This is a genomic window from Mesorhizobium sp. M00.F.Ca.ET.216.01.1.1 (genome assembly GCF_004010325.2).
Taxonomy (GTDB): domain Bacteria; phylum Pseudomonadota; class Alphaproteobacteria; order Rhizobiales; family Rhizobiaceae; genus Mesorhizobium.
The window spans coordinates 1-55,624 of sequence record NZ_SADR02000028.1 but is presented as its reverse complement, the minus strand read 5'-3'; the positions used below and the strand labels follow the sequence as shown (position 1 = coordinate 55,624).

The following is a 55,624-nucleotide window of genomic DNA, read 5'->3' as shown; positions in this document are numbered from 1 at the left end:
ATCTTCTCCAGCATGTCGGCGTACATGATGGCGCCCTGGACGTTTTTGGAGCCGGGATATTCGCCGCGCTCCAGCTGCAGCACCTTCATGCCGCGGCTTGCCATGGTATAGGCGGCGGCATTGCCGGACATGCCGGCCCCGATGACGATAGCGTCGAACTTCTCCTCGATCATGACCGTCTCCGTCAGCTGGCGAGCTTGTCGCGATTGTGTGGCGACAGCCGCCGCATGAAGGCTTCTGTCAGCGCCGGCAGAAGCCGGATCGCATCGCTGACGATGCCGACATGGGCGAAGTCGAAAATCGGGGCATTCGGATCGGTGTTGATGGCGACGATCAGGTCAGCCCCCTCGACACCGACCCGATGCTGGATGGCACCGGAGATGCCCGCGGCGATGTAGAGCTTCGGCCGGATGGTCTTGCCGGTCTGGCCGATCTGCCTGTCAGCCGGCATCCAGCCTTTCTGCACCAGCGGGCGCGAGCAGCCATATTCGGCGCCGATCGACTGGGCGAGATTCTTCACCAATTGCAGGTTTTCCACCGCACCGAGACCAAGACCGCCCGCCACCACAACATCGGCATAGGCAAGATTGGCCTTTGCCGATTGGCCATCGGGCAGGAAACCGAGGATTTTGGTGACGATGTCCTCCTCGACCATCGACAGCTTGTGGGGAATGATCCGGCCGACCGGCCTTTCGACCCGTTTCGGCATCGACATCACACGCGGACGTACGGTGGCCATTTGCGGCCGGTAGTTGAGCGTGTAGATCGTGCACAGCAGGGACCCGCCGAAAGTCGGCCGTGTCGCAGCAAGCGAACCATCGGCATCGACGTCGAGTTCGGTGCAATCGGCGGTAAGCCCTGTCAGCAAGGTCGTCGCGACGGAGCCGGCGAGGTCGCGACCAAGCGTGGTCGCACCAAGAAGCAGGATCTCTGGCTTGTAGCTGTTGACCAGATCCGTCATCGCCTTGGTGAAGGGCTCGTTGCGATAATCCGATAGAAGCGGGTCCTCGATGATGTAGGCGAGATCGGCGCCGTAGGCGAAGGCCTCGGCGACGGCGTGCCACGTCGCCTCTCCGGGCGGCCCGACCACAACGCCTGCAAGCTCGACGCCGAGCTTGTCGGCAAGCTTGCGGCCTTCTCCCAGAAGCTCGAACGAGACGGGATGGACCTGGCCACGCTCCAATTCCATGAACACCCAGACGTGTTTGTAACCCTTGAAGTGCTCGGGCAACTCCTTCTTCATGGCGGCGCGGGCGGCGGCGGGAGGCGGGGTTGCTTGGTTCACGGTCGACATCGTCTGCTCCTTGTCGTCACGCACCGCCGTTAAAAGCGAGTTCGTGTTCCATCGAAGGTTGCCGGGTGAAGATTTCGGCTATCAGTTCGTCGGCGAGATCGCGGGGCGACTTGTCGGTGGTGTCGATCCGCGCGGCCTTTTCCGCGCGTGCAGTCGGGGCGAAAACGCGCTTTACGACTGTCGGCGAGCCGCGCAGGCCGCACTTCATCAGGTCTTCTATGCCGGCGTCGGTGGCGCTCCATTTGACGATCTCACTGCGTGCCGCGCGCAAGGCATCGTCGAGCATACCGCGGCGGATCTCGTTGGTGCCTTCCAGCATGGTGACAAGGCAGGGGAGCTTGCTCTTCAGCATCTGCGTGCCGCCTTCCGAGCGGCGCTCCACCGCGATTTCGCGCGCCTCGAAATCGACCACGCCGATCTTGGCGACATAAGTGAGCTGGACGAGATCAAGGCGCTTGGCGATGCCGGGACCGACTTGGGCCGTGTCGCCGTCGATCGTCTGCTTGCCCGTGAAGACGATGTCGGGCTTGCCGAAGGTTTCGCCTATCTTGGCAATTGCCTGGGACAAGGCGAAGGACGTCGCCAGCGTGTCGGAGCCGGCAAAGTAGCGGTCGGTCAGGAGCACCGCGCGGTCAGCACCGTAAGTGAGGGCCTTGCGCAAGGCGTCCTCGGCCATCGGCGGCCCCATGGTGAGCACGGTGATCTCGCCGCCATGGACGTCGCGCAGCCTCAGCGCTTCCTCGAGGGCGAACAGATCATAGGGATTGATGATCGTCGGCACACCCTGCCGCATGATTGTGTTGGTCACCGGGTGAACCCGGATATGCGCGGAGTCTGGCACCTGCTTGATACAGATCACGATGTGCATGGCGGTCTCTCAGGCTCCTGTTCGATCGGGCTTGCCCGCTTTCTTCTACGCATCAATCGTGCCAACCGTTGCGGGCTTTCCTATCCATTTGAAATTTGGGCATTTTCTAATTGAACATCGCGGTGCCCTAACGAGGTTTGTCGGCTTCTCGACATTGTCGGGTAGCAACCCTGCCGCTCTCATTCCTGCCCCGACGGTTTGAAGATGGACTCGAACGGCACGAAAGCCCGGCGCGACGCGGCCGGCTTATCTGGATCGTGATCCTTCAGGACCTTGAAAACCCGCTGCGCAAGCGGCGAGGAGCTTGCAAAATCCTCATAGGCGCGTTCGAGCGTCGCTCGCGAGCGCGCCGCGATCACTCTGTCGGGAAGCTCTGAAAAGTCCTCCTCGGCAAGGTACTGGCCCATCCGCTTCAGGATGTGGAGGCGAGAAACATTGAGCACCTTCGGATCGGAGGCGACGCCGAGCGCGGTGAAGAAATCTTCCGCGGCCGACAGACCCTTCAGCCGCGCGAGGATATCGGTGACGTCGATGGGGCGGCTCTCAGCCGAACAATTGCTCATTGCATTTCCCTTTGTTGGTCGATTTCCGTGGTCGCGGCGGTGTCTTGCTTGGCGTGCGAGCTGGCGGGTGCGTTCGCAGCAAGCTGACGCTGCAGCCGGCCGATACGCAGTTCGAGAAACGAGATGCGGTCGACCAGCTCGGCGATGGCGTCACCGACCGGGTCGGGCATCAGATGATGGTCGAGATCGATCCGGCCATGGACGAGCCGGCGCCGTTCGCCGGCCGGGCGGATGATGCGACCGGGTATGCCGACCACCGTCATGCCAGGGGGCACATCCTCGATCACCACCGCATTGGCGCCGACGCGGCAGCCGGCGCCAACCGTGATGGCGCCCAGGATCTTGGCACCGGCGCCGATGATGACGCCGTTGTCGAGCGTGGGATGACGCTTCCCCGGCGCCCATGACGTGCCGCCAAGGGTGACGCCGTGATAGAGCGTGACATCGTTGCCGATCTCGGCTGTTTCACCGATGACGACACCGGCTCCGTGGTCGATGAAGAAACGCTGGCCGATGGTCGCGCCCGGATGAATGTCGACATTCGTTGCGAAGCGCACGGCCCAGGACAGAAACCGCGCCGGAAAGCGGAAGCCACGTCGCCACATGCGATTGGCTATCCGGTGTCCGACGACGGCATGGACGCCGGGATAGGTGAGCACGATCTCGAATGTGCCTCGCGCGGCCGGATCGCGCGCCTTCACGCAGCTGATATCCTCGCGGATCATCGCCATCGGCGAAGGACGAACGGCCTGGACGCGCATTGCCTTGGGCGTGGGGCTATCGATTATGAACGACATCGCCAGCCTCATTCCATTTCCAGACTTCCGGCCATTTCCAGGGTTCGGGCTGCGTTTTGGTCGTGTAGCCCTTCGTAAAGATCGACCAGCTCGGCCGCGGTGATGGTCGACTTCGTTTCCACTGCCCTCCGCCGAACTCGCGCGACGGTCGCTGCGGCCAGTTCCGGATCGAGCCTGCGGCCGCTCTCGCCCAGGAGATGAGCAATTGCCGTGGCTCCGGAGTGCTTGCCGATGACGATGTGGTGGCAGCGCCCGACGAGGGCTGGATCGAGCCCTTGATAGGTACGCGTGTCCGCGAGGAGTCCCGCAACATGGATGCCGGACTCATGGGTGAAGACCTCCGCGCCAACAATCGGCTTGATGGCTGCTGTCGGCCGGCAAGCGGCTCGCGCTATCTGGCCGGCGAGATTGGGGAGGGCGGTAAGGTCGATGCCGGTATCGATGTGATCGAGGACCGATAGCGCAACCGCGACCTCTTCGAGTGCGGCGTTGCCGGCGCGTTCGCCGAGCCCGCCGACGGTGACGGAGGCATGATTGGCTCCGGCGCGGATTGCGGCCAGCGTGTTGGCGGTCGCAAGTCCCAGATCGTTATGCGCATGGAATTCGAGATCGATGGGGGACGCCGCGGCGAGAAAGGACACCAATTCGAAGGTCGAGAAAGGATCGAGGACGCTGACAGTGTCGGCCAGCCTGACGCGGCTGGCACCGGCGCGTGCGGCTGTTTCGATCACATGGGCAAGGTGGCCGCGGTCGGCCCGCGAGGCGTCTTCGCAGCCGACTGCAACGAAAAGCCCAAGTATGGCAGCGCGGCCGACCATCCGCTCGATGATCTCAAGCGCCGCAACACGGTCGAGGCCGAGTTTGGCGGCAAGCTGGATGTCCGATGCCGGCAGCGACAGGTTGACGGCGGTGACACCGCTGCGGATCGCCGCTTCGAGATCCCGCTCGGTCATGCGGCACCACGCCATCAGCCGGGTGGGAAGACGCAGGGCAACCACAGCGCGGATCGCTTCGATCTCTTCAGGCCCCATCGCCGGCGTGCCGATCTCGATCTCGGGGACGCCGGCGGCGGCGAGCGCCTCGGCAATTCTCAGCTTTTCCGACACGGTGAAAGCGACGCCCGGCGCCTGCTCGCCGTCGCGCAATGTCGTGTCGTTGAGAAAAACGGGATGCTTCATGATCGACCGCCGCCTCGCCTGTCCGTCATGCGTAAACAGGATTGAAGGTCTTCGGCGCTTCCCCCACGCCAGCCCAGAACGGCGAGAGTTCACGCAGCTTTTCGACGATCCCCGGCATCACCTCGAGCACGCGATCGACGTCGTCCTCGCAATTGTCGCGTGAGAAGGAAAAACGGATGGCTCCATGCGCGGCGGTGTAAGGGATGTCCATGGCCCTCAGGACATGGCTCGGTTCCAGCGATCCGGAGGTGCAGGCGGAGCCGGAAGAGCAAGCGATGCCCTCGCGGTTGAGGAGAAGCAGCATGCCTTCGCCTTCGATGTATTCGAACGCTATGTTGGCGGTGTTCGGCAGCCTCTCGCGCGGGTCGCCGGTGACGAAGGCGTTTGGGATCGCCTGGAGAAGGCCTTTCTCCAAACGGTCGCGCAGGGTTTTGACGCGCGTGTTCTCGTCGTCCATGAATTTCATGGCGAGTTCGGCCGCCTTGCCGAGCCCGACGATGCCGGGCGTGTTTTCAGTGCCCGCGCGGCGGGCGCGCTCCTGATGCCCGCCCTTGATCTGGGAGCGGAAGCGCACGCCGCGCTTCACATAGAGCGCGCCGATCCCTTTGGGTGCGTGCAATTTGTGGCCCGAAAGCGACAGCATGTCGATCGCGGTCGACCTCAGATCGATCGGAAGCTTGCCGACTGCCTGCACGGCGTCCGTGTGGAAGAGCGCGCCTGCTTCCTTGGCCAACTCGGCGAGTTCGGCGACGGGGAAGATCGTGCCGGTCTCATTGTTGGCCCACATGATCGAGACGATGGCCACGCGCGAGGACAGCGCCGCCCGGTAAGCCTCGAGGTCGAGCCGGCCGTGGCGGTCTACAGGGATCCTGTGGACCGTGATGCCGCGCCGTTTTTCAAGGTCGGCGCAGAGCGACAACACCGCCGGATGCTCGACTGCGGAGGTGACGATCTCGGTGCGGTCCGGCATCACCTCGAGGGCTGAAAGGATCGCCGCATTGTCGCTCTCCGTGCCGCCCGAGGTGAAGACGACCTCATGGTCGAATTCCGCGCCGATCAGCGCCTGCAATTGTCGACGCGCGGTCTTCACCGCGGCGCCGACGGAGGCGCCGAAGGCATGTATCGACGACGGGTTGCCGAAGTGGTCGGTGAAGAACGGAAGCATCGCCTGCACGACGTCAGGATCGACGCGGGTGGTGGCGTTGTTATCGAGATAGACGGGTCTCATAAATCCAACCCCTCAACTGACCGGAAGGACACGCAAGGCGAGGCCGGTCGCCTCGACCAGCTTCTGGCGCATGCCATTGATGGTGACGGAAGCCAGTTGGCAGCCGGTGCAGGCGCCCGACAGCTTGACGTAGACGTGGTCGCCGTCGACATCGATGAGTTCGCAGTCGCCGCCATCGGCGCGCAGGGTGGAGCGCATGCCGTCGATGGCGGTTTCGATCAGCCGGATTCTCTTCAGCGTGGTCATTTGCCGGCCTGCCGGAGCCTCTGGCCGTGGGGATTGAACAGCTGCGGGTGGTAGCGTTCTGTCCATCTGGCCCGACACGACCGCAGGTTCGGGAACTGCCGTCTTCGCCCTTGTCTTGATCTTCAACGCATATTTGTCCGTGCTGCCGGCCTTATAGGCTTCTTCGGCCGCGATCAGGCTTTCGCCGACCATCGTGGCGTTGACCCGGGCGAGCACTTCCTCGATCGTCTCGAAACAGGTGAGGCAGCCGCCGCCGGCCTTCGTGTAATTGGTGACCTGCTCGACCGTGGTGAGCTTGTTGACCCGCACAGCACGCTCGATCATGCCTTCGTCGACGCCGAAGCACTTGCAGACGAGCGCGCCTTCCTCGTGGTCGTCGGCCCATTCCTCGCCGCGGTAGTTGGCGATCGCTGCCTGCAGAGCCTCGTAGCCCATCACCGAGCAGTGCATCTTCTCCGGCGGCAGGCCGCCGAGAAAGTCCGCAATGTCCTGGTTGGTGATCCGGAGCGCATCCTCAAGCGTCTTGCCGGTGATGAGTTCGGTGAGCGCCGAAGACGAGGCGATGGCCGAGCCGCAGCCGAAGGTCTGGAACTTCGCGGCGGTGATCGTGTCGGTGTCCGGATCGATGCTCATCATCAGCTTGAGGGCATCGCCGCAAGAGATTGCGCCAACCTCGCCGACGGCGTTGGCCGCTTCCAGAACGCCGGCATTCTTCGGGTTGAAGAAGTATTCCTTGACCTTGTCGCTATAGTCCCACATGACCCTTTTCCTCGCTGTTTTCGAGCTCAGCCGAAGGACTTGCCGCAGGCGCACTTGTCCTGCGCATTCGGGTTGTCGAATACGAAGCCAGAGGATTCGAGCCCGGTGACGAAATCGACGGTCATACCCGCGACGTAGGGCTGGGAGCCGGCGTCTACGAACACCTTGAAGCCGTCCGCCTCGACGACTGCGTCACCCTCGCGCGAGACGGTTTCCAGGCCCATCAAGTATTTCAGCCCCGCGCAACCGCCGGCCTCGACCATGATCCGCAAGCCGTGCGCCGGTTCGTCGGCACGCGAAAGCGCGGTCTTCACCGCGGCAGCGGCATTGTCGGTGAGAGTGATCATGAGATGATGTCTCCTTGGCTCGTGATGAACTCGAAAGTGCCCATGCACATGTCGTGCCAGATGAGAAAATCTATCTAAAACAAAGCGATGCATGCGTAGCGCTATGTCGCATGTCGAACATAGTCTGATATCGGACAATGCGACTGGCCGCCGGAGCGTTATCTTGCGGGACATTGGGCACGATCTTCGGGACAGACCACCAAAGATATCGCTTCACGGTTTGCCCACCATTCTCAAAAACGTTGCGGTTCGACATCTCTTGTCGGGTTTGTCGGGTCCGCGACAGAAGCCTGTGGGCCGCCTTTGCGCCGGCATGGCTTTCTAACTATCTGACAAATATACATAAAATTTTTTATCGGTCCGCCTCGACCGAATTGGCACGGTTCTTGAAGCTCTTGCGATGCGAGGCGGCAAGAGCTGCCGACCGGCATTCTTTTCGCGACGGAACCCGCGATTGATGGAAAGGAAGGAAAGCAACACATGCCAGCTCTGCGTCAGATCGCATTCTACGGGAAAGGTGGTATCGGAAAGTCCACCACCTCCCAGAACACGCTCGCCGCACTCGTCGATTTGGGTCAGAAGATCCTCATCGTCGGCTGCGATCCGAAGGCGGACTCCACCCGCCTCATTCTCAATTCGAAAGCCCAAGACACCGTATTGTCTCTCGCTGCTCAGGAAGGTTCGGTTGAGGACCTCGAGCTCGAGGATGTCCTGAAGATCGGTTACAAAGGTATCAAGTGCGTGGAATCCGGTGGTCCGGAGCCGGGGGTCGGCTGCGCCGGCCGCGGCGTCATCACTTCGATCAACTTCCTCGAGGAAAACGGCGCCTATGACGACGTCGACTATGTTTCCTACGATGTTCTCGGCGACGTTGTCTGCGGCGGTTTTGCCATGCCGATCCGCGAGAACAAGGCCCAGGAAATCTATATCGTCATGTCCGGCGAGATGATGGCGCTCTATGCGGCCAACAACATCGCCAAGGGTATTCTCAAATATGCGAATTCCGGCGGTGTACGCCTCGGCGGCCTGATCTGCAACGAGCGTCAGACCGACCGCGAACTGGATCTGGCCGAAGCGCTATCGGCGCGCCTGAACTCCAAGCTGATCCATTTCGTCCCCCGCGACAACATCGTCCAGCATGCCGAACTGCGCAAGCAGACGGTCATAGAATACGCGCCAGACTCTAAGCAGGCCCAGGAATACCGGCAACTGGCCGAGAAGATCCATGTGAATTCCGGCAAGGGCACCATCCCGACCCCGATCACCATGGACGAGTTGGAAGACATGTTGCTCGATTTCGGCCTGATGAAAACCGACGAGCAAATGCTTGCCGAGCTCGCCGCGAAGGAAGCGACGCTGGCGGTCGCCTAGCACCCGCCAGCAGTGCCGTAGGGGCGCCGGCCTTGACCCGGCGCGCCTTTCCGCAAACGGGCGCCTTGCAAGACGAGGCGCCACAGGAACCTTGAAAGGGGCAGGTCCCATGAGCCTCGACTACGAAAATGACGGCGCCTTGAACGAAAAGCTGATCGAGGAAGTGCTGTCTCAATATCCCGACAAAACGGCCAAGCGCCGCAAGAAACACCTGAGCGTCGCCACGGCGAGCGGGGAAGAGGTCGCGGAGGAGGGCAAGGTGCTCTCCGAATGCGACGTCAAGTCGAACATCAAGTCCATTCCTGGTGTGATGACGATCCGCGGCTGTGCCTATGCCGGCTCCAAAGGCGTGGTGTGGGGTCCGGTCAAGGACATGGTCCACATCTCGCACGGGCCCGTCGGTTGCGGTCAGTATTCCTGGTCGCAGCGCCGCAACTACTACATCGGCAAGACGGGCATAGACACTTTCGTGACGATGCAGTTTACCTCCGACTTCCAGGAAAAGGACATCGTCTTCGGCGGCGACAAGAAGCTGGAGAAGGTCATTGACGAAATCCAGGAGCTCTTTCCGCTCAACAATGGCGTGACGATCCAGTCCGAATGTCCGATCGGCCTCATCGGCGACGACATCGAAGCCGTGTCGCGCAAGAAGAAGAAAGAGCACAACAAGACCATCGTGCCGGTGCGTTGCGAAGGGTTCCGCGGCGTATCGCAGTCGCTCGGCCACCACATCGCCAACGATGCGATCCGCGACTGGGTCTTCAGTGGCGAGGACAAGCACGAAGCCTTCGAGACTGGCTCTTACGACGTCAACGTCATTGGCGACTACAATATCGGCGGCGATGCCTGGGCGTCCCGCATCCTGCTCGAGGAAATGGGCCTGCGGGTGGTCGGCAACTGGTCGGGCGACGCGACGCTCGCCGAGATCGAGCGCGCGCCGAAAGCCAAGCTTAACCTCATCCATTGCTACCGGTCGATGAACTACATCTGTCGCCACATGGAGGAAAAGTACGGCGTGGCCTGGATGGAGTACAACTTCTTCGGCCCCTCGCAGATCGAAACCTCGATGCGCAAGATCGCTAAGCACTTCGGGCCGGAGATCGAGGAAAAGACCGAAAAGGTGATCGCCAAGTATCGCCCGATGGTCGATGCGGTCATCGCCAAATACCGGCCGCGCCTCGAGGGCAAGACGGTGATGCTCTATGTCGGCGGCCTGCGTCCCCGCCACGTGATCACTGCTTACGAAGACCTGGGCATGGAGATCGTCGGCACGGGCTACGAGTTCGGTCACAACGACGATTATCAGCGCACCGGTCACTACGTGAAGAAGGGCACTTTGATCTATGACGACGTGACCGGCTACGAGTTGGAGAAGTTCATCGAGGGCATCCGTCCCGATCTCGTCGGCTCCGGCATCAAGGAGAAATACCCGGTACAGAAGATGGGCATCCCGTTCCGTCAGATGCACTCCTGGGACTATTCGGGCCCCTATCACGGCTATGATGGCTTCGCCATCTTCGCCCGCGACATGGATCTTGCCATCAACAACCCGGTGTGGGGTCTCTACGACGCCCCCTGGAAGAAGAAGGCCGTGCCGTCGACGGCGATCGCCGCCGAATGAAAACTGGCTTTCCCGCTTTGGCGGGGAGGTCGATGAACGCCTGCGGCTCCTGATCCGCGGGATGCCCTGAAACGTCTCGATGTCCCTGTGTCGCCGTATGGCGCGGCCAGTATGGATGGAGGTGACCTAAAATGCCGCAATCGGCCGAAAAAGTCCTTGACCACGCTCCGCTGTTCCGTGAGCCGGAATACAGGCAGATGCTCGCTGAGAAGAAGATCAATTTCGAATGTCCGCATCCGGACCAGATCGTTACCGATCAGCGCGAGTTCACCAAGAGCTGGGAATACCGGGAAAAGAACCTCGCCCGGCAAGCTCTCGTCGTGAACCCGGCGAAGGCCTGCCAGCCGCTCGGCGCGGTGTTTGCCGCCGCCGGCTTCGAGCGGACCATGTCCTTCGTCCATGGCAGTCAGGGCTGCGTCGCCTACTATCGCTCGCACCTGTCACGCCATTTCAAGGAGCCCTCGTCAGCAGTCTCCTCCTCGATGACCGAGGACGCTGCGGTGTTCGGCGGCCTGAAGAACATGATCGACGGACTTGCCAACACTTATAAGCTTTACGACCCGAAGATGATCGCGGTGTCGACCACCTGTATGGCGGAAGTGATCGGCGACGACCTGCAAGGCTTCATAGAAAATGCCAGGAGCGAAGGCTCCGTTCCACAGGATTTCGACGTGCCCTATGCCCATACGCCAGCCTTCGTCGGCAGTCATGTCGACGGATACGACGTGATGGTCAAAGGGGTGCTGGAGAACTTCTGGAAGGGAAAAGAGCGTTCCGAGGTTGCAAACACCATCAATATCATTCCCGGATTCGATGGGTTTTGCGTCGGCAACAATCGCGAGATTAAGCGTCTGCTCGACCTCATGGGCGTTTCCTACGCCTTCATTCAGGATGCCTCCGATCAATACGACACGCCGTCGGATGGCGAGTTTCGTATGTTTGATGGCGGAACCAAGATCGAAGACGTGAAGGCGGCGCTGAATGCCGAGGCGACACTGTCGCTGCAGCATTACAACACCCGCAAGACGCTGGGATACTGTGGGGAAGCCGGGCAGGCGACCGCCTCCTTTCATTACCCACTCGGCATCCAGGCGACCGATGAACTCCTGATGAAGGTCTCGGAGATCTCCGGCAAGGAGATACCCGAGGCGATCCGCCTGGAACGCGGCCGCCTGATCGACGCCATGGCCGACAGTCAGTCTTGGCTCCACGGCAAGAAATACGCGATCTACGGCGATCCGGACTTCGTCTACGCAATGGCCAGGTTCGTGATGGAAACCGGCGGCGAGCCGACGCACTGCCTTGCCACCAACGGCACCAAGACCTGGGAAGAGGAGATGCAGGCGCTGCTCGCCTCATCGCCCTTCGGCAAGCCATGCCAAGTCTGGGCTGGCAAGGATCTGTGGGCAATGCGCTCGCTGCTCTTCACCGAGCCGGTGGATCTCTTGATCGGCAATTCCTACGGCAAATACCTGGAACGCGACACCGGCACGCCGCTGATCCGGCTGATGTTCCCGATCTTCGACCGGCACCATCATCACCGCTTCCCGCTCATGGGCTACCAGGGCGGCCTGCGCGTGCTGACGACGATCCTCGACAAGATATTCGACCAGCTCGACCGGGAAACGATCGAGCCGGGCATGACGGACTATTCCTACGACCTGACCCGGTAAGGAGGAGGCGGTCCCGCAAAGGGGGTCGGCTCTTCCCGCATGCAAGATTCGGACGGTGGAGAACGCACAGTGTCCTCGCTCAACGCCAAGATCCAGGATGTCTTCGATGAACCGGGCTGCGACAAGAACCGGTCGAAGGAGGCGAAGGTGCGCAAAAAGGGCTGCTCCAAGCCGTTGACCCCGGGGGCGGCCGCGGGCGGCTGCGCCTTCGACGGCGCCAAGATCGTGCTACAGCCGATCACGGACGTCGCCCATCTCATCCATGCTCCGCTTGCCTGCGAAGGCAACAGCTGGGACAATCGCGGCGCCGCCTCGTCCGGACCTTCGCTGTGGCGCACGAGCTTCACCACCGATCTCACCGAGCTCGACGTCGTGATGGGGCAGGGGGAAAGAAAGCTCTTCAAGGCGATCCGGGAAATCAAGGACGCTTACGCGCCGCCTGCGATCTTCGTCTATTCGACCTGCGTGACGGCGTTGATCGGCGACGATATCGAGGCTGTCTGCAAGCGCGCCGCGGAGAAATTCGGCCTGCCGGTGGTGCCGGTCAACGCGCCGGGCTTCGTCGGTTCGAAAAACCTCGGTAACAAGCTTGCCGGCGAGGCGCTGCTCGACCACGTCATCGGCACGGTGGAGCCAGATGACATTGGTCCCTACGACATCAACATACTCGGCGAGTTCAATCTCTCCGGGGAGTTCTGGCTGGTGAAGCCGCTGCTCGACCGGCTCGGCATCCGCGTCCGCGCCTGTATTCCCGGCGACGCGCGCTATCTCGATATTGCCTCGGCGCACCGCGCCAAGGCTACCATGATGGTGTGCTCGACGGCGCTCATCAATCTCGCCCGCAAGATGGAGGAGCGCTGGGACATTCCGTTCTTTGAAGGCTCCTTATACGGCATCACCGACAGCTCCGAGGCGCTCCGGCAGATTGCTGAGCTGTTGGTGAAAAAGGGCGCCAGTCCGGAACTTCTTGGCCGCACCGAAGCGCTGATTGCGGAAGAGGAGGCGATCGCCTGGCAGAAGCTGCAGGCCTATCGACCGCGGCTTGAAGGCAAACGCGTGCTGCTCAACACCGGCGGCGTCAAATCCTGGTCGGTCGTCCACGCGCTGATGGAAGTCGGTATTGAGATTGTCGGCACGTCGGTCAAGAAATCGACGGTCGAGGACAAGGAGCGGATCAAGCAGATTCTCAAGGATGAGAACCACATGTTCGAATCCATGGCGCCGCGCGAGCTCTACGCGATGCTTTGCGAACACAAGGCCGACATCATGCTGTCGGGCGGGCGCACGCAATTCATCGCGCTGAAGGCCAAGATGCCTTGGCTCGACATCAACCAGGAGCGCCACCGCCCCTATGCTGGCTATGACGGCATGGTGGAACTGGTGCGCCAGATCGACCTCGCCATCCACAATCCGATCTGGAGCCAGGTGCGTGAGCCGGCGCCGTGGGAGCGTGCCGCTAACGAAACGATGCGTGCGGAGGCTGGAGCCGCCGCCGAGATAGCTACCGTCCATGGCTTCAAGAAGTTCGCCGGCGCGACGGTGGACGATTTCGGCGAATGTTGAGGGAGAAGCGCTCGTGGTCCGCATCCTTTCCCAAACCAAGTCCGCGGCGGTCAATCCGCTGAAGTCATCGCAACCGCTGGGTGCCGCCTTCGCCTTTCTCGGCGTCGACGGCACCATGCCGCTCTTTCACGGCAGCCAAGGCTGCACCAGCTTCGCGCTGGTTCTTTTCGTGCGTCATTTCAAGGAGACGATCCCGCTTCAAACGACGGCAATGGACGAAGTCGCGACGATCCTCGGCGGTGCTGACCATCTGGAAGAGGCCATCCTCAACCTGAAAAGCCGCACCAATCCGAAGCTGATCGGCGTCTGCACGACCGCACTGGTGGAAACTCGTGGCGAGGACTTCGCCAGCGACATAGCCAACATCAGGGCGAAGCGCTCGGAAGAACTCGCGGGCACGGAGGTCGTGCTCGCCAACACGCCGGATTTCGATGGCGCGATCGAGGAGGGATGGGCCAAGGCCGTCACCGCGATGATAGAAGGGATCACGCGTCCGGGAGAGCAGGCGCGTGAGCGCAAGAAGATCGCGATCCTACCCGGCTGGAACCTCACGGTTGCCGACATGGAGCATCTGCGTGAGATGGTGGAAAGCTTCGGCCTGGACCCGGTGATCCTGCCGGACGTCTCCGGCGCGCTCGATGGCACCGTCCCGGATCGTTGGATCCCCACCACATACGGTGGAACGAGGATCGACGATATCCGCGATCTTGGCACTGCCGTGCAGTGTATCGCCATCGGCGAGCACATGCGTCGCCCGGCGGAGGCGCTGCAGAAGCTGACCGGCGTGCCCTACGTGCTGTTCCGGTCCCTGACGGGATTGAAGGCTATCGACCGCTTCGTTTCGCTGCTCTCGGCAATTTCGGGCGTACCGGCGCCTGCAAAAGTCCGCCGCCGACGCGCGCAGCTGCAGGACGCGCTGCTCGACGGGCATTTCCATTTCGCGGGCAAGAAAATAGCGATCGCCGCCGAACCGGACCAGCTTTACCAGCTTGCCACCTTCTTCAGCGGCATGGGCGCGGAAATCGCTGCGGCCGTCACCACGACCGGCATATCGAAAATCCTTGAGAAAGTGCCGGCGGAGACGGTTCAGGTCGGCGACCTCGGCGACCTGGAAGGCCTTGCCGCAGGCACCGATCTTCTCGTTACCCATTCCCATGGGCGCCAGGCAGCCGAGCGCCTCGGGATTCCGCTGATGCGCGTCGGTTTCCCGATCTTCGATCGGCTCGGCAGTCAGCACAAACCCACCATCCTCTATGAGGGAACACGCGACCTCATCTTCGAAGTCGCCAACATTTTTCAAGCCAGCCAGAACATGCCGACGCCGGAGGCGCTCGACCCCTTTCGTAACCGGGAAATGCCTGATGACCGCCATACGCCGCCTGTCACTCGTCACTGACGACATTCAATCACCAGCTCCGGAGCGCCAGGCCGGCGCGCTGCGGGTGGCCATCGCCACCCAGGATATGAAGGGCCTCAACGCGCATTTCGGATCGGCGAAGCGTTTTGCCGTCTATGATGTGACGCCCGATGATTGGCGCTTCGTCGAGGCTGCAGTCTTCGGCGACGTCTCCGATGAGAGCGGTAAACACAGGTCCGAGGGTGACGATCGCATCAGCCCGAAAGTGGAAGCGCTGAACGGCTGCCATCTCCTGTTCTGCCTGGCCATCGGCGGACCCTCCGCTGCCAAGCTTGTCTCGGCAAAAATCCACCCGATCAAGGTGCCGCAGGCTCAATCGATTGAAGCAGTGCTTTCCCGCACCCAGACGATGCTCAGGACCGCCCCGCCACCTTGGCTGCGCAAGGTGCTTGCCGAGGCAGGCGTCACTGCAAAGAAACCGTCTTTCGAGGACGAGGATTAAGGAGAACGCGATCATGCCCAATGCCACCGCTATCGATGCCGTTGTAATCGACGACGAGGCGGCGCTTTCCACCCCCTTCGTCAAATGCCTCGTGCGGTTGATGCGCGCCCAGGATTCTTATGGTTCCTGGGAAGGCAAATCCGACGCCGAACTGCTGGCCGACTTCATCGTGACCAAGGGACAACGACGCGAAATTCCGATCATCGGCGATCCCGATCCGGACGTGCTGTGGCGGCTCGACATCTTCTACGCCGCCGTCGGGCTTGCGATCGACGAACGCTCCGGCCTCATGGCTTCACCGATGATGAAGATAAGCCATGAGGGCTTCGGCCGGGTGATACTCACGGCCGGTCGCTTGGTCGTACTCGCCAAATCGCTGCGCGATGTCCATCGCTTCGGCTTCGAGACGTTTCAAAAGCTTGCCGATGCCGGCGCGAAACTGGTTGATGATGCAGTCGCGGCGATCGAAGCTCATCTCGACGTGGCGCGGGCTTAGCGATCCAAAGGAGCCAGGAGATGTCAGGCCTCGAAGACCTGCAGAAAAAAGTCCGCAAGCTGCAATCACGAGCGGGCAATGCGAAGATGGAACTGCACGACCTTGCCGAAGATCTTCCCGTGAACTGGACCGAGATCAAAGCTGTGGCCGAGAAGACATTCGACGTCTTTGCCGAACTCGACGCCGCAAGGAAAGAGCTCGCTACGTTGGAGAATCCCGCATGACGCGTGCTTTCCAGACGCGCGACGGCTCAGCCTGGATACCGGAATACTTGACCGCGATCGACGGGGCGACCTGCATCGGCTGCGGCCGCTGCTTCAAGGTCTGCTCGCGCGGCGTGATGCACCTTTACGGCGTCGACGATGAAGGCGATGTCCTTGGCATCTGCCAAGAGGACGACGACTTCGATGGCGAACTCAACCGCATGATCATGGTCGTCGACCATGCCGGCGGCTGCGTCGGCTGCGGCGCTTGCGCCCGCGTCTGCCCGAAGAATTGCCAGACTCACATCGCGGCGGACAGGATCGCGGCATGATTTGACCTATGGAGGTTCAGCGTCCAGTGTTCGCGTATCACTACACCAGTCTCGCCGCCGGCCAATGGCCATCGATCAACGCGGAGACGGGTTTTGACCAGCATGTGCTTGCCTGCGTTCTGTCGCGCGCCCTCGACGAGATCGAGGCAGGCGAGACGACGGCGACGGAGGCCATCGGCCTTTCGTGCGCCGAGTTGCGCAACGTGCTGATCCACAGTTTTCCCCTTGCCCGGTTCAAGGCCCTCGTAGTCGATGAGGCGCCCGAGCCCGAGCTGGACATGGAGGAGGAGCTGCTGCGCGACCTGTTGCTTGGCCATGCCCGGCCGAGCGATGCAACAAGCGCCCGTTTCGCCAAGATCATAGCCCGGCGCGCTATGCGCAGCGATCATCTGTGGCAGGATCTCGGACTTTTTAGCCGCGGCGAGCTCAACCGCCTGCTTGCCACCCATTTTCCAACGCTTGCGGCCGGCAACACGAACAATATGAAATGGAAGAAATATTTTTATCGCAAACTTTGCGAGGCCGAAGGATTTTCGCTGTGCACAGCACCAAGTTGCCGGGAATGCAATGATTTCGACGCCTGCTTCGGCGCGGAGGATGGCGAAAGCCGCCTCGCCCGATTAAAGAACGGCGCGGATCTGGTTTAAGTCTAGAAATACGGTGTTTTGTTCCTTGTCAGCGTCGGCGCTGCGCCGATACCGCGACGTGCTGCCGCTGCGAGTCGGAAGCGTCCCTTGCAGTTTTGGGAGCTCATGGCAAAAATCATGCCTTGGCACGCCTTTGCGCATCTCACCGCGGACGACGCCATGGCGATCGCGGCATTCCTTCAAAGTGTGAAGTCGGTCGATAACGAGGTTCCCGAGCCGTTCAAACCCGGGGAAAAAGTGTCGAGCTTCATGTTCCGGATCATGCCGCCGGGCGAAACCGCAGCCGCCGCGCCGAAATAGGCAGGTCCGACCAGGACGAGATTGAGCACCGCGATTATTCTTCCGGGAAGCGGCGGCAATGTCAGCAAACGGCGCACGTGGTCGGTTGGCGCGTTGAGTTTGACCGGATCAAACGAACTTCCGCTTCGGGTCCGCATCAGGTCGTAGCGCGAACGACCGCAATGGAGAAGCGCCATGAATGTCAGCAAATGGCGCAACTTGCTCGTTCCAATTGACGAGGCGAAGGGCAACATTCCACAGCCAAAACAGAAGTTCGTTCGACGGCGGTCGAATTCAAACCCATGACCCGATGCAGACGATCGTCGACACGCTGTCGAAGGTCCGAAAAAGAGTACGGCGGACGTTCGGGTGCCGGAGGCTGCGGGGCAGCCGATGTGGCGATCTGTGTTCGCGTGGCTCAGGTAGAATGTGAACTCAAAAACGGCCCCGCTGCTCTAGGTTGTGTTTTGGCGGCGATTGAGCTTTACCCTCGCTCCAAATGCAAATCAGGAGTATATTTGCTTATCGCAGGTTGGGACATTCCTGGTCCGGCGACTGAGAGCGTAAGACTCCCACATCTGGACTGGGCGCGCTTTGACTACTCGGCGCGCTCACGAGACTATCCGCTTCTGCCGGAACCTCTTTTGTTCGGTTCCGACTGCAATCTGTTTGCAGCTTGTGGGAGAGCAGCATCCGATGCAGATTCAGAATCGCCGCCATTTCTTAGCCGGCGCTGCGGCAACTGGTCTCGCGGGCCTTCTCGGCAGAGCGACAAGCGCCCGGGCCGAGCCCCCGCCTGAGACCACCTCCATCCGCCTTGCAAAGATCAGTGGCATCTGCATTGCGCCGCAGTACGTAGCAGAGGAACTGCTGCGCGCAGAGGGCTTCACCGACGTCCGTTATGTTGCGGCGGAAGCAGGCGTCGGGCAATCGGAGAAGATCGCGCGCGGCGAGGTGGATTTCAGTCTGAATTTCGCCGCACCACTCGCCCTTGCGATCGATGCCGGTGATCCGATCACGGTGCTGGCGGGCGTGCACCCCGGTTGCTTTGAACTCTTCGGAAAAGAGAATATCCGCAGCATCACAGACCTGAAGGGCAAGAGTGTCGGCATACAAGGACTGGGATCAACCCCGCATGTGTTCGTGACCAGCATGGCAGCTTATGTCGGGCTCGATCCCGACAAGGACATCAGCTGGGTCTCCAGTCCCTCCGCAAAGCCCATGGAGCTTTTCGTCGAAGGAAAGGTCGATGCGTTCCTCGGCTTTCCGCCCGAGCCTCAGGAGCTGCGCGCCCGCAACATCGGCCATGTGGTCGTAAATAGTGCTATCGATCGTCCCTGGTCGCAGTACTTCTGCTGCATGCTGGCGGGCAATGCGGAATTCGTTCAGAACAATCCGGCTGCCACCAAGCGCGTATTGCGCGCCATTCTCAGAGCGGCGGACCTTTGTGTCACCGAGCCACGGCGCGTCGCGCAACAGATCGTCGATAACGGGTTCACCGCCAACTATGACTATGCCCTGCAGACGATGAATGACGTGCCTTATGGCAAGTGGCGCGAATACGAGCCCGAGGACACCGTACGGTTTTACGCCCTGCGCCTACATGAAGCCGGCATGATCAAGTCAAGCCCACAGACGATCATCGCCGAGGGCACGGACTGGCGCTTCCTCAACGAGCTGAAGCGCGAGTTGAAGACGTGAGCAACTGGTAAATATATGGCCTGGAGATCGCCAGGCTGGCATGGCCGACGCTCGGGCTTGTGCACAACACAGCATCCACCGGTCAGCGTTCTCGGTGTCACACTGGCCAGCATTTGGAAGGGAGGTTCCCATGCATACCCTATACCCCGGACGGTTCAGCCGACGGAGGTTCCTGCGTGGGATAACGCTGGCGGGGACAGCGGGGCTACTGGGGTGGCACCCCAGGCGAGCCGCCGCTGCGGAGCCACCGCCTGAGACGACGCGGATCCGGCTCGTCCGGATTCCCAGCATCTGTCAGGCCCCCCAGTATGTAGCCGAAGAACTGCTGCGCAGCGAAGGGTTCACCGAGGTGCACTACCTCCAAAAAAGGGGGACCGCAGACATCGACACGGCCCTCGCCTCCGGTGAAGCTGACCTCAATGGGCATTTCGCCGCCCCGCTCCTTCTCCGCTTGGAGGCGGGGGATCCCATCGTCATCCTGGCAGGACTCCACGTCGGCTGCTTTGAGCTGTTCGGGACCGATCGCGTCCAGTCGATCCGTGACCTCAAGGGGAAGACCGTGGCCGTGCCGACGCTAGATTCCAGCCGATACGACTTTCTCGCCGCTATGACGGCGTATGTGGGCCTGGACCTCCGTAAGGACATAAACTTCGTCACGCATCCGGGACCCGAGTCCATCCGGCTCCTAAGTGAGGGGAAGATCGATGCCTACCTAGGCTTTCCCCCCGAACCGCAGGAGATGCGGGAGCAGCAGATCGGCCATGTGGTGATTAGCAGCACCGTGGACCGGCCCTGGTCGCAATACTTCTGCTGCATGCTGGCTGGGAACCGGGAGTTCGTCCGCAAGTATCCGGTGGCCACCAAACGCGCCCTCCGCGCCATCTTGAAAGCGGCGGATTTCTGCGCCAGCGAGCCCGAGCGGTCCGCGCAGTTCATGGTGGACCAGGGCTATACTAAGCGCTATGACCATGCCCTCCAAGTCATGAAGGCGATCCCCTACGGTTGGCGCGAGTATAGCGCGGAGGACACCCTGCGCTTCTACGCCCTGCGCCTACACGAGGTCGGGATGCTCAAGAGCACCCCCCAGAAGCTCCTGGCCCAGGGCACCGACTGGCGTTTCCTCAACGAACTGAAGCGCGAGTTGAAGATATGAGCAGGTGGCTGGCCGGCGCTCTGCTGTTGGCGCTGCTTGTTCCCTGGCCAGCGCACGCGCACGACGCGCCGCACGACCAGCGCCTGCCGAGGATCGGACCGGCCCCCGATTTTACGCTGACGTCGCAGGATGGAGCGCCCGTGTCGCTCCACGACTTTCGCGGCAAGGTGATCGCCGTCACCTTCATCTACACTTATTGTCCCGACCTCTGCCCGATGCTGACCGCCAACATGGCGCACGTGCAGGACAAGCTAGGTTCTGCGTTCGGGCCCAGTGTTGCCTTCGTTTCGATCACCGTCGATCCGGAGCACGATACGCCCGAAGTGCTGAAGCAATATGCACAGGACTTCGGCGCTGATCTGGACGGTTGGGCGTTTCTCACCGGCGATCCGACGATCATCCGTGAGGTCGGACGCAAGTACGGCATCTTCGCGAGGAAGGTGGCGAAGGGAGACGTCGATCACACATTCCTGACGTCGCTCATAGACCCGACTGGCACCTTGCGCGTACAGTATCTCGGCGTCCGGTTCGACTTGGAGGAGTTCCGGGGTGACCTTCTCAGCCTCTTGGACGAATCCAAATAACATCACAAACCGGCTGGTGGGCTGGGTTGCGCGGCTGCCGGCGCGCGTGCAGACCAAGCTGCTGATCGCATTTCTGTCGATCGTCGGCCTGCTGATCGTGCTCGGGGCCGTCGGGTTGCAGGTGTTGAGCGGGGTCAACGATCAAACAAATGAGTTGATCAAGCTGCAGCGCCGGATCGCAGCCTACCGCCAAGTTCAGCACGACACGACGAACCAACTCTACAGCATCTCTACCGCGCTCTTGCTTCAGGACGACCGGATGCTGGATGCAGCGCTGCGCCAGCTCAGCCAGTTTGGCTACGACCTCGACCGCATGGAGTTCGTGGCCGAAAGTGAGGCGGCAGTGCTCGGCCAGGTCCGGCAAGAGTACGACCGGTTTACGGCGGGGGTGACGCATGTCGTGGAGCTCATCCGCGCCGGCCGCACGGACGAGGCGCGCAAGGTTCAGCAAGCTGAGATCATGCCATTGGCCGACCGCCTCGAACGGCTGACGAACCAGTTGGTCAACATCGCCGAAGCCGACATGGTGACCGCCATCGAAACGACCAAGGGGGCGTACGGCACCTCCCGGCTGATCGTGGTCTCCTTTGCGGTGGGTAGCATTCTGCTGGCGCTGGCGCTTGGCTACATCATCTCCTGGTCGTTGATCGAGCCGGTCAAGAAGATCGAGACGCGTCTGCGCCAGATAGCAGCCGGCGACTTTGCGCAGCAGGTTGCCGTCGTCAATCGGGACGAGCTCGGAGTGCTTGCCGGCAATGTCAACCAGACGTCCGAGCAGCTGGGGCGGCTATATCAAGAGGTGCAGGCGCGCACGGCCGAGCTTGCGCGATCGGTCGGCGAACTGGAGGCGCTCGGGGAAGTCAGCAAGGCGGTCAATTCGACGCTCGATCTCGACACGGTGCTACAGACGATCGTGGCGAAGGCGGTTCAACTCTCGGACACGGATGCGGGCACTATCTATGTGTTCAGCAGCACCAGACAACAATTCCGCTCACGCGCGACTTATGGGATGGCCGATGAGCTCATTGCCGCGATTTCCGACCAGGCCATCGGGCTGAACGATCCCGGGATTGGCGTCGCCGCACGGCGCCGTGCGCCTGTCCAGGTACCCGATCTCAGCGAAGGAACGCCCTCTCCCGCTCAGAAGATCGTCCTCGACGCCGGATATCGCGGCGTCCTGGTGGTTCCGCTGCTCAGGCCGAACAAGATCGTCGGCGCGCTCGTCGTCAGGCGACGCAACCCAGGTGAATTCGACCAGCAAATCGTCCATCTGATGGAAACCTTTGCAGCCCAATCGGTGCTCGCCATTCAAAACGCGAAGCTGTTCCGCGAGATCGAAGAAAAAGGCCGGGAGCTAGAGGCGGCCAGCCGCCATAAGTCTCAGTTCCTCGCGAATATGAGCCACGAGCTGAGGACGCCGCTCAATTCGGTTCTGGGCTTTACCGAACTTTTGGTCGACGGGATTTACGGGGAGCTCCCGGACAAAGCAAAGGCGACCGTGGCGCGCGTGCAAGCAAACGGCCGTCATCTCTTGGGGCTCATCAACGACGTGCTCGATCTTTCAAAGATCGAAGCGGGTCAGCTCACGCTGGCGCTCGAGGATTATACCGTTGGGCAAATTGTTCGATCGACCGTTACAGCTGTGGAGCCGCTGGCGCGTTCAAAAGGGCTTTCGCTCGCTGCGACCGTCGCCGAAAACCTTCCGCTGGGCCGCGGGGACGAACGCCGCCTGACCCAAGTCCTGCTCAATCTTGCCGGCAATGCCGTCAAGTTCACCGAGAGGGGCGCGATCGACATCCTTGCCGACGCGGTCGACGGGCACTTCGAGATAATCGTACGCGACACGGGTCCCGGCATTGCACCCACAGACCAGGCGCTCATTTTCGATGAATTCCAACAGGTCGACAACAGCAGCACCAGGCAGAAGGGTGGCACGGGTCTCGGCCTGGCGATTTCGAAGCGTATCGTCGAAATGCATGGTGGAACCATAGGCGTCGAGTCCGCGCCGGGTTCAGGCTCGACATTCCGCATGAAGATACCGATCCGGGTGGGAGAGGATGTGAAGGCAGCATGAGGAAGAGAATCCTGATGGTGGAAGACACCGAGGACAACCGGCAGATCGTGCGCGATCTCATCGCCACCACCGAATACGAACTGATCGAGGCCGCGGACGGTGCTGCCGGCGTCGCTGCCGCCGCAGCGCAAAAGCCGGACCTGATCCTGATGGACATTCAGCTTCCGGTGATCGACGGGTATGAAGCTGCTAGCCGCATAAAGGCTGACCCGGCGCTCCGGCACATTCCGATAATCGCCGTCACCTCCTACGCATTGTCAGGCGACGAGGCGAAAGCCCTTGCTGCAGGGTGCGATGGCTACATTGCCAAGCCATTCAGTCCGCGCCAGCTGCTTGCCAAGATCCGGGAGTTGCTTTCCTAGAGGAGACAGGGCCTTGCACGATCCGCCTCGCATTCTCGCCGTCGACGACACGCCGGAAAATCTCGAAATCCTGCGCATGCGCCTCGAGGCGAATGGCTACGAAGTGGTGACTGCAGCGGACGGCGAAGAGGGGCTTGCCATGGTGCGCAGCCTCAAGCCGGACCTGATCCTCCTCGACATCATGATGCCGAAGCTCGACGGGATAAGCGTCGTGCGGACGCTTAAGGCAGACGTTTCGCTGCGATCGATCCCGGTTATCCTTGTCACCGCAAAAGCCGATACACGAGATGTGGTCGAGGGATTGGATGCCGGCGGCGATGACTATCTAACCAAGCCGTTCGAGCACAGGGCACTAGTGGCGCGCGTGCGCTCGATGCTGCGCCAGAAGGCGCTATACGATACCGTGGAGACCCAGACGCGGCTCCTCGAGGATCAGGCAGCGCAATTGGCTGCATGGAATCGCTCTCTTGAACAAACAGTGGCGGAGCAGGTTGCGGAGATCGAGCGAATGGGCCGGCTCCGACGGTTTCTTCCCGCGCAGGTCGCCGACCTTGTCGTTGCGGCAGGCAATGGAGACGCGCTTCTTCAAAGCCACCGTCGCGAGGTGACCGTCGTTTTCTGCGACTTGCGCGGCTTTACAGCCTTCGCCGAGACTGCCGAGCCCGAGGAGGTAATGATGGTCCTTGGCGAGTACCATTCCTGTCTCGGCGAACAAATCGTCCGTCACGAGGGGACTTTGGAGCGGTTCGTGGGCGACGGTATCGTTGTTGTTTTCAATGATCCGCTGCCCTGTGCCGATCACACCGAGAGGGCTGTCTCAATGGCTGCGGCGATGCGTGACGCAATTGACGGGCATTCAGAGCGATGGCGCAAACGGGACTACTTGCTTGGCTTCGGAATCGGTATCGCCCGGGGCCACGCCACCATAGGGCGGATCGGTTTCGATCAGCGCGCGGACTATGCGGTGATCGGCACTGTGTCGAACCATGCGGCTCGATTGTGCGAGGAGGCCAAGTCTCGCCAGATTCTCGTCAGCCAACGGGTTCTTGGTGCCGTTGAATCATTGGTCGAATCCGTTCCAGTTGGCGAACTGAGGCTGAAGGGGTTTCGCCGCCCTATGCTGGCTTACGAAGTTGTCCGGTGGCTTGGCCGGTCAAGTTAGTGATGAACGCAGCCCAATGAGTGACCCGCGGGCGAACCGAGCGACGGCATGAAATGACCGCAACCGGTGTGGAAAGCGGTCGTTCGTCGGCAGCAAGCGAACGGCAGCAATTAGGCGCGAGGCGGGCGTTCACGTCGCAGGCTGCGTAAGTCGGCTTTGAGTCAGAAGGAGCGCACCTCTTACGCGCCTACGGTGCAGATAACGACGGGTGACCGCCGTTCAAAAAGCTCCGAATATGCGCTCCGCCACCTTGTCGTTTGTCAGGTAATCGAGGATCGCATGCCGCGTCGGTGGCTGGTTCTGCACCGCGCTGTAGTTCTCTATCGCCGGCGTCAGTGCGAAATTCTTGTCGTCGAGTGCATAGAGCGCGATATAGTCCCGCTCGTCATAAGCGTTGAACCAGCGTTTCACGCCCTTCGGATAGCGCAGTGGCCTGAAGGCGTTTCGTATCTGCATAACGCCGAGCGGCGACCCGAGCGTCACTAGCAGCGGCACGTCCGCTGTCGCGGTCTGCTGGCGCAGCAGGTCGTAGGCGATGACCGAACCCAACGAATGCGCGACGACGACGGTGGGTTCGGATGCCAATTTGGCTGCAACGATGTCGTTGATCGTCTTGCGGCAGTCGTCGACCTTCAGATAGAGGAAAACATCGCGCGTGAATGCGGCGAGGATCGTTGCACCGAGACCAGTGTGTCGGTCAAGCGCTCGCAATCCCGCTTGTACCCACTCCCAGTTGAGCGGTCCGCGCTCTTTTGTGTTGTTGCCGTATTCCTCGTCAACCAGTTCGTCTGGCACACCGGCCTTCTTGATGGCTTCATCAACAATCTGGGCCTGGAACGCCAGCAATTCGTCCGTCGTCTCGTCTCCGCGGCTCGTAATCTCGGTCGCCAAGGGCACTTTCGACAAGGCAACGAAACGGTCGAGTTCGTCGCCATAATAGGGAAACTCGATCTTCAGGTCGTCCGGGAGGGTCAGGCTTTGCGCGGTAAGCGCATCGGTGAGGCTCTTGATCCAGCTGTCGCGAAGCGCGACCTGATCGAGGCCGCCCTGCTGGCGGCCGTGGACGAAAACGAGGCGCTTGACGGCTGCGCTGGCCGGCCGCGCCGCAAATAGTGAGACGGTCGCGGCCGCCCCCGCAAGAAACACGCGTCTGTCGATCCCCATGGTCACCTCCCTATCGCGGCGGCTTGTCGCGCACGAATGCAGCCAGCGTGTCGCGCGCCTCGCCGGACAGGGTAGTCCAGAGACTGCGCTGCAGAAATGGTCGAAGCTCGGACAGTCGAGGCGCAATCTGAACTTCTAGGGGGGCCAGATAGTCCCATCCTTGCGTCAGCATCGGCAGTGATGGAAACACGTCGAACATCGGCCGTCGACGCCGGGAAAGCATGGCGAGATCGAAGAATTCGAAGTCGAGGTCGCCGCTCATGAAGTTTGCGACCGATGCCACCTTGTCCTGTAGCCCCGCTTGCGCATAGGCGTAGGCCGCATAGATGCCGAGCGTGGGATCGTACGATTTCATCAGGCGAATCTCGTCGCCCAGCCTGGCAGCCCGCTCTGCCTGCGTCTTCGGATCGCCTTCGATTCGGAAGGCGCCCATCGCCGAGGCGCTGGCGACCGACGCATGCAGTAGGTCGATGCGTTCCTGGTTCGGCTCGTATTCCGACCAGCGCGGTCCGTTCGCGGACGGCACGAACGTCACGCTGTCAATGCCATTCTCGCCATAGAGAATGTTGGTGATGAAATCCTGGATCACCGGCAGCACTGCGACCTGGTCGTCGGCGAAGTGAACCATGCAATCGGCGACCCGATGGCCGTTTGAGAATGCAACGCGGATATTCTGGACGGACGCGCCGAGTGGCAGTACCTCAGTGGTGACGGCGTTATTGACGATTACATCGTGGACGTCGATGCCGGTAACCGACAATCCCGCACGGGTCTCGAAGCTTGCCGGCGACTTTGCCTCGGATATCTGCTGCTTCAGCGTCTCGAAACGAGCGAAGGATTCGCTGCCCTTGATGCGGTTTTCCGCCGACGTGGTGAAAATCGACGTGTCGCCAAGCTCGATACCGATCTTGTTCAGCTGATATTTCGCTACGCTTTGCGGCGACACGGATGTCAGCGCAGCGGAGTCGGGCGTCGAACGGGTCGATTGGAGAACGCGGCTCAGATAGACATCAGACCATGCGCTGATTTCCGGAATCTGGCTCTTGGTAATGCCTTGCAGCGCCTTGATCCGGCGGTTCGTTTCGGACTCCAGATATTTCTTCAGCTTGCTGTTCTTCACGACGACGGCTCCGTCCGGCATCGTTGCGGTCATATCGGGCCATGGCGAGCGGAACGCATCCATGAAGGTTGCTGTGAAGATGCCACCTTTGGTGGCTATATGGTCGATCAGCGGCGCCTCGGACGCCGCCATCCCGAAGGTCGCCGCCTTGAACGTGTCGACCTGTGTCGTGATTCCCGTGCCGCCCAAAGGATTTGGGAACATCGACCGAGGCTGCATGCGTGAGAGTTGCACGGATGTCGGCAAAGACCGGCACGCGTCGGAGATTATGACGACATTGGTGATGCCGCATTGCTTCGCGAGTATCTCTGATCCTTCGAACGTGATCGCCTGTGCAGTGTCCGTGGGCGCACCGCTCAACATCCACCATTCGCTGTAGCCGCTGGCAAAACCGTGGCCGGCGAAATAGACGACCAGGAGCTCATAAGTCGCCTTATCGACGATCGCTCGCACCGCTCGGAACACATTGTCAGACGAAACCTGTGCGCCATTAGCGTCGGTAAGCTTGGTAACGGCGAACCCTTCGCTTTCGAGCCATGCCGCCACCTTGTCGGCGTCCTTCGATGCCGAGAGCTTCGCCAGGCCATCAACATTGTCGACGCCGATCACCACTGCCGCGCGGACGGGCGGAGTCGGCTGCGCAAGCACATGCGGCATAAAGCCGAGACTGATGGCCGCCGTTCCGTTTGCGATCACGTCGCGCCGATTCATCGGAACCTTTTCTTTCAGTCTTCGAATGTAAGGAGACTAGCCCGCGCCAAGCTCAAAGAAAAGCACCATGAAGTAGGTAGTGTAGAGACTCGCTTCTCAACACCGCATTTTGACAAATGTTGAACGCTGATCGCGCTGATTTTGATTGGTTCGATATAGCGGCCTGCTGCCGGTTTTTCGGAAACACAGTTAAGCTGGCACCGCACGCGGCGGCGCGCAGAAGACTGATCGTAGTGTTTCGGGCGGTCATCGCAATTTCCTTGTTGCAGCCAATCCATCTCCAGCTTCTTGTTTATCTTCGCTCCGCGCTGTTCAGCCGCCACTACCCTGTGGCAGATTGGCGGTAGTGCACCATTCCAGAAACGCCAGCGCGCATTTTCCTCTGACCTACCAAAGCCGCTTACAGATTGAATACTGTGCAATAAGCTTTGTTGATATCTTCGCATTCCATCCGGATGGGAAGCGCAATGGTACACTCGATCCTTCTTTTTTCATGCGTCTTAAATTAAATCTTAATAGGCACAACTATGTCTGAGCCACTTCACGAATTTCAGCTACTGGAGAATGCCGATCTAATTGGAACGGATATTCGATTCGCGAAAGATTATCCGGACCTCCTTTCCCGAGATTCCAGGGATGGTGCGCTGTTCACGACGTCGGCGGCCCCGCTCGAAGCAAGATAGATGTAAGTTCGCACGCTTAGCAGCGGCATCTGCATTGCGAGGCTCGCGATCCAGCAGCCTAAAGCGTGCCGAAGCATGGCCAGCTTGCCGTAGCACTCATCCAGGTGCGCCATCCACTCTTCGCGAAAGCGCTCACGCTCTTCTCGGGCAAGTCGGCCTGCGGCGGTTCGGATCAGCCAACGCGCCAGTCCACCGCAGCTATCATAGAGCAGGCTGACCACCAGTCCGAGAATGACTATGAGGATGATTGTTTTTACGTCCATGCCAGTCCCCCGATCGGCTCCTGAAGCGCTTGGCAGCAGATGCCCGCGTTTGTCCCAAAGCGGTTAGTTTGTAGAGGCGCTTGCGTGGCCTACCGAGCAGGGCCGGTTCGCCCTGCTCCCATTGGCTCGCCAGCCAGTTCACCTTCTCGAACCGCATCAGCAATGGATACAGCGTTCCCGAGCCAACGCCCGTTTCGCGGGCGATCTCGGCGCCGGATCGTTCCTGCATCGGCCGTTCGAGCAGTGGTCATGGGCGACGTTCCACCATCTTCGGCCGTCGCCCGCGTGCAGTCTCGGCCTGCCGGCTTCCATCCGTTACGAACGGTTCTTTTACACCGGCGATGTCCGCTGCTGGAGGATGACAGGGGCCAGCGCAATGACCAAGATCGGCGCGTTGCTGCCATTCGCAACGCGGACAATGGAGGTGCCGATGGGTCAAACTTACCCTCTTTGCTGCCAACGATAGACTAAACGTCGTCAGATCGACGCGCCAGCCGAACACCAACGCCGCCACCGTTCTCCGGAATGAATTCGATCCCGGCCACTTCGAAGACCGCACGAATTGCAGCGATGGTTGAATTCTTTAGCTGTTCCCCTCTTTCCAACCGCGCGATCGTATCGGGAGATACGTTTGCGTTTAGGGCTAGCTCTCGAGTTCCCCAGCCCAACGCAACACGTGCCATCTTGCATTGAACTGCATTCATTTCGTAACCTTGATACGATTCTTGTTGATCCATCGCCGCATTTTCAATATCGTACCGCTGATACGATGTTTCGTTTGAAAGCGGCTGCTGTTGGTGTGCAACCACCCTCAGCAGCCTGACCACAACCCAAGCTGATTGGAGCTCGGATCATGGCTGATTCCGACAATACCATGACTCTGCCTTACGTCACCCGCAGGCGAGTGCTTGCGGGATGGATGATCACATCCACCGCTTTGGTGCTTGAGAAAGCTGCGCTTGCCAGCAACGCAGCTGCACCGAGTATGCCTCCCGACCCAGCGCTGGCGCTTTGGCGGGAGTGGGAGACAGCCCGCAAGCTGACCGAGCGGCTTTGCCGCAGGCAGCAGAGCCTGGAGACGAGGCTTGTCGAGAGCGTCGGCTTTCCCTGTGTGACCGTCCGCCTGCCCGACGGGGAGGATGTGACGGTCCACTCGGTCGAGGCGCTCAATGAAGTGCTCGGCAAAGGGCCGGACATGGCGGCTCTCCGCGGGAAGGCCGAAGCCGAATTCGCGGCGCATCAGGCACGCTGGAGTGCGGCTGCCGAGGAGAGCGGTTACACCGCCGCGCTCAGGGCCGAGCGCGAGGCTGGCGACCGGGCGGAGGGCCTGCTGGAAGCGTTCTCCACGACCTCCGCCACGACACTTGCCGGTGTGGCGGGCAAGCTCGATGCCGTGTTGCGCGAGGGCGAGGCCTGGGAGGAATGCTCCGAGTTCCCCTGGCCGCAAATCCGCTCGGCGCTGAGCGATCTGGTGCGCATCGGAAAGCACATGACGCCAGAACAGTTCTTTCACGGCGAGCGGGGTGTCAAGCTCCGTAGGCGGCAGGCTGGCTGCTGTTTCCGCGCCTGAAGACGAAGAAGGACGGCCAATGAAACCCATCCAACCCGACTTCCGGCTTCAACTTGCAGCGAAGCATCTGCCTCCCGTCACCCTTCAGCCGCCAGGGGATTGGCGGCATTGGACGCTCCTGCGGCATCTCACCATCCGGTGGCGAACGATCCCGATCTGCTGGACGCCTTCAACCGCGACGCCGCCTTGGAGAAATGGACCGTGCCTGAAGCTGCAGAGGCAGCGAAAGCCCATTGGGGACAGACAGCCGCAACCGCCGTCGCCTGGTGCGCCTTCTCGGCGCATTGTGACGGGCGGACACAGGAGTTCCGATTCTGGTTTCGGGTATTTACCTATCTTCAAGCGGGCTCGCCCGCTTCCGAAGCCGAAGCAGCGGCCGGGAAGGCTCGTCCAGGCCCTTCCCGATAGGGGAGATCCTGTCTGGCGAGGAAACTGACTGCTTGTCGAGCGGAAGCCGAACCGAAGCCAATCCGTCAAGGCCAGAGCCGCTACGCGGCGGCGCGTGCCCGCGGCAGCCTTGACCGGCAGTTTCCGGGCCGGCGGACGCTTCGGACGCAGGCAAGGCTCCGGCACAAGCGATACCGCTCCACACCTCAGGGTGTATTATTCCAGCAATTCGTCGCCCTTGATCGGCGCCTTCCCTTTGCCGGCCCGCTTCAGGATGTCCAGCGCCTTGGGGATGTCGGCACGGGCAGCGCGTTCCTGAAAGTAACTTTCCGTGCGCAGCGCCGAAAGCTTCTCAGCGACTGCCACATTAATGAACTGGTTGAGCGGCACGCCCTCGCTCTCCGCCACCTTGCGAGCCTCATCAAGAAGCGAGAGCTGAAGCCGCAGTGCGAAATTGCTTCTCCTCATGTCTTTCTCTCCAATTGTCTCAGCGCCTCACCCGGCGACAGGACCATGATACCGAAGCGCTCGGCCACCTTGCCGAAGTCGCGTAGGTTGAACGTCACTATAGCATCCGCCCGTCCGTTTACGGCAGCTTCCAACACCATGTCGTCTTCCGGGTCGCGCACGGCGGGTCGCCAGAGGAAGACAAGGCGAACTGGCTCGGCGACGGCGCCACGGCATCTAGCAACGCGTTTTATGAATGGCTGCGAGACCGTACGGAACAATGCGGGAAGCTTTTTTGATTTTGGCCCACGAAACATTGTCAAATCGCAAAGATCAGTGAATGTCGGTATCGGTGGTTGCGTGTCCGTGATTTGAACCTGCGGTTTTTTCCCGACAAGACTGAACAAGTGCAACCGATCAAGCTCGGGGATTTCCGAATATCACGCCTTGCTATCCCTTTCTGCGATCGATCGATTTAATGGCTTCTCTCGTCTCCTGCGTGAGCACATCTTGCGAGACATGGATCAAGATCATGATCTCGGCAGGCTTGAAGGAAGCCACACTATTTTCCGCGACAGCATGGCCGACGCTATTTTGACCCATAGCGAGCGCCACCCGCAATGGTGGTGAAATCCCACAAACGGGTCTTGCGCCAGATGCCTGACAGAGCGATTCTGCGCCTTGCAAGCGCTCTCGCGCGCCAAGCGGCCCGCGAAGATCACGCGCGGGAACAGGCCGAGAAGATACATCATGAATCGAGCCGCGATCTACGCACGCTTCTCAACCGATCTTCAGAATGAGCGATCGATAGACGATCAACTCGCGTTATGCCGAACGTACGCTGAGCGTGAGGGTTTGAACGTTGTCGCAACGTTTGATGATCGAGCTCGCTCCGGCGGCTCCGTTATGGGCCGTGATGGTTTGCTCCACCTCATGGACAAAGCTCGTGAGCACGAATTTGATGTGCTCGTCGTGGAGGCACTTGACCGGCTCTCTCGCGACATGGACCTTGCAGGCATTCATAAGCGCCTTTCATTTCTCGGCATCGAAATTCGTGCAGTCCACGAGGGCGTGGTGAACACGGTCTTGGTCGGGCTTCGTGGTCTTGTTGGGCAACTCTATCGAGAGGACAACGCTCATAAAGTTCGGCGGGGCCAAGCCGGCCGAGTCAAAAAGGGACTCCATGCCGGCGGATTAACCTACGGCTACTCTTACGTGCCAGGGGACCCTGGGAAACGCCTGATCGCGGAGGACGAAGCGGAGATCGTGCGTCGTATCTTTAGGGAGTACGTCGACGGACAGACGCCGCGCGATATCGCTCACAATCTCAATAGAGACAGCATACCGCCACCTCGTGGTCGAGCCTGGAATGCCTCAACCATCAATGGAAATGCGCAAAGAGGGACGGGGCTGCTTCAGAATGAACTTTATGTCGGCCGCTTGATTTGGAACAGGGTCCGAATGGTCAAGGACCCCGACAGTGGGAAGCGTGTATCGCGTCCGAATCCTAAGGGCGAATGGCGAACGGTCGAAGTTCCCGATCTCGCCATCATCTCGCCCGAACTGTTCGAGGCTGCACGAGAGAGGAAAAAGGCTCGCACAATCACCCATCCAAGCCATCAGCGCCGGCCACGGCATATGTTGTCGGGGCTGCTGAGGTGCGGAGCTTGTGGAGCGGGAATGTCGTCAAACGGCAAGGACAAGTCTAGACGTATTCGCATCCGTTGCTCGGCCGCCACGGAAAGCGGAACATGCCCTGATCCGAAAACCTTCTATTTAGATACTGTCGAGACCGCAGTTCTAGATGGGCTTACCACCGAGTTGCGCCACCCTGACGTAATTGCCCAGTACGTCCAGACTTATCACGAAGAACGGAGGCGGCTAGCAGCCGACACCAATGCGCGGCGCACTCGTTTGGAGCGACGGCTTGGAGAACTATCTCGGGAGATCGAGCGCCTCATCAACGCCATCGCCAAGGGCCATGGCGACCCAGCCGTGTTGGGACCGCAATCAACGACGCTCAATGAAGAGCGCAAGTGCATTGTGGCCGAGCTGGACCAGGTGCCCGCGGCAACAGGTGTGATCGCGCTGCATCCTGCGGTGCTGGCACGCTACGAGGAACAACTAAACCAACTTCAAATCGGGCTTGCCAAAGGCATTGTGGCTGGCGATTCCGAATCCGCAGAGGCAATGCGGGACTTGATCGAAACCGTTACTGTGTTTCGAGATCCATTGAGGATCGGCGGAATCGAAGTCGAAATCGCCGGGCGTCTAACGGCACTCCTGGGCGAGAATGCCTTCCCCAACGGAGTCAAAGGAGTGTGGGGAAAGGTGGTAGCGGGAGAGGGACTTGAACCCCCGACCCCAGGATTATGATTCCCGTGCTCTAACCAACTGAGCTACCCCGCCAGGGCGGCGAAAGGCCCGAAATCCGCCTTAAATCGAAAGGCATGTCGAGGCGTTCACCAAGATCGCGCGGATATAAGGTTGGGAGGCCAAGCCTGTCAAGCATCGAAGCGACCGGCATCGAAGTAACCGGCATGCCGGCATACTCTCATTGCCCAAAAGCTTTGCCGGGCAGACATTTGAGCGCAGATGGCGGGTTGAGTTCGATGGAGCACGTCGCTATGTCTCGGCCACGAATTCTTAGAGTTTGAAAACAAATGAAACCGCGCATTGCAGTCCTCGGTTGCGGATACTGGGGCAGCAACCACATCCGCACCCTCAAGGCGCTTGGCGCGCTGTATGCGGTCTCGGACCTCAATCGCGCCCGCGCGGAAGGCTTTGCCAGCGAACAGGATTGCCTGGCGGTCGAGCCTGACCAACTGTTCCTTCGCGATGACATCGACGCCATCGTCATGGCCCTGCCGCCGCAGTTCCACGCTGATATGGCGGTGCGCGCTGCCGAAAGTGGCAAGGATGTGCTGGTGGAAAAGCCGATCGCGCTGACGGTAGCGGATGCCGAGCGTGCAGTGAGGGCGGCAAAGGACAATGGCCGTATCTTCATGGTCGGCCATGTGCTGCGTTTCCATCCTGCCTTTGAGACGCTGAAGGCGCTGATCGACAATGGCGAGCTCGGCGAGGTGCGCTACATCCATTCGCACCGGCTCGGACTTGGCAAGTTTCACACCGAAAACGATGCGCTGTGGGATTTGGCGCCGCACGACCTGTCGATGATCCTGGCCATCACCGGTACGGAACCGATGGAGGTGCGCGGCGAGGGCGCTGCCCTGCTCGACAATCTCAGCGACTTCGCGCATCTGCACATGCGCTTTCCCAACGGGCTGCGCGGCCACCTCTTCGCTTCGCGGCTTAATCCCTATCGCGAGCGGCGGCTTACCGTGGTCGGCACCAAGGCGATGGCGGTGTTCGACGATGTCGAGCCGTGGGAGCGCAAGCTCGCAGTCTATCGCCATGCGGTATGGCAGGACAGCGGCCAGTGGGCCTTCACCGCCAACGAGCCGTCCTATGTGGCGGTCGGCGAGGGCATGCCGCTGACGCGCGAACTGGCGCATTTCATCCAGTGCATCGAAACGCGGGCCGAACCACGCACCGGCGGCGAGGAGGCCATCAGGGTGCTGCGCATCCTGACCGCAGGTACGGTCGCCCACACCGGGTCGTCTTCCTGAGACCTTCTCTTTCGGCCACCTGACGCATTTTCTGCGCTTCCAGTGCATATGCTCGCCCTGGAAAACGAACTCTGCGAAAGTGCTGCTGCCGCTATTCGGCGGGAATTTGCGCCGGCCGGGCGGCAAGCCGGTCCAGCATGGCCTCGGCCTCGGCACCGCGCTCGGAACGCTCGATGAAGCCGCCGCCGAAGACGCGGGCTTCGTTGCCGTCGTCGGAATAGAGCACGCAAGCCTGGCCCGGTGCGATACCAGACTCGCCGTCGACCAGTTCCACCGAAGTGACGCCGGCATGGTGATGCAGCACGGCCGGGCGCGGCGGTCGTGTCGAGCGGACCTTGGCAAAGAGCTCCAACCCGGCCGCCGGGATGTCGGACAGCGGGCCGTCACCCAGCCAGTTCACGTTGCGCAGGTAGATCTTGTGGGTCTCCAGCGCCTCGCGCGGGCCGACGACGACACGGGCCCGGTCGGCATCGAGATGGACGACGTAGAGCGGCTCGCCCGAAGCGACGCCGATGCCGCGGCGCTGGCCGATCGTGTAGCGCAAAATGCCTTCATGGCGGCCGAGCACACGGCCATCGATGTGGACGATGTCGCCCGGATTGGCGGCGGCTGGCTTCAGCTTGGCGATGATGTCGGAATATTTGCCCTGCGGCACGAAGCAGATGTCCTGGCTGTCCTGCTTGGCAGCGACCGTCAGCCCCATCTCCTCGGCGATGGCACGGACCTCGGGCTTCGACAAGCCGCCGAGCGGAAAGCGCAAGTAATCGATCTGCGCCTGCGTGGTGGCAAACAGGAAATAGCTCTGGTCACGATCGGCGTCGACCGGCCGGAAAAGCGCGCGGTGGGCGCCGTTGGCGCTGGAACGGATATAATGACCAGTGGCCAGCGCATCGGCGCCAAGCTCCTGTGCGGTCGCAAGCAGGTCGGCGAACTTCACCGTCTGGTTGCAGGAGACACAAGGGATCGGCGTTTCGCCGGCCACGTAGCTCTCAGCGAAGGGGTCGATGACCGCCTTGCGGAATCGCTCCTCGTAATCGAGCACATAATGCGGAATGCCGAGCGTCTCGGAGACGCGGCGGGCATCGTCGATGTCCTGGCCGGCACAGCACGAACCAGTCCGGTGCGTCGCCGCGCCATGATCATAGAGCTGCAGCGTGACGCCGACGACATCATAGCCTTCGCGCTTCAGCAGCCCGGCGACGACCGACGAATCGACACCACCCGACATGGCGACGACGACGCGGGTGTTTTCGGGGCGTCGGGGAAGATCGAGGCTGTTCATTGTTCTTTCATTCTGCGCGGCGCTTGAATGCCAATAGCCGGAATATAGGTCAAGCACTTCGGGTGCGCCAGCTTCGCGGGCCAGCTCATTTTTTCCGGCCGGATTCGGCGCTTGCCGCCAGATGTTTCAAATGCTGACGAAAAGACTAACGCGGCGTTCATGATCCTTACCTAGCTATTAGGGTTCGCTTAGGCAATTTTTAAAGCTGTGGCGGTAATGTGGTGGGGATTGGGTCTTTGAGTTTTTAGTAGAGAGTACGATGACCGATCTTGTTAGACCGCGAGTCAAATATGTTATCGGGCCTGACGGCAGCCCCCTTACGATTGCCGATCTGCCGCCGACGAACACACGCCGCTGGGTTATCCGGCGCAAGGCGGAAGTGGTGGCGGCAGTGCGTGGCGGGCTTCTGAGCCTCGAAGAGGCATGCCAGCGCTACAAGCTGACCACTGAGGAATTCCTGTCCTGGCAGGCGTCGATCGACGAATATGGCCTTGCCGGGCTGCGCACGACGCGCATCCAGCAATACCGGCATTAGAGATTCGAGACTCGCTCAAGGAAGCTAAAGGCGCGGCAATCCGCGCCCTTGTTGTTTTGCCGGAACGATCTTCTCTGGTTCAAACCGTCAGCACCACCTTGCCGATCGGCTTTGTGGCGAGAAAGGCATGGGCGGCGTCCGCTTCTTCGAGCGGAAAAGTCTTTGCCACGTGGACGGCAAGCTTTTTCGCATCGACCAGTTTGCCGAGCTCCACCAGGCCGGCGCGGTCAGGCACGACCGACATCCGCTCGACGCGGATATCCCGCGCCTTGGCCTCTGCCTTGGCGCTATCGGGGACATTGAGCAGCGCCACCAGCACGCCGCCGGCCTTGAGCACTTTCAGCGAGTGCGCATGCTCGCCGCCAACCGTCTCCAGGACCAGGTCGATGTCGCCGGTCCTGCCGGCAAAATCAGCCTTGGTGTAGTCGATCACCTCGTCGGCGCCGAGCGAGCGGACAAAATCGAGCTTTCCCGGGCTGGCCGTGCCGACGACATAAGCGCCGCGCGCCTTGGCGAGCTTTGCGAATCGGACTGACGAGGCGGTCGCTCTGTGCTGCGCTTCGCCGATCAGCTTAGGGTTCTCGGTTCAGCCGATCATGGCGCTGCGGCCACCCATCTCGGCGTCGCGGATCTTGGTGTCGCGCGACTCGAGCATCTCAGCCTTGGAAAGCTCCGCTTCAGCTTCAACGAGTAGTGATTCGGCAGCGCTTCGCTGCTGGGCGAGGTCGCCTTGCGAATTTCTGAGATTGTCGCGGCGCAAACGCGCCGCCTTGGCGAAAGTCGGATAGGCAAAATGATTGATGTCGGTGATGCCGGCTTTCTTCTCTTCCGCTGCGATCTGAAGCTCCAGCTCGGCAGCCATGCGCTCGAACTCGGCGATCATCATGTCGAGTTGCAGCAGCTGCCGCCGCTTCTCATTCACCTGAAATTGCTTCAGCCGAACGAGGTTTTCACGTGACTTCATGATTCGGTACTCCCGGAAACGCACACCTGCACATATCGTCCAATCCACCCGGCAAAGCCTGGGCGCCACCCGTTTCCACCGGCTTTCCCGGAACTATGGGAAACAAACTCCTAAAGTTTTTTGCCGTCGGTAACCATTCGTTTACGGGCATTGTTAATCATACGGCCCAGGACTTAAGGCCGGGTAAAAATTTCGGTTCCGATGCGGAACCACGGCCAGCGAGTCCGGAGAGTCACTTAGGCTGGCTTATTAATGTGTTGCATTAGCGGTTCGGTTCTGTGATTCATTATTAGATTCAAGAGGGTGTAGAAAGCGGTTAAAAAATCTGATACCGTCCCTGGTGCGGAATTAGGTTTTGTTAACCATTCGATGGCAGCCTTCTGTTCAGGCAATCACTGCTCCGGTCCCGGATGGGTCGTGAAAATGGTCCGGCAGCAGAAAAGGGGAATGAGATGCGCGTTCTGCTGATAGAAGACGACAGTGCAACCGCACAAAGCATCGAGCTGATGCTGAAATCGGAAAGCTTCAATGTTTATACGACCGACCTTGGTGAAGAGGGGGTGGATCTCGGAAAGCTTTACGATTACGATATCATTCTTCTTGATCTTAATCTCCCGGACATGTCTGGCTACGAAGTCTTGAGGACACTTCGCCTTTCCAAGGTGAAGACGCCGATTCTCATCCTTTCCGGCATGGCCGGCATCGAGGACAAGGTGCGTGGCCTCGGTTTCGGTGCCGACGACTACATGACCAAGCCGTTCCACAAGGATGAGCTGGTGGCGCGAATCCACGCCATCGTGCGCCGCTCCAAGGGTCATGCCCAATCGGTCATCACCACCGGCGACCTTGTGGTCAATCTCGATGCCAAGACCGTCGAAGTCGGCGGCCAGCGCGTGCACCTGACCGGCAAGGAATACCAGATGCTGGAGTTGCTCTCGCTGCGCAAGGGAACCACGCTGACGAAGGAAATGTTCCTCAACCACCTCTACGGCGGCATGGACGAACCGGAGCTGAAGATCATCGACGTCTTCATCTGCAAGCTGCGTAAGAAGCTCGACGCCGCCTCCGGCGGTCAGAACTACATTGAGACGGTCTGGGGCCGGGGCTATGTGCTGCGCGAGCCGGAAGACATCCGCGTCAGCGCCTGAACGAAACGCACTTCCAACCGAATTTCCCGACAAAAAACCCGGCCTCAGCCGGGTTTTTGCGTTTACAGCTGGATCTCCGTGGTCCGGCGAATCAGGCGGCTATCTTCAGGGTGCGGAAACGCTCGAGCAGTTGCGAGCGATCGAACGGCTTCAGCAGGTAGCCTTGCGCGCCGGCACGCTTTGCCCGCATGATCGAGGCGACGTCGACCTCGACCAGGGAAACCAGGATCTGGGGCTTGATTGCACTCTCCATGGCGCGGATGCGGCGGATGAGTTCCGCCGCCTGCATGTCCGGCAAGGCGCCGTCGACGACGATGACGTCAGGCATGTCGGCGGCGCATATCTCGACCGCATCAAGTCCGGTAGCCGCTTCGATCACCACCATGTCGGAGCCGCCAAGGATTCGCTTTGCTACTTTCCTGATGACGCTTGAATCGTCGACGAACAGGCAGCGTTTCATTTCCGGGTCCTCTTTGCCATCTGGCGAACCGGCAGCATCCGGGTATCTCGGAGGCACCATAGATCAATCTGGTAAAGAAGCCGAAAAGCCGTTAGGTAAAGTTTTTGCAAAGACGCACCTTACGCAAACTTTTTATCGCCGATTTGGCATGGCTACACCGGCGAAGCTTGTTTTGCCTAGATTGCGAACAGTGTCGTAAATATTAGCAGGAACAAATACTTCATCTGTTCTTGCCGGACTGAGGGAGATTTCAGGCCGCCGAAAGCACGATTTCTTCGGCTGTCGCGTGGATCGAAATCGTCATGTTGGCCTCACGCGCCAGAAGCAGCGTGTAGTAGGGCTGGACCGAATGGGCGTCGATCGGCTCCTCCGGCTTGTGCCCGGAATGCAGCTCCAGGAATTTCGGCGGCACGCGCAGCATCGGCCCACTTGCCGCAAGTGCAAAACGCGGCTCGGTTTCGAGATTTTCGAGCGTGACCACAAGCTTGCCGCCGCGCGGGATGGCTGCGTTGGCGACGAGAATGAGATTGAGCAGCAGCTTGACCTTGTTCTTGGGCAGCAGCGCGCGGGCTCCGCTCCAGATCAGCGCCGGCTTCTCGTTCTTGAGGAAGGCGATGGCGACGGCCTCGGCGTCGCCCGTGTCGATCATCATGCCGGCCGAACCAGCGGCACCGAAGGCGATGCGGGCAAATTGCAGGCGGGCCGAGGCGTTCCTTGCACTCTGGCGGATCAGCTTCATGGCGTCTTCATCGGCGCCGCCCTCGTCGAGCAGCTCAAGGCCGTTGTTTATCGCGCCGACCGGCGAAATGATATCATGGCAGACCCGGCTGCACAGAAGCGCGGCGAGATCGGGTGCGGAAAGGGCGAAAAGTTCGGCCATCGGCGAAAATCCCTGCTAAAATTCACATACTGATGGCCGAGCGATCAACCGTCTCGCCTGCCTACACGAATCACGCTCTCTCCCAGGCTTTCTGAATACACAGCGCCTGTGCGTGCAGCAAACAAATCCAAAATTGTCATTATCGAAAATGGTGTGTTCACGCAGGATCGAGCCTGCGTAGACCGCCCGAAACCAGCCTTCGAACTGCCATCTTCATGTGGAAGGTTAATGGTTGAAAAAGAATTACGGCATAGTTTGCCCATAACAGTCACCCCGAACGGCCACCAAGAGTCGCATGGGGCGCGAGGCGTCGGCGAAAGTGCTCCCTGACGGAGATTGGAAGCATGTTTTCCCGATTCTACGACCGGACTTTTTTCCGTGTCATCTCAATGACGATTGCTCTCATGGGTCTGCTCGTCTTTTCGACCTCGGCGTTGCGGGCGCAGGAATACACCGCTCAGGAGATTGTCGATTCCGGCCATAAATTCTTCGGCGCGACCTCGGGCGGGCTCGCCACCGTCGTCGAGAAGATCTTTGCCTCCTACGGCCTGCCCAATGGCTACCTGCTTGGCGAAGAAGGCTCGGGTGCGCTGATCGGCGGCCTGACCTATGGCGAGGGGACGCTCTACACCAAGAATGCCGGCGATCACAAAGTGTTCTGGCAAGGCCCGTCGCTTGGCTGGGATTTCGGCGGTGAGGGATCGCGCGTGATGATGCTGGTCTACAATCTCGACGATGTGAGCAATCTCTACAACCGCTTCGGCGGCGTTGCAGGCTCCGCCTATGTCGTGGCGGGCGTCGGCTTCAACGTGCTGCAGAACAGCAAGGTTCTGCTCGTACCGATCCGCACCGGCGTCGGCGCGCGGCTCGGCGTCAATCTCGGCTATCTGAAGCTCACCGAGCGGCCGACCTGGAATCCGTTCTGATACCGATCTCGACGGACCCTCAGCCGTGACAGCGCGGATTTGCAAGGTCGCAAGCTGAATGTTGCCGGGGCATGCTCTTGCCGCTGCGCTGGATTTCCGTCATGCGAACATGGCAAAGTCGCGCTTTGGCGGTTGCTGCCATCCATAACGGATAGTTACCTTGGTCCAGTCGATCCTGTTCTTCGCCCTCGGCTTTCTCTGCGCCGCCTTTCTGGCGCTGATGATTGCCCCGGCCATCTGGCGGCGGACCGTCGCGCTGACGCGCAAACGCGTCGAGGCTTCCATGCCGCTGACATTGGCCGAGATCCAGGCCGACAAGGACCGGATCCGGGCCGAGTACGCGATGTCGACGCGCCGGCTCGAGATCAGCATCAAGACGCTGCAGGAGAAGGCGGCCGAACAACTGGTCGAGATCAATCGTGGCCGCGAGGCCCTGAAAGGGCTGGAGGCCGAACGCAACGACAGGAAGCACGTCCTTTCCGAACTGGAGGCCAAGAGCGAAGCGCTTCGACAGTGCGAGGAGCAGTTGCAGCGCCTGTCGGACAAGCTCGCGCAGACCGAGCGCGTGCTGGAAAAGCGTGCGCTCGAGCTCGAAAAGCTGGAGCGTATGTATGACGACGCCAGCTTCTCCTCCAGCAATCGTCAGATCGAACTGATGGCTCGCGAATCAGACCTGGACAAGCTGGCCAGCGACATATCGGTGCTGCGCAGCCGGTACAAGGAGGCGGAGAGGCGCAACCAAGAGATTGCAGCCGAGAGCAAGGCCGCGCGGGATGCCTTGAGGGCAGAGAAGAAAAGGACCAGCGAACTGGACAAGAAGCTCGAACGCCTGCTCGCTACGCTCGCCGACCGCGAAGAGAAGCTCGGCCGCCGTGAGAAGGAACTGGCACGGTTTCGCGAAAAATCGAAGAGCGAGGCTGCGGGAACGCACACCTCCGGAGGAGGGGACGATCGCAGCGGCACCGGCAACGACGTAGACAAGGCTATTGCCAAGCTCAACAGTGAGCGGGAGCGACTGGAAGCGAGGCTGACAGCATTGGCCAGTGAGAACAAGAGCCTCAAGGTGGATCTTGCAGCCTTCGAAACAGCCGGCTCCGGCGACGCCAGCGATGTGCGCCGTGCCAGTGCGGTGTTGCGCGAACAGATAAACGATCTGGCGGCGGAGGTCGTCAACCTGACAATGAAGCTCGAAGGGCCGGATTCGCCGATTGCCAAGGCGCTTGCAGCACCTCAGGAGGTGCGGGCGGGGAGCGGCCAACGCAGCCTTGCCGATCGCATACGGGCGCTGCAGAAGGCCGCTTCGACGAGTTGAGATCCAGAGGGGCCGCAGGCGCCACGCCTGTCCCGCTACTTTCCAAGGATCCTGCGCTCTTTTGAATTCCGGGGTTTGCCTGAAATCCTGGGCTTGCCGGAAAAATGATGCAGTGCGATGGCTGACGCTGCTGCTACGTTCAGGCTGTCAAAACCTTCGGACATGTCGATGCGCACCGTTTGCAGGCGAGCGAGCAGGCTTCCGGGCAGGCCTTCGCCTTCGGCGCCGAGATAGAGGGCCAGTCGTTCTGCTCTTCTCGCATCGCGAATGTCGGTCTGGCCGCGGGGCGATAGGGCGAATTGGCTGAAGCCCAGCCGATCGAGCGTGGCGGTGAAGCCGGCGGTGTCGCCGAAGGATGAGAAGGGAACCTTCAGCGCCGCGCCGACCGAGACGCGGATCGCCTTGCGGTACAGCGGATCGCAGCAGGTCGCGTCGAGAAACACGGCGCCGGCGCCAAAGGCGGCGGCATTGCGGAAGATCGAACCCATATTGTCGTGGTTGGCGATTCCAACCAGCACTACGACCAGCGCGCTGGCGGGCAACGTTTCCAGCAAAGCCTCGGCAGGCTGTGAGATGCCCTTGCTGCCGATCGCCAATATGCCGCGATGGATGTGAAATCCGGCGATCCTGTCCATGACCTCGCTTGCCACGGCGTAGACCGGGAGGTCGGCCGGTGCCTTGCGCAACGTCTCATCGAGGCCGGCCAGCCGGTTTTCGAGAACCAGAACGGATTCGGCGGCAAAGCGCCCGGCCGAGAGCAGGACGTCCAGCACCACCTTGCCTTCGGCAACAAAACGGCCATGCCTGCCGGCGAGGTCGCGCTCGCGAATGTCGAGATAGGCCGCGACGCGCGGGTCTTGTGGGTCGTCAATACGGATAGGGTCCATATACACCTCGGCCGACTCGCATCGGCCCCGAAAATCGCAACAAATTTTCGGAAAGCACGACGCGTGAATTGAAATTGTCAGAGCGAGGTAAAGGAACGATCAGACCTGCCGGTCAAGCCCCGGCGCGGCGCAGGCGATGTGCCATCTGGGACAAGTCACCGTCGCCGAAGATGCCGTCCAGCATGCGAAGCAGTTCGCGCACAGCTTCGGACTTGCAGGAATAGTAGATCATCTGCCGGTCGCGGCGGGTCTCGACGAGATCGAGTGCCCGCAGCTTGGCCAGATGCTGCGACAGAGCAGACTGGCTGAGCAGAACCTTCTCGGCGATAGCGCCAACCGACATCTCACCGTCGGTCAGATAGCTCATGATCAACAACCGTTTCTCGTTGCCCATGAGCGTCAAAAACGTGGCTGCTGATTCGGCGTTGGCGATTAGCTTGCTCGAAACCATCGAACCCCCATGTTTTCCAGTCCATCCGAACGCTATGGGGGCAATAGCGTCTGATTTATAGACTCACTTCTGGATGTGCGCTGCTGAATCAGCATCACAACGAATCGTAGAACATTTCTTCCAAATCTCAAGACTTGCTTTCGATTCAAGGCGATTAACTGTCAGCGTCGTGCGTAGCCGGCTGCACGTCCGGTCCTTGCCATCTCGACCAGTACAGGCCGCAGCTCGCGCACCGCCTTCAAGCGTTCGGGAAAGAAGACCCGGCAAATGGCGTCGCCCGATGCCAGGTCCATGCCTTCGGCGTCGAAGCCGGTGACAATCCAGCCATCGCCTTCGGCCTTGGCAAAGTGGTGCGCGTAGACCGCGATGGCATCGAGATGGTCGGCATTCATGTGGTCGAGAGCGGACTGTTCGCTCGCGGCAAGCTCTTCGACGATCGGCCCGCCGATGACGAGATCGGCACGATCGAGCAAATAGGCCTTGCCGAAGCCGCCGTTGAGGCTGGCGCGCTCAGGCTCGAGGCGGAAGATCGAAAAGTCGCCAAGCCCGGCATAGAGCCTCGCCTTGGGGTTGCGATTAAGATAACGCCGTTCGGCGCGGGCATGCTCGCTCGATCCGTGCTCAAGCCTCAACGCCCGGCAGACCAATGTGATTCGCGGATGCGCGAGCGGATCGCCTCTGCCCGGTTCGCCAACAAGCAGAGAGCAGCGTGGGTCGGCGAGAATCGCTCCGGTATGGGCAGACAGCATCGACACCAGGATCAGCGGCACACCGTCGATGTCGGTGGCGACGCCAACCCTGCTGGCCAGCGGCGAGCCGGTCCCGGGCTCTATCGCAGCCAGCGCGCCGAAACGAGCGCTGCGGATCAGCGTCCTAGCCAGCCTGACCGCTTCGGCGTCAGTCTCGCGGATCACGTCCTTCTTCCGGTCGGTCAAGTGCTCACCGCATTAAGTTGATCTTTCGTCTCCAGTTATCCGCCAATCAAGCCGGATTTGACAAGTGCTTTAATCTCGATTTCCGAAATGCCGAAACGAGCCAGCACGGTCGCTGGCTCATGATCGCCCGGCATGGCGGCAAGTGTCGGCGAGCGCGAGAAGCGCGGCGTCGGGGCAGGGCGCTCGAACGCGCCGGCCTTCACAAAGGCGTTACGAGCGCGATTGTGCGGATGATCCCTGGCTTCGCGCAGCGACAGCACCGGTGCAACGCAGGCGTCGGTCCCGGCAAAGAAACCGGCCCAGTCGTCGCGCGTCCTCTGCCTGATGCGGCCGGCGATGGCGATGCGCATCTTTGGCCACGATGTCCTGTCGTATTGGCTGCGGATGAAACGCTCGTCGAGCGGCAGCAGTCCTGCGAATTCGGCGAAGAATTGCGGTTCAAGGCAGCCGACGGCGACATATCGCCCGTCCGCTGTCTCGTAGGTATCGTAGAAGGGCGCACCGGAATCGAGCAGGTTCGCGCCGCGCGTGTCACTCCACAGGCCAGCCGCCATGAAGGCATGCACAGGGGTCGCCAGCATCGAAGCACCCTCGACCATCGCGGCGTCGATCACCTGGCCCTTGCCGGAGCGCGAGCGCTGGAACAGGGCAGCCAGCACGCCGGCGATCAGCATCATGGCGCCGCCGCCATAGTCGGCGACAAGGTTCAGCGGCGGCACCGGCCGGCTTGTTTCCTGGCCGATGGCGTGCAGGACGCCAGAATAAGCGAGGTAGGTGATGTCGTGGCCGGCGCGAGCCGAGAGCGGTCCGTCCTGGCCGAAGCCGGTCATGCGGCCGTAGATCAGCGCCGGATTGCGCGCCAACACAGCATCCGGCCCGAGACCAAGCCGCTCCATCACATCGGGCCGAAACCCCTCGACCAGCATGTCGGCCTTTTCGACAAGGCGTAGGACCAGTTCCGCGCCTTGCTGACGCTTCAGGTCGATCCGTAGGACAGAGCGGCCGTGACGATCGAGATTGTATTCGTCCGGCAGCGAAAACAGCTGACTTGAACCGGCCCGCTCGATGCGCAGCACCTCGGCTCCCATCTCCGACAGCATCAAGCCCGCCAACGGTACTGGGCCAAGCCCGGCCATCTCGATCACCACCAGGCCGGCGAGCGGGCCGGTCTTCACGGGTGCTGAGTTGCCGGCACTCATGATTGGCTATTTCGGTGCCATGCGGATAGCCCCGTCGAGGCGGATGGTCTCGCCGTTCAGCATCTGGTTCTCGATGATATGCAGCGCAAGGGCCGCATATTCGGAAGGCTCGCCGAGACGGGACGGGAAGGGCACCGCAGCGCCTAGCGAATCCTGCACCTCTTGCGGCATTCCGGCCATCATCGGCGTCTTAAAGATGCCGGGAGCGATGGTGCAGACGCGAATGCCCGAGCGGGCGAGGTCGCGGGCCACCGGCAGCGTCATGCCGACGACGCCGCCCTTGGAGGCCGAGTAGGCGGCCTGGCCGATCTGGCCGTCATAGGCCGCGACCGACGCCGTGTTGACGATGACCCCGCGTTCGCCGCCCTCTAGCGGCTCCAGCTTCGCAGCACGGTCGGCGACGAGGCGGATCATGTTGAAGGTGCCAATCAGGTTGATTTCGATAACCTGGCGGTACTGGTCGAGCGGATGCGGACCATCCTTGCCGATCGTCTTCACGCCGATCGCGATGCCGGCGCAATTGACCAGGATCCGCGGCGCGCCAAGCCTTTCCGTCACCTCGGCGACTGCCGCGGCACCGCTCCCTTCATTGCTCACATCACACTGGATGGCGACGCCGCCGATGTCGGCCGCCACCTTCGCCGCGCGGTCGATCCCGATATCGAGGATGGCGACACGGGCGCCTTTTGCGGCGAGTGCTTGGGCCGTCGCCTGGCCGAGGCCGGAGCCGCCACCGGTGACGATCGCAATCTGGCCGTTCGGGTTCATGCCGGCGCCTTCCCTATGTGGGCATGCTACGAAGCCTAGTGCATTGGCCCGAAAATCGGAATCGATTTTCAGGAAGCACAAGGCATGGGCTCAAAAACCTAGGGCGTCGTTTGCGTGTCCAAAGAAGGACGCGGCGTCTAACGCGAGGCCCAACCGGCCGGTGGATCAATCGATGCGCATCGATCGATCCTGGGATCAGGCCATCACCGCGACATGCTCGGCAATCCGCGCAAGGTCGGCGTGGCAGACCTCGCCCGAGAGCCGGGCAACCGCGCCGGGCGCGATCTCGTGCGACAAGAGCCGATCGAGATCGACCGGGCGCGGCATCGAGATCTGCCCACGCGGGATCCTCTTGAAACCGAGCGGGCCGTAGTAAGGCTCGTCGCCGACCAGCATAACGGCCGGTACGCATGCCTTGGCGGCGGCCTCCAGTGCGATCGCCACCAGCCGGCGGCCGATGCCGAGGTTCTTGAAGGCCGGCCGCACGGCAAGCGGCCCGAGCATCAGCGCACGGCCGGCGCCGGCGGCGATGCGCGTCATCCGCACGGAGGCGACGACTGCGTCGCCGTCGACGGCGACGAAGGACAAAGCGCGCTCATGCGGGCCACCCTCGCGGATCTTGTAGGCGGCGAGTACGAAACGACCCGGCCCAAAGGCCTCGTCGTTGATGGCTTCGATCTCGGGATCATGCGCCGAAGTTTCCGGCAGGTATTTCACGTCGGCAAGGCTCATGGTCTTTGCGTTCCGGTATACGAGGAAAGGTGTGCTGCAAGCGGCAGCGTCCGCCAGTCAGCGCTTCATCAAGCGCGGGCGCCCTTTCGTCGTCGGTCGAACCGGATCAAAGCAAAGTCGAACATGCGGATTTTCCGCTAGCACCAATTTTCGACCGCTGCAATCGGCCCTGTTCCGTTTGCCGATCCCGGCGATTGACGGTCTGTTCAGCGCCCGGCGATTTCGACATGGCGGCTTTGCGCCTACATGGGGCACAAGGACGAAAGGAGATCTGCATGGGTTTGCTGGTCAAAGGTAGGTGGCAGGACCGCTGGTACGACACCGGGGAAAGCGGCGGCAGGTTCGTGCGGGCGCAATCGCAATGGCGTGACTGGGTTACCGCCGACGGTGCGCCGGCCGAAGGCCGCAGCCGCGGTTTCAAGGCGGAGCCCGGCCGCTATCACCTCTATGTGTCGCTTGCGTGTCCCTGGGCGCACCGGACGCTGATTTTTCGCGCGCTGAAGAAGCTCGAGGGGATAATCTCGGTCTCGGTCGTGCATCATTTCATGGGCGCGAACGGCTGGACATTCCTGGCCGAAGACGGCGCTTCCGGCGATACGCTCTACGGCTTCGATTTCCTGCATCAGATCTACACCAAGGCTGATCCCGCCTATTCAGGCCGGGTGACGGTGCCGGTGCTGTGGGACAAGCGTGAGCAGACCATCGTCTCCAACGAATCCTCCGAGATCATCCGGATGCTCAATTCGGCATTCAACGAATGGGGCGATGCAAGCCTCGACTTCTACCCCCAAGCGTTGCGCGGCGAGATCGATCGGATCAATGCGCTGGTCTATCCGGCTGTTAACAATGGCGTCTATCGCGCCGGTTTCGCCACCACGCAAGCGGCTTACGAAGAAGCATTTGGTGAATTGTTCGCGGTGCTCGATACGCTGGAGGACCGGCTGTCAAGACAACGCTATCTCGCCGGCGATCGCATCACCGAGGCCGATTGGCGACTGTTCACCACGCTGGTGCGCTTCGACCCGGTCTATGTCGGTCACTTCAAATGCAATTTGCGCCGGATCGCCGATTATCCGAACCTATCCAACTACCTGCGCGATCTCTACCAGGTGCCGGGCGTCGCAGGCACGGTGAGCCTGCACCACATCAAGTCGCATTATTACGGCAGCCACGAAACGATCAACCCGACGCGGATCGTGCCGGCCGGCCCGGAACTTGACTATGCCGCGCCGCATGATCGGGCACGGTTCAGGAAAGCGGCGTGATCTACCAGTAGGGCGAGGGAGGTTCGCCCTGAAAGACCTCGGCGACCCGCCTTAGCGTCGCCGGCGTCGTTCCCAAGGGCAAGCGGTCGAGCGGGAAGAAGCCGGCTTCGGCAATCTCGTGGTCCGGCTGCTTCGGCGCGGCCTGGCTGAAGTTTTCGATCAAATAAAAGGCGACATGGTCCCGGCTGCTGGCCTGGCGGTTGAAATGCATGGATTTCAGCAGCGGTGGGGCGGTCAACTCGATGTTGCCCTCCTCGACAAGCTCGCGCTCGAGCGCCTCGGTCAGCGTCTCGCCCACCTCGACGCCGCCGCCAGGAAGCTGCCAGCCCGGAACATAGGTGTGGCGGATGAGGAAGACGGAATTGGAGGCGCGGTGATGGATCAGGCCCCGTGCGCCGAGCGTCATCGGACGCCGCAGCACGAAATAAAGATGAAACAGCCTTGCCCTTAACCCCGGCCAGCCGGTCTGGCGGAAGGCCTGATCCGGGCCGGGCTTCGCCATCACCCGCGAAACCGTGAGTGGAAAGCCGCGCGCGTGTCGCATATGAAGGAACGATGTTCAGGCTCGCGCATATTTCCGATGTCCATCTGGGGCCGCTTCCCGATGTAACCTATCGCGATCTCGCATCCAAGCGCGTGGTCGGCTACGTCAACTGGCAGCGCAACCGGCGCCGTCATATGCACGATGCCGTCATCGACACGATCGTCGCCGACCTCAAGGCCAGTGCACCCGACCACATCGCTGTAACCGGCGATCTGGTCAATCTGGCGCTCGACGGCGAAATCGAGATGGCCAGACTCTGGCTGGAGACGCTGGGCTCTCCGAATGACGTGTCTGTCGTTCCTGGAAACCACGATGCCTATGTGCCGGGCGCCTTCGACAAGACTTGCCGGTCCTGGGCGGCGTGGATGACCGGCGACGGCGTCGACACTCCGGTCGATCGCAACGCCTTTCCTTATTTGCGCGTGCGCGGCAATGTCGCGTTGATCGGTGTTTCCACCGCGCGCGCCACGGCCCCGTTCATGGCCAACGGGTTCTTTATGGAAGGCCAGGCGCAAAGGCTCGGCAAGATGCTCGATGCAACGGCCAGGCGCGGCCTGTTCCGGGTGATCATGATCCACCATCCGCCGGTCCGCGGCGCGGTTTCGCAGTACAAGCGGCTGTTCGGTATCGCGCTGTTTCACAAGACCGTTTACCGGCACGGGGCGGAACTTGTGTTGCACGGGCATTCGCATATGCCGTCGCTTTTCTTCATCGGTGGGCGTGGCGTCAGAATCCCTGTGGTCGGTGTCGCCGCCGCGGGGCAGGCGCCCGGCGGCCTGCGTCCGCCGGCACAGTATAATCTGCTCGATATTGGCGGCGAAGAGGGCAACTGGCAGATCAGGTTAACGCGACGCGGCCTGACCGGGCCGGCAATTCCGCCTTCCGACCTGCAGGTGCTGGAGCTTGGCGTTGATGCCGAAGCATCCGTTCCGTTGGTTAGCTCTAAAAGCTGATTTTCATGGCGACGATACGGTCCCAGAACAGCACGAGCGACACAGCCAGCCCAACCAGGGCGCCGGCTGTGACAAGGCCAAGGCCGGCGAAGAATGTTGACCAGCCCCTGCTGCGCCGGGCTGGTTGCAGCGGCGGTTCGGCTTCCGGCACCGCAGCGCGTTTCAAGCCGGCGACTGCCTGCTCAACCGCGCCTTCCAGCATTCTCTGACGTTCGACGACGCGCTCGGCCACGTAGCGCGTCACCTGATCGGCAACGGTTTTCATGTCTGTCGATTCGGCGAGCACCACGCGGCCGCCCCGCGTGTCCTTGAGGAAGCGATAGGTGCGGCGGTCGCGCCCCATGGCGACATGACTGACGGCGTCGATCCACAGGCGCGGCTGCAGACCTGACGAGATTGCGAAGTCGAAATTGTCCATGTCTGCAGGCACGTCGGCGAAGACAGGTGCGAGCTCGGCGGCAAGCAGATCGAGCCGCATGCGATGCGCCTCGCGCATGTCGACGACGACGTCGTCGCGGTCGGCGAACGCGTTCTTCACGTCGCGAACGGCGTCGGATAGCTTTCGCGACTCATCGATCGAGCTGATATTCTCTCCTGCGTCCTTCATCGGCGTTTGCCTCGCGGGTTTGGTTAACTGCGAGTTAACACAGGCGCCGGCAAAATGCACTCGCGAGATGGTAGCAGTAGCAGAGGTCAACTCACCTCGGCATCAAGTCTTGGGCGCCGGCGCCTGCCGCGGCGGTTGATGTTGCGGCGGACGATCTCGGCGATCAGATCAGGCGCTTCCTCGACCAGCATGTGACCGGCCTCCAGCACATGGTGAAAGTGGAAATGCGCCGGCAAGCCATCGGCCTGGGCGAATGGCAGCACCGCATCATCTGTTCCCCAAACCACCATCACCGGCATGTCCAGCGTGTCGAGCTGTTCGCGCGGGATGACGCCCTGTCGATCATTCCTGGTCATGGCAGCGGCAATCTCGACAAGTTTGTGCAGCTGACCGGGACGTTTGCGCATCTCGCCGAAGACATCCACAATGCGTTCCGGCGGCAGGCCTTGCGGTCCCGACATCGCGGCGAGGCAAGCGCGAATTTCGCCCTTGTCGGCAGCGGCGGCGTAGCGGCGCAGCAACGGACCGTTGATCTCCATGCCAAAACCGCCTGGCGCCAGGAGCGTCAGCGAAGCGACCTTTTCGGGCTCGGTCAGAGCCATCAGCGTTGCAACCGCGCCGCCCATCGAATGACCGACAAGATGCAGCCTTTTCATCCTGCGTGCGGCGAGGTCCGCGAGAACGGCGCGAGCGGCCGTTCTGGCGGAGCCACTGGCCGGGAAATCGAGAGATAGCCCATGGCCTGGCAGATCATAGGCCAGCGTCCGTATGTTAGGCGCCAGCGCCGAGATCACCTCGCCCCAGACATCATGGCAACCGCCAAGACCATGCAGGAAGACGACCGTCTTCGGGGCGACGCCCCGTTCGGCAACGTAAAGGGATGAGATCATGAGAAACTAAATTTATGAGTTATCGCTGGCGATCCGAATTGTGGCTGAATTGCTCCTTGTCCAGTCCGATAGCCAGTAAAATTTTCGCGATCAGACGCGCGATTAGAAGTCAGCTGGCATTGCCGAGTCCCGCGGCGCGCAGCGCCTGGACCATCCGCTCGGTGAGATCGGCGGGATATCGCCTCTCGACGAACGTCGCACGCGGATCGGCGGCGAATTTCGGGAATTTGGCCGTCAGTTCGTCCACCAGCTTGCGTGCCAGTTGATCACGGCCGGCGGCTTTCGCACCGATCAGCCGTGCGGCCAGATAATGCGATTTCGTTGCCGTTGTGCGCAACGCTTCGCTGGCAATTGAGGCCTTGTTCATATCACCCAGCATGAACTCGCCGACGAAAAGCCCAAAATCCCACCACGTCGGATGGCCGCTTGCGGTATCGGCAGCGTGTGCGAGGATCGGTGTTCCCTCGCTGTATTTGCCGGCGAAAATCAGCCCGTAGCCGTAAGCGGCAGCCATGCCGAGATCGTAAGGGTTGAGCTCATAGGCCTTGCGCATCCAGCGGATCGACTCGTCCGAGTTGCCGAGGCGCGAATTGAGATAGCCATAGGCGCGATGCGCATAGGGGCTCGTCGGCCCCATCTGCACGGCGCGATGGGCGAACGACATGGCCTGTTCAACTGTCGCGCCGGGCGGATAGGCGTAGTGATCGGTAACAGCCTCAAGATGCAAGGACGCGAGCTCCGAATAGACAAGTGACGACTTCGCATCCTGGTTGGCCAGGTTCTCCAGACAGCGATAGGCCGCCTCATGGGTTTTGACACTCTGGTCGAGATAATATCTGTCGTTGAGCAGCAGACATTCCATCAGGCCGGTCTGAATGCCGCTCTGTTCGATATAGTTGTAGATCGTGCCGGCAGCGGGAATGGTCGAACTCAGAATGCTGGCGATACTGTCCTCGACAGCGCCAGGCGCGCTATCGGCGGCGGTCAGGTTGCGTGACAGCAGCACGCGGCCGGTTGCAACGCTCTGCAGCTCGAGCGTGACGTCGCCCGCTGCCGGGCCTGGCAGGACATCGAATTTGAAGCTGGTGGCGTCAGCGGCTGTGTCGTGCGTGCCGCCGGCGTCACGTCCGATGAAGTCGATCGTGTCGAAGCCGGCAAGGCCGGCGCGCAGCGATGCAGCAACACGGGCAGCCCCGGCGCCATCGGCCTTCACGGAGATGTAGACCAGAGGAAGGGCTTCCGCCGCAGACGGCACTATGCTGCTGGTTGCGACTGCGCTCTCAACCGCCGAAGCCGCTTCTTCGCTGGTCAGCAATGCGCCGCTGCCCTGGCGGAGAATCAGCACACCCAGCATGGCGATGACCAGAGCAATCGCGCCCCAGAAGAACTGGAGATGGCGCGCCAATAACGGACCTGCCTCGGGAACTGCAGAGGACATCAACGCTGCGGCGTGCGCGCCCGCTCCGGGGTTGTCAGGCTGATCGGATGCGGCCGGCTCGGCGCGTTCCACTGGCTCCGACTCGGCCGGCAAGCGGATTGCATTGAGCTCATAGGATGGAACATAGCCGCCGCGCGGAATGGCGATGCGCACCGGTTCGGCAATGCCCTCGTTGGCGAAGTAATGCTGCAGAAGTTCGCGCAGCCTGCCCGCCTGCACCCGAACCACGGCATCGGTCGCCGGATCGAAATCGCCGTCCTTGCCGAAAACGTCCATGGCGATGGAAAAGCCCTTGAGCCTGTCGGCTTCGCCGGCCTGCTCGCGTTCGACCAGATAGCGCAGCAATTTTCGCGCGCGCTCGGATCGTCCGAACGTTTCGCTGGCAAGCAGTCGCTCAAGAGTTTCGCGCACTGCGGGGGCGGCAGGCGTGGCATGCTGCAAGTGTCGATCCTTCTCGAAGTCGGCACAGGTTCAAGGCGTGATCATATAGCGCCTGCACCGCTGTACAAGCAGACACTTATTATGCGATCGCGTACCCCACCGGATATTTTCGAATGAGTTAACATATGATCCGCGGAAACCGAGGCATGTTTCCGCGGGTCATAGTCCGAGATCAGCCGGCCTTGCGGCCAACGATGCGGTTTGCGGCCGAAACCACGGCCTCCAGCGAGGCGGCGACGATGTTGGTGTTGATGCCGGCACCGAACAGCTTGCCGCCGGGATACTCCATCTCGACATAGGAGATCGCCGACGCATTCGAGCCGCGTTGCATGGAATGCTCGGAATAGTCGAGAACCGACATCGGCACGCCGACATGGCGCGACAGCGCGTCGACGAAACCGTCGATCGGACCGGTGCCGGAGCCGATGATGGTCACTTGCTTGCCGTTGTCGAGGATCACCGCTTCCACCACGCGCCTGCCCTTGGTCTCGGTATCCGGATAGGTTTGGTGGTCGAGGAACTTCAGCCGCGCACCGGGCTGATCGACATAGGTTTCGAGAAAGCGGTCGTGGATGCGCCTGGCCGGCACCTCCTTGCCTTCGGCGTCAGTGATGGCCTGGATATGCTGGCTGAACTCGATCTGCAGGTTGCGCGGCAGGTTGAGGCCATAATCGGCCTGCAGTACATAGGCGATACCGCCCTTGCCCGACTGCGAATTGATACGGATGATCGCCTCGTAGTTGCGGCCGACATCGGCCGGGTCGATCGGCAGATAGGGCACCTCCCAGTGCGGCGTGTTGGCCTTGCGCAACGCCTTCATGCCTTTGTTGATGGCATCCTGGTGCGAGCCGGAGAATGCCGTGTAGACAAGTTCGCCGACATAGGGATGGCGCTCCGGAATCTTCAGCTGGTTCGAATATTCATAGACGTCCTTCATCCGGTTGATGTCGGAGCAATCGATCTCGGGATCGACGCCTTGCGTGTACATGTTGAGCGCCAGCGTGACGATGTCGACATTGCCGGTGCGCTCGCCATTGCCGAACAGCGTGCCTTCGACGCGGTCAGCGCCCGCCATCAGGCCGAGTTCGGTGGTGGCGATGCCGGTGCCGCGGTCATTGTGCGGATGCAGCGAAATCAGCAGGTTCTCGCGGTTGTCGAGGTTGCGGCACATCCATTCGATGCGATCGGCATAGATGTTGGGCGTCGACATCTCGACCGTGGAAGGCAGGTTGATGATCAGCTTGTTTTCCGCCGTCGGCCTCACGATCTCGGTGACGGCGTTGCAGATTTCCAGCGCCACTTCGAGCTCGGTGCCCGTGAAACTTTCCGGCGAATATTCGAAACGGTAGCCGCCGCCGGCTTTCGCCGCCATGTCGGTGATCATCCTGGCAGCGTCGGTGGCGATCCGCTTGATGCCGGCGACGTCCTTCTCGAAGACGACGCGGCGCTGCAATTCGCTGGTCGAGTTGTAGAAGTGGACGATCGGGTTGGTGGCGCCCTTCAGCGCTTCGAAGGTGCGGGTGATCAGTTCCGGCCGGCATTGCACCAGCACCTGTAGCGACACGTCGGCGGGCACATTGCCCTCTTCGATGCACCAGCGGGCGAAATCGAAATCCGTCTGCGAGGCCGACGGGAAGCCGATCTCGATCTCCTTGAAACCCATGTCGAGGAGCAGCGCGAACATGCGCGCCTTGCGTTCGTGACCCATCGGGTCGATCAGCGCCTGGTTGCCGTCGCGCAGGTCGACGGAGCACCAGATTGGCGCTTTGTCGATGACCTTCGAAGGCCAAGTGCGATCGGCGAGACCGACGGTCGGATAGGGTTGATATTTCCGGGCGGCGTCAGGCATGCCCTTCGCCGCATGCTTGCCGATTTCCCCGTCATTTGGACGGATCTCTTCTCGTGCGTTCATTGTCGTTTCTCCCGGCGGCTCTCGGATCCACTTTCGATCGGACCGGTGCCGAGCGGCGCCTTTACCAGAATTTCGTTCGCTTGATGTGACTTGCCAAGGAGCGTGCGCGTGAGCGGCTGTTCGACCGCCGGGCGCTCCTTCAGCGAACCCGGCGATCGCCGATAAGGCCGAGAAGAAGCAGGGTGGAGGCGAGCGCGCGCACGGTCTCGCCGGCAAAGCCGGTCTGACAGGAAGCGACGGGGGTGGCGCGGTTGTTCATGGCGGTTCTCATATAGGAGCGGCCAAGGAGAGGCAAGTGGGCTGGGCTATGGCCACGGCATTGAACTCGGGTTAATGGCGGTTTCGGGATTGCGGCAGTTCTGATTCTGTTGGCGGCGTTGATTCGGAGGACGCTGCCATGTTGGAACCATCGGAGACGCCGCGGCTGCGGCTGCTTTTGGACCATTTCGCCCTGATCGAGGATGACCGGGAGGGGTGGCGGGTGGCGCATCCTCTGTCTGAGGTTCTGCTGCTGGTGGTCTGCGGCACGATCGCGGCGGGCGATGATTTCGAGGACATCGCCGATTGGGGCGAGGACAATGTGGCCTTCCTGCGCCGCTTCCTGCCCTATTATCACGGCATTCCCGGCGCGCGCTGGCTGCGGTTGCTGATGAACCGGATCGATCCGGGGCTGTTTGCGAACTGCTTCCAGTCCTGGGCGACGGCGATGCGTCCGGACGCGCCAGCGCTGGTGGCCATCGACGGCAAGACCTCGCGCGGCA

58 protein-coding genes, 1 tRNA gene and 1 pseudogene (1 of these 60 cut by a window edge) are annotated in these 55,624 nt (G+C 61.1%); 27 read left to right on the top strand and 33 right to left on the bottom strand.

The genetic code is table 11. The features are described 5' to 3' along the window. The 9 genes from EN859_RS28775 to EN859_RS28735 form a co-directional block, all read right to left on the bottom strand. Positions 1-173, bottom strand: the 5' end (the start) of a protein-coding gene (locus EN859_RS28775) for an FAD-dependent oxidoreductase (protein ID WP_127856378.1). It extends 1,135 nt beyond the left edge of the window; the window shows 173 of its 1,308 coding nt (coding positions 1-173); it begins with the start codon at positions 171-173; its stop codon lies off the left edge, out of view. Between the two features lie 11 nt (positions 174-184). Beyond that, entirely contained in the window at positions 185-1,294 is a 1,110-nt protein-coding gene (locus tag EN859_RS28770; RefSeq protein WP_127856379.1) for an electron transfer flavoprotein subunit alpha/FixB family protein, read from the bottom strand. 16 nt (positions 1,295-1,310) lie between these two features. After that, positions 1,311-2,162, bottom strand: coding sequence for an electron transfer flavoprotein subunit beta/FixA family protein (locus EN859_RS28765; RefSeq protein WP_127856380.1), 852 nt, complete (start codon positions 2,160-2,162; stop codon positions 1,311-1,313). 179 nt (positions 2,163-2,341) lie between these two features. Further along, positions 2,342-2,725: a nitrogenase stabilizing/protective protein NifW gene (nifW, locus tag EN859_RS28760; RefSeq protein WP_127856381.1), complete on the bottom strand. Its 384-nt coding sequence runs from the start codon at positions 2,723-2,725 to the stop codon at positions 2,342-2,344. Continuing rightward, complete coding sequence (cysE, locus tag EN859_RS28755; protein ID WP_127856382.1) at positions 2,722-3,522, bottom strand: serine O-acetyltransferase; 801 nt, start codon at positions 3,520-3,522, stop codon at positions 2,722-2,724. The genes nifW and cysE overlap by 4 nt, the downstream gene beginning before the upstream one ends. An 8-nt stretch (positions 3,523-3,530) precedes the next feature. Further along, entirely contained in the window at positions 3,531-4,700 is a 1,170-nt protein-coding gene (nifV, locus tag EN859_RS28750; protein WP_127856383.1) for a homocitrate synthase, read from the bottom strand. A gap of 25 nt (positions 4,701-4,725) precedes the next feature. After that, entirely contained in the window at positions 4,726-5,928 is a 1,203-nt protein-coding gene (gene nifS / locus EN859_RS28745; RefSeq protein ID WP_127856384.1) for a cysteine desulfurase NifS, read from the bottom strand. 12 nt (positions 5,929-5,940) lie between these two features. Next, positions 5,941-6,933: a Fe-S cluster assembly protein NifU gene (gene nifU / locus EN859_RS28740; protein WP_127856385.1), complete on the bottom strand. Its 993-nt coding sequence runs from the start codon at positions 6,931-6,933 to the stop codon at positions 5,941-5,943. A gap of 26 nt (positions 6,934-6,959) precedes the next feature. Next, positions 6,960-7,280, bottom strand: coding sequence for an iron-sulfur cluster assembly accessory protein (locus tag EN859_RS28735; protein ID WP_127856386.1), 321 nt, complete (start codon positions 7,278-7,280; stop codon positions 6,960-6,962). 480 nt (positions 7,281-7,760) lie between these two features. Between EN859_RS28735 and nifH the strand changes: the two genes are divergently transcribed. The 17 genes and pseudogenes from nifH to EN859_RS28650 all read left to right on the top strand — a co-directional run bounded on the left by nifH (position 7,761) and on the right by EN859_RS28650 (position 24,360). Continuing rightward, a complete protein-coding gene (nifH, locus tag EN859_RS28730) occupies positions 7,761-8,651 on the top strand; it encodes a nitrogenase iron protein (protein ID WP_127856387.1) in 891 nt (296 codons plus the stop codon). Positions 8,652-8,760: 109 nt separating this feature from the next. Continuing rightward, positions 8,761-10,272 (top strand): nitrogenase molybdenum-iron protein alpha chain, encoded by a 1,512-nt coding sequence (gene nifD / locus EN859_RS28725; RefSeq protein ID WP_127856388.1) that lies wholly within the window; start codon positions 8,761-8,763, stop codon positions 10,270-10,272. A gap of 131 nt (positions 10,273-10,403) precedes the next feature. After that, positions 10,404-11,945 (top strand): nitrogenase molybdenum-iron protein subunit beta, encoded by a 1,542-nt coding sequence (gene nifK, locus EN859_RS28720; RefSeq protein WP_127856389.1) that lies wholly within the window; start codon positions 10,404-10,406, stop codon positions 11,943-11,945. 69 nt (positions 11,946-12,014) lie between these two features. Continuing rightward, positions 12,015-13,508, top strand: a complete 1,494-nt coding sequence (gene nifE, locus EN859_RS28715; protein WP_127856390.1) for a nitrogenase iron-molybdenum cofactor biosynthesis protein NifE — start codon at positions 12,015-12,017, stop codon at positions 13,506-13,508. A 13-nt stretch (positions 13,509-13,521) separates the two neighbouring features. Next, complete coding sequence (gene nifN / locus EN859_RS28710) at positions 13,522-14,904, top strand: nitrogenase iron-molybdenum cofactor biosynthesis protein NifN (protein WP_127856391.1); 1,383 nt, start codon at positions 13,522-13,524, stop codon at positions 14,902-14,904. After that, on the top strand, positions 14,870-15,367 hold the full coding sequence (gene nifX, locus EN859_RS28705; RefSeq protein WP_189502305.1) for a nitrogen fixation protein NifX: 498 nt from the start codon (positions 14,870-14,872) through the stop codon (positions 15,365-15,367). The genes nifN and nifX overlap by 35 nt, the downstream gene beginning before the upstream one ends. A 13-nt stretch (positions 15,368-15,380) precedes the next feature. Next, complete coding sequence (locus EN859_RS28700; protein ID WP_127856392.1) at positions 15,381-15,863, top strand: NifX-associated nitrogen fixation protein; 483 nt, start codon at positions 15,381-15,383, stop codon at positions 15,861-15,863. 20 nt (positions 15,864-15,883) lie between these two features. Further along, positions 15,884-16,087, top strand: a complete 204-nt coding sequence (locus tag EN859_RS28695; RefSeq protein ID WP_127856393.1) for a CCE_0567 family metalloprotein — start codon at positions 15,884-15,886, stop codon at positions 16,085-16,087. Next, positions 16,084-16,398, top strand: coding sequence for a ferredoxin III, nif-specific (fdxB, locus tag EN859_RS28690; RefSeq protein ID WP_127856394.1), 315 nt, complete (start codon positions 16,084-16,086; stop codon positions 16,396-16,398). Before EN859_RS28695 ends, fdxB begins: the two co-directional genes overlap by 4 nt. Positions 16,399-16,406: 8 nt before the next feature. Beyond that, a complete protein-coding gene (locus EN859_RS28685) occupies positions 16,407-17,045 on the top strand; it encodes a nitrogen fixation protein NifQ (protein ID WP_127856395.1) in 639 nt (212 codons plus the stop codon). A 102-nt stretch (positions 17,046-17,147) separates the two neighbouring features. Beyond that, positions 17,148-17,345: pseudogene (locus EN859_RS28680) on the top strand (cytochrome c); the annotation flags it as partial. A gap of 675 nt (positions 17,346-18,020) precedes the next feature. Continuing rightward, positions 18,021-19,025: an ABC transporter substrate-binding protein gene (locus EN859_RS28675; protein ID WP_127856738.1), complete on the top strand. Its 1,005-nt coding sequence runs from the start codon at positions 18,021-18,023 to the stop codon at positions 19,023-19,025. A gap of 130 nt (positions 19,026-19,155) precedes the next feature. Beyond that, on the top strand, positions 19,156-20,178 hold the full coding sequence (locus EN859_RS28670; RefSeq protein WP_245525751.1) for an ABC transporter substrate-binding protein: 1,023 nt from the start codon (positions 19,156-19,158) through the stop codon (positions 20,176-20,178). Between the two features lie 26 nt (positions 20,179-20,204). Continuing rightward, complete coding sequence (locus EN859_RS28665; protein ID WP_189502303.1) at positions 20,205-20,762, top strand: SCO family protein; 558 nt, start codon at positions 20,205-20,207, stop codon at positions 20,760-20,762. Beyond that, positions 20,728-22,836, top strand: a complete 2,109-nt coding sequence (locus EN859_RS28660; RefSeq protein WP_127856736.1) for an ATP-binding protein — start codon at positions 20,728-20,730, stop codon at positions 22,834-22,836. Before EN859_RS28665 ends, EN859_RS28660 begins: the two co-directional genes overlap by 35 nt. Then, complete coding sequence (locus EN859_RS28655; protein ID WP_127856735.1) at positions 22,833-23,198, top strand: response regulator; 366 nt, start codon at positions 22,833-22,835, stop codon at positions 23,196-23,198. Before EN859_RS28660 ends, EN859_RS28655 begins: the two co-directional genes overlap by 4 nt. Before the next feature lie 13 nt (positions 23,199-23,211). Then, positions 23,212-24,360: a response regulator gene (locus EN859_RS28650; protein ID WP_127856734.1), complete on the top strand. Its 1,149-nt coding sequence runs from the start codon at positions 23,212-23,214 to the stop codon at positions 24,358-24,360. Between the two features lie 219 nt (positions 24,361-24,579). Here EN859_RS28650 and EN859_RS28645 read toward each other — a convergent pair whose 3' ends face one another. The 4 genes from EN859_RS28645 to EN859_RS28620 form a co-directional block, all read right to left on the bottom strand. Further along, the gene (locus EN859_RS28645; RefSeq protein ID WP_127856733.1) at positions 24,580-25,524 is read right to left on the bottom strand and encodes a hypothetical protein; all 945 of its coding nucleotides are present in this window, start codon (positions 25,522-25,524) and stop codon (positions 24,580-24,582) included. 10 nt (positions 25,525-25,534) lie between these two features. Beyond that, positions 25,535-27,355, bottom strand: a complete 1,821-nt coding sequence (locus EN859_RS28640; RefSeq protein WP_127856732.1) for a caspase family protein — start codon at positions 27,353-27,355, stop codon at positions 25,535-25,537. 604 nt (positions 27,356-27,959) lie between these two features. Continuing rightward, positions 27,960-28,301 (bottom strand): hypothetical protein, encoded by a 342-nt coding sequence (locus EN859_RS28630; RefSeq protein WP_127856730.1) that lies wholly within the window; start codon positions 28,299-28,301, stop codon positions 27,960-27,962. A gap of 467 nt (positions 28,302-28,768) precedes the next feature. Then, positions 28,769-29,005 carry a helix-turn-helix transcriptional regulator gene (locus tag EN859_RS28620; RefSeq protein ID WP_189502313.1) on the bottom strand — a complete coding sequence of 79 codons (237 nt, stop codon included), beginning with the start codon at positions 29,003-29,005 and terminating at the stop codon, positions 28,769-28,771. A gap of 149 nt (positions 29,006-29,154) precedes the next feature. Between EN859_RS28620 and EN859_RS28615 the strand changes: the two genes are divergently transcribed. Beyond that, the gene (locus EN859_RS28615; RefSeq protein ID WP_189502300.1) at positions 29,155-29,871 is read left to right on the top strand and encodes a hypothetical protein; all 717 of its coding nucleotides are present in this window, start codon (positions 29,155-29,157) and stop codon (positions 29,869-29,871) included. Positions 29,872-30,474: 603 nt separating this feature from the next. Here EN859_RS28615 and EN859_RS28605 read toward each other — a convergent pair. Together EN859_RS28605 and EN859_RS28600 are read right to left on the bottom strand one after the other, a co-directional pair. Next, positions 30,475-30,726 carry a hypothetical protein gene (locus tag EN859_RS28605; protein ID WP_127856727.1) on the bottom strand — a complete coding sequence of 84 codons (252 nt, stop codon included), beginning with the start codon at positions 30,724-30,726 and terminating at the stop codon, positions 30,475-30,477. Beyond that, entirely contained in the window at positions 30,723-31,112 is a 390-nt protein-coding gene (locus EN859_RS28600) for a PIN domain-containing protein (protein ID WP_245525750.1), read from the bottom strand. Before EN859_RS28600 ends, EN859_RS28605 begins: the two co-directional genes overlap by 4 nt. A 343-nt stretch (positions 31,113-31,455) precedes the next feature. Between EN859_RS28600 and EN859_RS28595 the strand changes: the two genes are divergently transcribed. Next, the gene (locus EN859_RS28595; protein ID WP_127856739.1) at positions 31,456-33,081 is read left to right on the top strand and encodes a recombinase family protein; all 1,626 of its coding nucleotides are present in this window, start codon (positions 31,456-31,458) and stop codon (positions 33,079-33,081) included. On the opposite strand, the gene EN859_RS28590 is transcribed toward EN859_RS28595, so the two are convergent. Next, positions 33,038-33,114 (bottom strand) — tRNA-Met (locus EN859_RS28590). The genes EN859_RS28595 and EN859_RS28590 overlap by 44 nt on opposite strands. A gap of 254 nt (positions 33,115-33,368) precedes the next feature. Between EN859_RS28590 and EN859_RS28585 the strand changes: the two genes are divergently transcribed. After that, positions 33,369-34,334, top strand: coding sequence for a Gfo/Idh/MocA family oxidoreductase (locus EN859_RS28585; protein ID WP_127856726.1), 966 nt, complete (start codon positions 33,369-33,371; stop codon positions 34,332-34,334). 91 nt (positions 34,335-34,425) lie between these two features. Here the strand turns inward: EN859_RS28585 and mnmA are convergent, their stop codons facing one another. Further along, the gene (gene mnmA / locus EN859_RS28580) at positions 34,426-35,616 is read right to left on the bottom strand and encodes a tRNA 2-thiouridine(34) synthase MnmA (protein WP_127856725.1); all 1,191 of its coding nucleotides are present in this window, start codon (positions 35,614-35,616) and stop codon (positions 34,426-34,428) included. Further along, positions 35,613-35,777, bottom strand: a complete 165-nt coding sequence (locus tag EN859_RS38345; protein ID WP_189502298.1) for a hypothetical protein — start codon at positions 35,775-35,777, stop codon at positions 35,613-35,615. The genes mnmA and EN859_RS38345 overlap by 4 nt, the downstream gene beginning before the upstream one ends. Before the next feature lie 98 nt (positions 35,778-35,875). Here EN859_RS38345 and EN859_RS28575 point away from each other — a divergent pair, with 98 nt between their 5' ends. Further along, entirely contained in the window at positions 35,876-36,151 is a 276-nt protein-coding gene (locus tag EN859_RS28575; protein WP_006203587.1) for a DUF1153 domain-containing protein, read from the top strand. Positions 36,152-36,230: 79 nt separating this feature from the next. On the opposite strand, the gene EN859_RS28570 is transcribed toward EN859_RS28575, so the two are convergent. Continuing rightward, positions 36,231-36,719, bottom strand: coding sequence for a zinc-binding dehydrogenase (locus EN859_RS28570; protein WP_245525757.1), 489 nt, complete (start codon positions 36,717-36,719; stop codon positions 36,231-36,233). An 18-nt stretch (positions 36,720-36,737) separates the two neighbouring features. Continuing rightward, positions 36,738-37,115, bottom strand: coding sequence for a flagellar export protein FliJ (locus EN859_RS28565; RefSeq protein ID WP_127856723.1), 378 nt, complete (start codon positions 37,113-37,115; stop codon positions 36,738-36,740). Positions 37,116-37,567: 452 nt separating this feature from the next. On the opposite strand from EN859_RS28565, the gene ctrA reads away from it, so the two are divergent. After that, a complete protein-coding gene (gene ctrA, locus EN859_RS28560) occupies positions 37,568-38,263 on the top strand; it encodes a cell cycle two-component system response regulator CtrA (protein ID WP_006203583.1) in 696 nt (231 codons plus the stop codon). 91 nt (positions 38,264-38,354) lie between these two features. Here the strand turns inward: ctrA and EN859_RS28555 are convergent, their stop codons facing one another. Both EN859_RS28555 and EN859_RS28550 read right to left on the bottom strand, forming a co-directional pair. Beyond that, positions 38,355-38,723: a response regulator gene (locus EN859_RS28555; RefSeq protein ID WP_127856722.1), complete on the bottom strand. Its 369-nt coding sequence runs from the start codon at positions 38,721-38,723 to the stop codon at positions 38,355-38,357. A gap of 250 nt (positions 38,724-38,973) precedes the next feature. Further along, positions 38,974-39,603, bottom strand: coding sequence for a histidine phosphotransferase family protein (locus tag EN859_RS28550; protein ID WP_127856721.1), 630 nt, complete (start codon positions 39,601-39,603; stop codon positions 38,974-38,976). 389 nt (positions 39,604-39,992) lie between these two features. Here EN859_RS28550 and EN859_RS28545 point away from each other — a divergent pair, with 389 nt between their 5' ends. Together EN859_RS28545 and EN859_RS28540 are read left to right on the top strand one after the other, a co-directional pair. After that, positions 39,993-40,529 carry an EipA family protein gene (locus EN859_RS28545; RefSeq protein WP_245525756.1) on the top strand — a complete coding sequence of 179 codons (537 nt, stop codon included), beginning with the start codon at positions 39,993-39,995 and terminating at the stop codon, positions 40,527-40,529. 160 nt (positions 40,530-40,689) lie between these two features. Next, entirely contained in the window at positions 40,690-41,841 is a 1,152-nt protein-coding gene (locus EN859_RS28540; RefSeq protein WP_127856719.1) for a hypothetical protein, read from the top strand. 35 nt (positions 41,842-41,876) lie between these two features. Here EN859_RS28540 and EN859_RS28535 read toward each other — a convergent pair whose 3' ends face one another. The 6 genes from EN859_RS28535 to EN859_RS28510 all read right to left on the bottom strand — a co-directional run bounded on the left by EN859_RS28535 (position 41,877) and on the right by EN859_RS28510 (position 46,813). After that, positions 41,877-42,728, bottom strand: a complete 852-nt coding sequence (locus EN859_RS28535; RefSeq protein ID WP_127856718.1) for an RNA methyltransferase — start codon at positions 42,726-42,728, stop codon at positions 41,877-41,879. A gap of 112 nt (positions 42,729-42,840) precedes the next feature. Then, positions 42,841-43,179, bottom strand: a complete 339-nt coding sequence (locus tag EN859_RS28530) for a metalloregulator ArsR/SmtB family transcription factor (protein ID WP_127856717.1) — start codon at positions 43,177-43,179, stop codon at positions 42,841-42,843. 161 nt (positions 43,180-43,340) lie between these two features. Next, complete coding sequence (locus tag EN859_RS28525) at positions 43,341-44,114, bottom strand: HugZ family protein (protein ID WP_127856716.1); 774 nt, start codon at positions 44,112-44,114, stop codon at positions 43,341-43,343. A gap of 35 nt (positions 44,115-44,149) precedes the next feature. Beyond that, entirely contained in the window at positions 44,150-45,313 is a 1,164-nt protein-coding gene (locus EN859_RS28520; RefSeq protein WP_127856715.1) for a CaiB/BaiF CoA-transferase family protein, read from the bottom strand. A gap of 6 nt (positions 45,314-45,319) precedes the next feature. Beyond that, complete coding sequence (locus EN859_RS28515; protein ID WP_127856714.1) at positions 45,320-46,081, bottom strand: 3-hydroxyacyl-CoA dehydrogenase; 762 nt, start codon at positions 46,079-46,081, stop codon at positions 45,320-45,322. A gap of 195 nt (positions 46,082-46,276) precedes the next feature. Next, positions 46,277-46,813 (bottom strand): N-acetyltransferase, encoded by a 537-nt coding sequence (locus tag EN859_RS28510; RefSeq protein ID WP_127856713.1) that lies wholly within the window; start codon positions 46,811-46,813, stop codon positions 46,277-46,279. Between the two features lie 275 nt (positions 46,814-47,088). On the opposite strand from EN859_RS28510, the gene EN859_RS28505 reads away from it, so the two are divergent. Next, positions 47,089-48,078, top strand: a complete 990-nt coding sequence (locus EN859_RS28505; protein WP_127856712.1) for a glutathione S-transferase family protein — start codon at positions 47,089-47,091, stop codon at positions 48,076-48,078. Position 48,079: 1 nt separating this feature from the next. On the opposite strand, the gene EN859_RS28500 is transcribed toward EN859_RS28505, so the two are convergent. Next, positions 48,080-48,580: an NUDIX domain-containing protein gene (locus EN859_RS28500; protein WP_127856711.1), complete on the bottom strand. Its 501-nt coding sequence runs from the start codon at positions 48,578-48,580 to the stop codon at positions 48,080-48,082. 53 nt (positions 48,581-48,633) lie between these two features. Here EN859_RS28500 and EN859_RS28495 point away from each other — a divergent pair, with 53 nt between their 5' ends. After that, positions 48,634-49,575, top strand: coding sequence for a metallophosphoesterase (locus EN859_RS28495; RefSeq protein ID WP_127856710.1), 942 nt, complete (start codon positions 48,634-48,636; stop codon positions 49,573-49,575). Here EN859_RS28495 and EN859_RS28490 read toward each other — a convergent pair. The 4 genes from EN859_RS28490 to leuA form a co-directional block, all read right to left on the bottom strand. After that, a complete protein-coding gene (locus tag EN859_RS28490) occupies positions 49,565-50,182 on the bottom strand; it encodes a hypothetical protein (RefSeq protein ID WP_127856709.1) in 618 nt (205 codons plus the stop codon). The genes EN859_RS28495 and EN859_RS28490 overlap by 11 nt on opposite strands. 86 nt (positions 50,183-50,268) lie before the next feature. Beyond that, entirely contained in the window at positions 50,269-51,072 is an 804-nt protein-coding gene (locus tag EN859_RS28485) for an alpha/beta fold hydrolase (RefSeq protein ID WP_127856708.1), read from the bottom strand. 109 nt (positions 51,073-51,181) lie between these two features. Continuing rightward, the gene (locus EN859_RS28480; protein WP_127856707.1) at positions 51,182-52,951 is read right to left on the bottom strand and encodes a hypothetical protein; all 1,770 of its coding nucleotides are present in this window, start codon (positions 52,949-52,951) and stop codon (positions 51,182-51,184) included. Positions 52,952-53,123: 172 nt separating this feature from the next. Continuing rightward, the gene (leuA, locus tag EN859_RS28475) at positions 53,124-54,863 is read right to left on the bottom strand and encodes a 2-isopropylmalate synthase (protein ID WP_127856706.1); all 1,740 of its coding nucleotides are present in this window, start codon (positions 54,861-54,863) and stop codon (positions 53,124-53,126) included. A 397-nt stretch (positions 54,864-55,260) separates the two neighbouring features. Between leuA and EN859_RS28465 the strand changes: the two genes are divergently transcribed. Beyond that, on the top strand, positions 55,261-55,624 hold a 364-nt coding region (locus tag EN859_RS28465; protein WP_135913557.1), incomplete at its 3' end, for an ISAs1 family transposase.

Excerpts from the sequence above, each read along its gene's own strand:
- EN859_RS28770 (WP_127856379.1), bottom strand. The coding sequence starts at position 1,294 with ATGTCGACCGTGAACCAAGCAACCCCGCCTCCCGCCGCCGCCCGCGCC.
- EN859_RS28585 (WP_127856726.1), top strand. The coding sequence starts at position 33,369 with ATGAAACCGCGCATTGCAGTCCTCGGTTGCGGATACTGGGGCAGCAAC.
- EN859_RS28520 (WP_127856715.1), bottom strand. The coding sequence starts at position 45,313 with ATGAGTGCCGGCAACTCAGCACCCGTGAAGACCGGCCCGCTCGCCGGC.
- EN859_RS28485 (WP_127856708.1), bottom strand. The coding sequence starts at position 51,072 with ATGATCTCATCCCTTTACGTTGCCGAACGGGGCGTCGCCCCGAAGACG.
- EN859_RS28510 (WP_127856713.1), bottom strand. The coding sequence starts at position 46,813 with ATGAGCCTTGCCGACGTGAAATACCTGCCGGAAACTTCGGCGCATGAT.
- EN859_RS28655 (WP_127856735.1), top strand. The coding sequence starts at position 22,833 with ATGAGGAAGAGAATCCTGATGGTGGAAGACACCGAGGACAACCGGCAG.
- nifH (WP_127856387.1), top strand. The coding sequence starts at position 7,761 with ATGCCAGCTCTGCGTCAGATCGCATTCTACGGGAAAGGTGGTATCGGA.
- EN859_RS28670 (WP_245525751.1), top strand. The coding sequence starts at position 19,156 with ATGCATACCCTATACCCCGGACGGTTCAGCCGACGGAGGTTCCTGCGT.
- EN859_RS28555 (WP_127856722.1), bottom strand. The coding sequence starts at position 38,723 with ATGAAACGCTGCCTGTTCGTCGACGATTCAAGCGTCATCAGGAAAGTA.
- mnmA (WP_127856725.1), bottom strand. The coding sequence starts at position 35,616 with ATGAACAGCCTCGATCTTCCCCGACGCCCCGAAAACACCCGCGTCGTC.
- EN859_RS28575 (WP_006203587.1), top strand. The coding sequence starts at position 35,876 with ATGACCGATCTTGTTAGACCGCGAGTCAAATATGTTATCGGGCCTGAC.
- EN859_RS28535 (WP_127856718.1), bottom strand. The coding sequence starts at position 42,728 with ATGGACCCTATCCGTATTGACGACCCACAAGACCCGCGCGTCGCGGCC.
- EN859_RS28620 (WP_189502313.1), bottom strand. The coding sequence starts at position 29,005 with ATGAATGCAGTTCAATGCAAGATGGCACGTGTTGCGTTGGGCTGGGGA.
- EN859_RS28505 (WP_127856712.1), top strand. The coding sequence starts at position 47,089 with ATGGGTTTGCTGGTCAAAGGTAGGTGGCAGGACCGCTGGTACGACACC.
- EN859_RS28685 (WP_127856395.1), top strand. The coding sequence starts at position 16,407 with ATGGAGGTTCAGCGTCCAGTGTTCGCGTATCACTACACCAGTCTCGCC.
- EN859_RS28500 (WP_127856711.1), bottom strand. The coding sequence starts at position 48,580 with ATGGCGAAGCCCGGCCCGGATCAGGCCTTCCGCCAGACCGGCTGGCCG.
- EN859_RS28615 (WP_189502300.1), top strand. The coding sequence starts at position 29,155 with ATGGCTGATTCCGACAATACCATGACTCTGCCTTACGTCACCCGCAGG.
- EN859_RS28530 (WP_127856717.1), bottom strand. The coding sequence starts at position 43,179 with ATGGTTTCGAGCAAGCTAATCGCCAACGCCGAATCAGCAGCCACGTTT.
- EN859_RS38345 (WP_189502298.1), bottom strand. The coding sequence starts at position 35,777 with ATGAACGCCGCGTTAGTCTTTTCGTCAGCATTTGAAACATCTGGCGGC.
- nifU (WP_127856385.1), bottom strand. The coding sequence starts at position 6,933 with ATGTGGGACTATAGCGACAAGGTCAAGGAATACTTCTTCAACCCGAAG.
- EN859_RS28640 (WP_127856732.1), bottom strand. The coding sequence starts at position 27,355 with ATGAATCGGCGCGACGTGATCGCAAACGGAACGGCGGCCATCAGTCTC.
- cysE (WP_127856382.1), bottom strand. The coding sequence starts at position 3,522 with ATGTCGTTCATAATCGATAGCCCCACGCCCAAGGCAATGCGCGTCCAG.
- nifX (WP_189502305.1), top strand. The coding sequence starts at position 14,870 with ATGACCGCCATACGCCGCCTGTCACTCGTCACTGACGACATTCAATCA.
- EN859_RS28515 (WP_127856714.1), bottom strand. The coding sequence starts at position 46,081 with ATGAACCCGAACGGCCAGATTGCGATCGTCACCGGTGGCGGCTCCGGC.
- nifV (WP_127856383.1), bottom strand. The coding sequence starts at position 4,700 with ATGAAGCATCCCGTTTTTCTCAACGACACGACATTGCGCGACGGCGAG.
- EN859_RS28545 (WP_245525756.1), top strand. The coding sequence starts at position 39,993 with ATGACGATTGCTCTCATGGGTCTGCTCGTCTTTTCGACCTCGGCGTTG.
- EN859_RS28675 (WP_127856738.1), top strand. The coding sequence starts at position 18,021 with ATGCAGATTCAGAATCGCCGCCATTTCTTAGCCGGCGCTGCGGCAACT.
- EN859_RS28595 (WP_127856739.1), top strand. The coding sequence starts at position 31,456 with ATGAATCGAGCCGCGATCTACGCACGCTTCTCAACCGATCTTCAGAAT.
- nifD (WP_127856388.1), top strand. The coding sequence starts at position 8,761 with ATGAGCCTCGACTACGAAAATGACGGCGCCTTGAACGAAAAGCTGATC.
- fdxB (WP_127856394.1), top strand. The coding sequence starts at position 16,084 with ATGACGCGTGCTTTCCAGACGCGCGACGGCTCAGCCTGGATACCGGAA.
- EN859_RS28550 (WP_127856721.1), bottom strand. The coding sequence starts at position 39,603 with ATGGCCGAACTTTTCGCCCTTTCCGCACCCGATCTCGCCGCGCTTCTG.
- EN859_RS28605 (WP_127856727.1), bottom strand. The coding sequence starts at position 30,726 with ATGAGGAGAAGCAATTTCGCACTGCGGCTTCAGCTCTCGCTTCTTGAT.
- ctrA (WP_006203583.1), top strand. The coding sequence starts at position 37,568 with ATGCGCGTTCTGCTGATAGAAGACGACAGTGCAACCGCACAAAGCATC.
- EN859_RS28490 (WP_127856709.1), bottom strand. The coding sequence starts at position 50,182 with ATGAAGGACGCAGGAGAGAATATCAGCTCGATCGATGAGTCGCGAAAG.
- nifW (WP_127856381.1), bottom strand. The coding sequence starts at position 2,725 with ATGAGCAATTGTTCGGCTGAGAGCCGCCCCATCGACGTCACCGATATC.
- EN859_RS28495 (WP_127856710.1), top strand. The coding sequence starts at position 48,634 with ATGTTCAGGCTCGCGCATATTTCCGATGTCCATCTGGGGCCGCTTCCC.
- EN859_RS28765 (WP_127856380.1), bottom strand. The coding sequence starts at position 2,162 with ATGCACATCGTGATCTGTATCAAGCAGGTGCCAGACTCCGCGCATATC.
- EN859_RS28700 (WP_127856392.1), top strand. The coding sequence starts at position 15,381 with ATGCCCAATGCCACCGCTATCGATGCCGTTGTAATCGACGACGAGGCG.
- EN859_RS28565 (WP_127856723.1), bottom strand. The coding sequence starts at position 37,115 with ATGAAGTCACGTGAAAACCTCGTTCGGCTGAAGCAATTTCAGGTGAAT.
- EN859_RS28645 (WP_127856733.1), bottom strand. The coding sequence starts at position 25,524 with ATGGGGATCGACAGACGCGTGTTTCTTGCGGGGGCGGCCGCGACCGTC.
- nifS (WP_127856384.1), bottom strand. The coding sequence starts at position 5,928 with ATGAGACCCGTCTATCTCGATAACAACGCCACCACCCGCGTCGATCCT.
- EN859_RS28695 (WP_127856393.1), top strand. The coding sequence starts at position 15,884 with ATGTCAGGCCTCGAAGACCTGCAGAAAAAAGTCCGCAAGCTGCAATCA.
- nifK (WP_127856389.1), top strand. The coding sequence starts at position 10,404 with ATGCCGCAATCGGCCGAAAAAGTCCTTGACCACGCTCCGCTGTTCCGT.
- leuA (WP_127856706.1), bottom strand. The coding sequence starts at position 54,863 with ATGAACGCACGAGAAGAGATCCGTCCAAATGACGGGGAAATCGGCAAG.
- EN859_RS28630 (WP_127856730.1), bottom strand. The coding sequence starts at position 28,301 with ATGGACGTAAAAACAATCATCCTCATAGTCATTCTCGGACTGGTGGTC.
- EN859_RS28735 (WP_127856386.1), bottom strand. The coding sequence starts at position 7,280 with ATGATCACTCTCACCGACAATGCCGCTGCCGCGGTGAAGACCGCGCTT.